The organism is Phenylobacterium sp. (assembly GCF_004799515.1).
Lineage (GTDB): Bacteria > Pseudomonadota > Alphaproteobacteria > Caulobacterales > Caulobacteraceae > Phenylobacterium.
Map to the genome: position 1 here is coordinate 1 of NZ_SSMX01000029.1, position 56,102 is coordinate 56,102.

Here is a 56,102-nt window from a genome sequence, read left to right on the forward strand (position 1 = left end):
GGACGTTCATCCGGGGTCTCCCGGTTAGAGGTTGGAGCTTCGCAACCCCACTCTCTCAACCCGATCCCGGGTGAACAACCTTCGTAGCTTCGACACCTAGGCCGCGCCTCAGCCACCGGCGCGGGCGTGGACCAGGCGGGTGAAGGCCTCGCGGATCGGCGGCACGTGGCGATGCTTGGCCACGGCCGTCGCCGGATCGTCCAGGTGCAGCAGGACGGTGGCGTTGGCCTCGAACAGCAGCAGCTCGCCGTTGGCGGTCATGGCGCAGTCCACACCGCCGTAGTCGAGGTCAAGGCGGCGGGCGGCTTCGTCCGCGGCGGCGGCCGCGACGGGTCCGAAGACGCCCCGCCAGTCGTCGAGGAACCGCTCTTCCTCGGCCAGCTTCCAGGGCGAGCGGGCCATCTCGGCGCGCCAGTAGTGCAGCAGCCAGTGCTCGCCGATCGCCAGGTGGAACGGGAAGACCTGCCGGTCGACGAAGATCAGCCGGTACTTGCGCCAGGCGCCGTCGGGCGAGCGGAAGTCGTGGAAGGGGACGGCCAGCAGGCGCTCCGCCGGGGCCTGCGCCAGATAGGCCTCGCGGTCCGCCTCGCTGTCCAGGCGCACGAGGCTCTCGCCGCCGTGGTCGCCGGCGGGGCGCACCAGGATCGGCGCCTTCAGCGGAAAAGCGGCCAGGTCGCCCGGCGTCAGCGGCGTCACCGGCGGGACGACCAGGCCCGGGACGCCGGCGAACAGGGCCTGCGCTCCATCGCGGCCGGTCTTCAGGATGCTGCGCGGCGGGTTGATCACGGGCTTGCCGAGGTCGGCGCAAAAGGCCTCGGCGGCGGCCAGCTGGCCCCAGTCGCGATGGATGTCGGCCAGCGTGCTGAACACCGCCCCGGCGCTGGCCAGCTCGGCGGGATCGACCGTCCCCAGCGGGCCGTCGGCCTCACCCGGCGTCAGCAGGCTGACCGACAGGGTGGAAAAGCTCTCAGGATCCACCAGGTAGCGGGTGGGCGTGTGGCCGGCGCCCACCGCGCCCAGCAGCACCAGGGTGTCGCGCGCCGCACGGGGCGGTCCGCGCCGTTGGACCCCCGCGCGCCGGGCCATGCCGTTGCGCAGGGCCAGGGCGTCCGGCGCGCGGCCCAGGCGGTCGAGCAGGCGGGCGAACTGCTCCAGGGTGGGGTTGTCCGCATGGCCGGCGGCGATGTTGGCGCGCACGCAGGCCTCCGCCTCCGCCAGCCGGCCGGCCCGGGCTGCGGCCCGCACCAGGGACGAGATCAGCGAGACGCGGACGTCCTCCGTGCTGGGATCGTTGGCCGCCAGGGCCCCGACGAGGGCGTCGACCGCCTCGCCGAACCGGCCCTCGTCCAGCAGCACCATGCCGCGGTTGCCCACCGGCGCGTGATAGGCCGGGTCGAGCGCGATGGCCCGGTCGAGCGCCGCCAGCGCCTCGGTCCGCCGCCCCAGCCTGTGCAGGGAGACGCCTAGGTCGTTGTGGATCGGAGCCAGGTCCGGGCGTTCCTCGGCGGCGCGGGCGAAGGCTTCGGCGGCGGCGGCCTCGTCGCCCTGGCGCGCGCGCAGCCGGCCCAGCGCCTGCAGGCTGGCCGCATTGCGCGGGCGCAGCGCCAGGTGGCGCAGCAGCACCGCTTCGCCCTCCGCCGCGTCCGGCCCGTCGGCCAGGATCAGGGCCAGGAGCCCCAGCGCGTCAGGCTGATCGGGATGTTGCGCCAGGATCCCGCGGTAGCCCGCCTCCGCCTCCGCCAGGCGGCCCTGGGTGTGGTCGGTGAGGGCCCGGCGCAGGCGCGCGGCCGTCTCCTCGGCGGAAAGGGGCGCTGTCATGGCCCCAGCCTACGCCGCGCCCGTCCGCGCCCGGAAGAACTGGATCACGCGCTGCTCGGCGGCCTTGGTGGGGCCGCTCTCCTTCAGGTGCAGGGTGAGCACCGAGTGCGGCGGGATGAACGACGGCTGGGCGTCTTCGTCCTCCAGCTCGATGGCCTCGAAGCGGTCGCCGAAGGTCTTCTTGAACATCTCGAAGCGGGCGTCGGGGACCAGCTCGTCGCTCTTGAAGCGCAGGCCGATCATCGAGAGGTCCTCCTCTTCGAAGCGGCGCTTGGCGCAGGCGATCTCCGCGGGCGACGCGTCGGTGGCCCCGGCACGCGTCTTCGAGCCGGTCGCCGCCGGCATGGAGGGCTGCGACAGCACCGGCGCCACTACCGAGGGCTCGGTCATCATGGCGAGCGCGAAGCCGCCGGTGAAGCACATGCCGACCGCGCCCACGCCCTTGCCGCCGCACTCGTCGTGCGCCTGCCGCGCCAGCGCGCGCAGCCAGTCGACGATCGGGCTCGACTTGTCGCCGGACCAGACGAAGAACTCGCGCCGGATGCAGATCGCCCCCAGCATGGAGCGCAGCGCATAGTTGCGGCTGGCCGGCCGCCCCGGCTCGCCGAACAGGCTGGGCAGGAAGACCGTCATGCCCGCCTCCGCCACCCGCTCGCCGAAGCGGATCACCAGTGGGTGCAGGCCCGGCATCTCATGGATGACGATCACCGCCGGCCCGTGGCCCTTGCGCCAGACCGGCCGCGTCCACGGTCCGGCGGTGAACTCGGACTTCGTCCAGCCGGCCAGCGCGTCTTCGTATGCCATCTCAGCCCCCGCCTCAGGTGACGGAGCTTAGGCCGATCAGAGCTTCAGGCGCAGCATGGAACTGTCGCCCTCGAAGCCGGTCAGCTTCCAGACCCCCTGCTCCTTGGTGAACATCAGGAGGCAGGGGCCGTCCTTCTTCTTGGTGGCGCAGACCCGGCCGTCGGGCAGGGTCTTCAGCGCCTGGGAGATGACGATGGGTCCAGGGATCTGGGTGTCGGCGCGATAGCCGTACTGCTCGGCCACCAGGCGGAAGGTCTTGGGCTGCACCAGGAGCTGGTCGGCGAGGTCCAGGGTGGACGGCCCGAGCAGGGCGGCCAGGCCCTTCATGGACTTCGACTTGCCGAGCTGGTCCTCGATGGTCGACTGCAGCTGGGCCTTCAGCGCCGCGTGGTCGACGTGGGCGTCGAAGGCCGCGCGGTCGTTGTCGCGGATCGAGATCAGGAGCGCGTGGACGTCCCCGGCCGCGCCGATCTTCTGGGCGGTGGCGCAGGCGCTGAGCGCCAGCACCGCGGCGGCGAGCGCCAGGAGGTTGCGCATGGGATGGCCTCGTGCAGCTTCGGCCCGCCGGTATAGGCGCAGAACGCGGCCACATCACGGCCTGGTTTCCGCGGGCCCGCCTAGTCGCGGCCCAGTAAGGCCCCGGCCCAGAGCGCGATGGGCAGGCCGATCAGGAACATGTGGCCACAGACCTCCTCGACCAGGGCCAGGCCCTTGGGGTTGTTGACCGCATGCACCGCCGAGAGCGGCAGGACGAGGTAGTGCATGAAAAGGTAGATGCCGATCCCGAACAGCGGCCCGGACACCCAGGCCAGCCGCCGCAGGATCGGCAGCCGCAGCGACGCCAGCACGAAGATCGCCGCAGCCACGATCAGGATGAGGTAGTGCGAGGCGATGCCGACAACCTCGACTGTCGGCGGCATGGTCTTGACCGCCGCGCCATACCAGCCGCGGGCGATGGCCTTGGCCACCCCGCTTGCCGTGCCGTGGTAGATCAGCAGAGCCGCGAAGAGGTCGAAGGTCGCGGCCATGAAGCCGCCGCCCAGGACGGCGGCGACGATGGCGGTGGGCGTGCGCTCGGCGACGGCGGTGGGCATGGTGGCCATGGGCGGTTCCCCGTTCTTGTGGGGTGAGCCCATCATGGCGGTGCAGACTTGGCCTCAAGGATGCGACGAGCGGCGGGGTGGAGGCCACGAAGCGGCGGGTCGCCGCGGCTGATGGAGTCCCGTCTCGCATCCGTCGGGATGCTGGATAGCCCTGAACTCCATGGTTGATTGCGAGCTTGGGCCTCTCGGCAAGTCAAGGACGCGCCTTAAGGCGCGCCGCGGAGCGGCTGGCTTCGCCAGTCCTTGAGTTGCCGAGAGGCCCAAGCAAATCTGGCCGCCATGGACTTAAGGCGCAGTCTGTTCAGGACCGGTGTTTCAGACCGAAGGCGGCCGCCCAAGAAAAAGCCCCGGAGGTTCGCTCCGGGGCTCGATCGTCTCGGCCGTGACGGCGCGCGCCGTTACAGCGTCCGCCGCACCTCTTCGAGGGTGAAGCACTCGATGGTGTCGCCAGGCTTGATGTCCTGGAAGCCCTGGAAGGCCATGCCGCACTCCTGGCCAGACTGCACCTCGTTGACCTCGTCCTTGAAGCGCTTGAGCGTCTGCAGGACGCCGAGCTCCAGGATGACCACGTCGTCGCGGACGATCCGCACGCGCGCGCCCTTGCGCACCACGCCCTCGGTGACCCGGCAGCCGGCGACACGGCCGACTTTGGAGATATCGAAAGCCTGCAGCACCTCGGCATTGCCGAGGAAGGTTTCGCGCTGGATCGGCGCCAGCATGCCGGAGAGCACGCCTTTGATGTCGTCGATCAGGTCGTAGATGATCGCGTAGTAGCGGATCTCGACGCCTTCGCGCTCGGCCAAGTCGCGGGCCTGTTTCGAGGCGCGGACGTTGAAGCCGAGGATCGGCGAACCCGCCCCCTTGGCCAGCATGACGTCGCTTTCGCTGATCGCGCCGGCGCCCGACAGGATGATCCGCGCACGGACCTCGTCGGTGGCGAGCTTGTCGAGGCTGCCCACGATGGCTTCGGCGGACCCCTGCACGTCGGCCTTGATGATAACCGGCAGCTCACTGACCTTCTTATCGGTGATCTTGGCCATCATGTCGGCGAGCGAGGCGCCCTGGACCGGAGCCCCGGCCTTCTCGCGCTTCAAACGGGTGCGGTAGTCGGTGAGCTCGCGGGCGCGGGCCTCGTTCTCCACCACGGCGAAGGGCTCGCCCGGATCGGGGGTGCCGTCGAGGCCGAGGATCTCCACCGGCGTCGAAGGCGTGGCCTCCTTCACCTGTTCCTCGCGCTCATTCAGCAGCGCGCGGACCCGGCCCCAGCTCGCGCCGGCCACCACGATGTCGCCGCGCTTCAGGGTGCCGCGCTTGACGAGGACGGTGGACACCGCGCCGCGTCCGCGGTCGAGCTTGGCCTCGATCACCACGCCGTCGGCGGTGCGGTCGGGGTTGGCCTTCAGGTCGAGGACCTCGGCCTGCAGCAGGATGTTCTCGATCAGGTCGTCGAGGCCCAGCTTCTGGGTCGCGGAGACCTCCACCACCTGGGTTTCGCCACCCAGGCTTTCCACCACAATCTCGTGCTGCAGGAGCTCGTTGATCACCCGCGTCGGGTCGGCGTCCGGCTTGTCGATCTTGTTGATCGCCACGATGATCGGCGCGCCGGCGGCCTTGGCGTGATTGATGGCCTCGATGGTCTGGGGCATCACCCCGTCGTCGGCGGCCACCACCAGCACCACGATGTCGGTGACGTTCGCGCCCCGCATCCGCATGGCCGAGAAGGCCGCGTGGCCCGGGGTGTCGAGGAAGGTGACGCGCTCGCCGTCCTTCAGCCTCACCTGATAGGCGCCGATGTGCTGGGTGATGCCGCCATGCTCGCCCGACACCACGTCGGTGGAGCGCAGCGCGTCCAGAAGGCTGGTCTTGCCGTGGTCGACGTGGCCCATGATGGTGACCACCGGGGGCCGCGGGACCAGATGGTCGTCCACGTCCTCGCCGCCGATGAAGCCCTCTTCGACGTCGGCCTCGGAGACGCGCTTCACCGTGTGGCCGAATTCGGTGGCCACCAGTTCGGCGGTGTCGTTGTCGATGACGTCGTTGATCTTCAGCATCACGCCCTGACGCATCAGGAACTTGATGACCTCGGCGCCGCGGGTGGCCATGCGGTTGGCGAGCTCGCCCACCGTGATCACGTCGGGGATGACCACTTCGCGCGCGGCGCGGGCCTGCTCCTGGCTGCCGCCCTTGCGCTTTTCGCGTTCGCGCTCGCGGGCCCGGCGGACCGAGGCCAGGGAGCGCATCCGGTCGACGGCGCCCTCATCGTCACCGGCCACGGCCTGGATGGTCAGGCGGCCTTCGCGGCGTTGCGGCGCGCCTTTGGCGCGGCTGATCGCCTTGGAGGGCGCGGCCTCGCCACGGCGGCGGTCGTCGTCGTCGGGACGGCGGTCGAGGTTGGCGCTGCCGGGGCGCGGAGCCTGGCGGGCGGCGCGCTGAATCTCCGGCGTGGCCGGCGGGGCGGCGGGGCCGAGGCGCGGGCCGCCGGGGCCACGGGCGCCAGCGGGACCGCCGGGACGCGGGCCCGCCGGACGCGGCGCGACCGCCGAATAGCGCACAGTGTCCCCGGCGGGGCGCGGGGCGCGGTCGTCGCGCTCCTGGCGCGGCGGGGCGCGGTCGTCGCGGACCGGCCGGCGGTCGTCGTCCGGGCGCGGCGCGCGCTGGTTGAAGTTAGTGTTCTCGAAGCGGGGCCGTTCCGGACGATAGGTCGTCGTCGACGGCCGGTCGTCGCGGCGGTCGGCCGACGGCTGATAGGTGCGGGTCTGGCCCGGACCGCTCGGCCCGGTGGAGGCCGGACGCGGCTGGTGCGGGGCGTCCTGGCGCTGGTGCTGTTGCGGCGGCGCCTGGGGCGGAGCGGCGGACGGGGCGGGCGCGGCCGGGGCGGCGGCGACAACCGGAGCCTGCGGCGGCGGGGCGGCGGGCGGCGGGGGCGCGGCGGGCGTCGGCGCGGGTGCGGCGGCGGCCGGCGTCTGGGCGACCGGAGCCGCAGCCGGGGCGGCTTGCGGCGCAGGCGCGAGCGCGGGGGCGCGGGCGGCGGCCTCAGCGGCGGCGGCGCGGGCGCGCTCCTCGGCGGCGCGGCGGTCGGCGGCCTGGCGTTCCTGGGCCGCGTCGATGGCGCGTTGACGCGCAGCGCGCTCCTCGGCGGAGAGGCCGTCGCCGGCCCCGCCGGCGGCCTGGCGCGGACCCGACGCGGGCGGCGGCGCGGGGCGCGGCTCGAACAGGCGCTTCTCCGCGGCGGAGGGGCCGGCCAAGTTGCCGCCCACCTGCTGATGCGGCCGTGCGCGCTTGGTCTCGACGACCACCGTCTTGGAACGGCCGTGGCTGAAGCTCTGCTTCACCGTGCCGGCGCTGACCGAACCGGCCCCGCGGGGCTTCAGGGTCAGGGGCTGGCGTCCGCCCGGAGGCGGGGGATTACGGCCGCTGTTGTTCTCGTCGCTCATGCGCTCGCTTTACTCGTCGGCCGGCGATCCGGCCAAAGGACAGATAACAATGCAAGGCGGCGGGACTTGGGAGGTCCCGGTCGCCTCTTAAGGCTCCTCGCGCCAACTCTCAGGAACGAGCGGACAGAAGCCCGACAACCGGCGGACGTCCTGCGTCCAACGATCGGCGGCTCGCCCCGCAAGGAAGGCGGTGTGTATCACATTCTCCGCGCCCAAGGCCAAACCCAATTCCTCGGCGCCGAACAGGCCGAAAACCGGCGTGGGCGGAGCGCGTTTGCCGGCCTTGCCGAGGAGCTTGCGGCGGCCGTCCGCGGCGCCGTCCGACGCCTCGATCAGCCATGCGGCTCGACCGCCCTCGATCGCGGCGGAAACCTTTTCGAATCCGGAAGTAAGGTCGCCGGCGCGCCGCGCAAGCCCCAGGCCCGACAAAAGCCGGCGTTTCAGCAAGGATTCCACAAGCTTGACCAAATCCGGGGGCGCCTGGACCTTGGCCTTGGCGGCGCGGGCGAACAGGCCCTTCTTCGCCGCCGCCTCCAAGGAGGCCGCGTCCGCGGCGACCCACAGGCCGCGCCCGGGCAGCTTGCGCGCCAGGTCCGGGACCACGGTCCCGTCCGGCCCGGCGACGAAGCGGATCAGCGCCGCCTCGTCCATCACCTCGCCGGAGACAATGTCCCGCCGCTCGCGCGAAGCCTCGGCGAGGGTGGCGGGCTTGGCCGTGTCGAAACGGGCCTGCATGGTCCGTCACCCTCGCGCGCTCAGCCCTCAGGCGTCGCGCGCTTCCCCTTCGAGTTCGGCTTCGGCGAAGGCCTCGGTCTCTTCAATGGGCTCGTCCTCGATTTCAGGTTCCAATTCCGGTTCCGGCGGAGCCTCGATCCAGCCCATGGCCACGCGGGCGCGCATGATCAGCGCCTCCGCATCGGCCGGCTCCAGGCCGAAGGCCTCGAGGATGCCGGTCTCGCGGACCCGTTCGCCGTTCTTGGTCTCGAACCAGCCGCGCAGGTCGTCGGGGACCAGGTCCGCCAGGTCCTCGACCGTCTTCACGCCGCCTTCGCCGAGCGCCACGGCGATCGGCAGGGTGACGCCTTCGATCTCCAAGAGGCCGTCCTCGACGCCCAGCTCGACGCGCTTGGCGTCGTATTCGGCGGCGATCTTGTCCAGGAAGTCGGTGGCCCGGGCCTGGATCTCGGCGCCGGTGTCCTCGTCGAAGCCCTCGATGGAGGCGATTTCCGAGACGTCGACATAGGCCACGTCCTCGACGGTGGCGAAGCCCTCGGTAACCAGCAGCTGGGCGATGACCTCGTCCACGTCCAGGGCTTCCTGGAAGAGAGCCGTGCGCTCGGCGAACTCGCGCTGGCGGCGCTCGCTCTCCTGGCTCTCGGTCATGATGTCGATCTGCCAGCCGGTCAGTTGGCTGGCGAGACGCACGTTCTGGCCGCGGCGGCCGATGGCCAGCGACAGCTGCTCGTCCGGCACCACCACCTCGACGCGTTCGTCCTCCTCGTCCATCACCACCTTGGAGACTTCCGCCGGGGCCAGCGCGTTGACGATGAAGGTCGCCTCGTCCGGGCTCCATTGGATGATGTCGATCTTCTCGCCCTGCAGCTCGGCCACCACCGCCTGCACGCGCGAGCCGCGCATGCCGACGCAGGCGCCGACCGGGTCGATGGATGAGTCGTTGGAGACCACCGCCATCTTGGCGCGGCTGCCCGGGTCCCGGGCGACGGCGCGGATCTCGATGACCCCGTCGTAGACCTCCGGCACCTCCTGGGCGAACAGCTTGGCCATGAAGCCGCCGTGCGCGCGGCTGAGCAGGATCTGCGGGCCCTTGGTCTCGCGGCGGACGTCGTAGATGTAGCAGCGGATGCGGTCGCCGATGTTGAAGTTCTCGCGCGGGATCGACTGGTCGCGCCGGGCGATGCCTTCGCCGCGGCCCAGGTCGACGACGATGTTGCCGTATTCGACGCGCTTGACCGTGCCGTTGACGATCTCGCCCACCCGGTCCTTGTACTCTTCGTACTGGCGCTCGCGCTCGGCTTCGCGGACCTTTCCGGTCACCACCTGGCGGGCCATCTGGGTCTGCACCCGGCCGAATTCGAAGGGCGGCAGGACCTCTTCGTAGGTCTTGCCGATGGCGGCGTCCTTGTCGTTCCGCTTGGCGTCGGAGAGGCGGATGATGCCCACCGGCTCGTCGGCCGGGACCTCATTGCCCTCTTCGTCGGTGACCATGCCGAAGCTGGCGTCGTCGGCGACCACGGTCTGGACGCGCTTGACGGTGACTTCGCCGGTCTTCTGGTCGATGTGGACGCGGATGTCGTGCTCGGCGCCATAGCGGGCGCGGGCGCCCTTCTGGATGGCTTCCTCGATCGCCTCGATGACGATCTCGCGGTCGATGGACTTCTCCCGCGCGACCGCGTCGGCGATCTGCAGGAGTTCAAGCCGGTTGGCGGAAATGCCGGTCAGGCTCATGGGGTCTTCCTCTTACTCGGATGTCTGTTGGTCGGAATTGGATGTGAGGCGCTGGGCCCGCGCCTGCGCGCCCCGCTCCAGAAGTTTGTCGGTCAGCACGAGCTTGGCCTCGGTGATCCAGGCGAAGGGCACGAGCGCGGTGGCTTCCTCGCCCTCCAGGTCGATGGCCACGGCCTCGTCCTCGACGCCGGCCAGAACGCCCTTGAAGCGCTTGCGGCCCTCGGCCAGGCGGTCGAGTTCGAGCCGCGCCTCGTGGCCCTCGTAGGTGGCGAAGTCCGCCAGCCGGGTCAGTGGCCGGTCGACGCCGGGCGAGGAGACCTCAAGGGTGTATTCGCCGGCGATCGGGTCGGCGGCGTCCATCACCTCGGAGATCGCGCGGCTGAGCCGCGCGCAATCCTCGACGTTCATGTCGCCGTCCTCGGGCCGCTCGGCCATGACCTGCAGCCGCCGCGCATGCTCGCCGCCCATCAGCCGCAGGCGCACGATGGCGTAGCCCGCCGCCTCGGCCACGGGGTCGAGCAGCTCCAGCAGTCCCTGGTCTTCGGCGGTCTTCCCACGCATGGGCTTCGGCCTGGCTCCGGCAAAGAAAAAAGCGGCCGGGCCGGAGCCCGCCGCTCGTAGGCGCCATACAGCGCAAACGGACGATGTTGAGGGGAATATAGGCGCTTGGGAGGGGTTTGTCAGCCCTGTTGAGTCGGGGCGCTCGCTTCCCCGGTCTCTGTGCGCCACCCGCACCTCGGTTAAGACGGACGGCGCGGCGTCCCGGACGGCTGGAGGTCTTCATCCAAGATCGGCATCGTCAGATGTCACCCGCCCTTAAATCTCATGGTTGAAACGAGCCTCGGGGCCTCGGCTTGTCAAGGACCGGCCCCTGGCCGGCCGCGGAGCGGCGCGCGTTCCGCGCGTCCTTGAGAAGCCGAGGCCCCAAGGCAAACTGGCCGCCATGAGATCTAAGCCGCAGCCCGGCCGCTCAAATAAACCGTCATCCTCCGGTCGCGCGGAGACGCGATCCGGGGGACCCAAGCGGCGTGGCCTGGCCCGCAACTCAGCTTGGGTCCCCCGGATCAGCCTGCGGCTGACCGGAGGATGACGACGCCTAAGGGCCCCCCAAACGAAAACGGCCGCCCTGTCGCCAGGGCGGCCGTATCCGGATCGGTCGAAGCTCAGGGCTAGCAGGCTGCGACCAGATCGCCGGCCGTGCGGCGGCGGCGCAGGACCGCGCCGACCCCGCCGAAGCCCAGGATCATCAGGGCCCAGGCCGCCGGTTCCGGCACGACGGTGGTGAAGTCGTGGAAGCCGGCGCCGGCGCCGGGCGCCTGGTACTGGCCCTCGCTGCCGCCGTCGCAGCAGCCTTCAAAGCCGTAGATGTCGATGGTGTGGGTCCCGGCCGAGAGGTCGGCCGAGCCGGCCAGGAACTGGGTCGGATTGCTGTAGGAACCGCCCCACCACATGTCGTTGTTCAGGGTCTCCAGCGCGGTCCCATCGACGATCAGGGTCCCGCCGAAGCCGAAGTCGACGCCGAAGCGGAAGTCCCAGAGGCCCGTCTGGCCGGGCGCGACGGTGAAGGTCACCTGGTCGTGGTAGCCGAGGTCGGTGTTGGCCCCGCCGCCCGAGATATAGTTGGAGACCGAACCGTTCCAGTCGGTCACCGTCTGGTTGGCGTAGCCGGCGGCCGGCGTCGGCTGGCTGGCCAGGAGCGCGTTCCAGGCCGCGACATAGCTCGCCGAGGTCGACAGCGACAGCGTCGAGGGATCGACCTGGCGGGCCGAGAGGGTGACGAGGCTGGACGCGGCGGCCGGCAGGGCGGTGGCGGCCACGGCGGCGGCGCCCATCAGGACGGCGGCTTTACGCAACAGGCGGGACATCGGGGACTTCCTTCAAGCGACAGGATCGATTTGAGCTGCGCCTTAGCACCCCAAGCACAATAATTTTCCCTAAAATCTACATAATGAGCGGTAATGTCGCGATTATTATGCGTTTCTTATAGGTACTGTTGCGCGAATTTCTCTTTTTGGGACATTTTCTCCGCGACCACCCAGAAGCCGGCGTTCTCCCGGCCGCCGAGGGGGTTCCCTTGCGGCCGGCGATGGTCCAGAGAGCGCCACCTCCCTTTTGTGTGTCTGAAGGCAACCTCCCATGGACCTCTCCAAGATCCCCGTCGGCGTGAACCCGCCCTATGACGTGAACGCCATCATCGAGATCCCGCAGGGCGGCGAGCCGGTGAAGTACGAGATGGACAAGGAAAGCGGCGCGATCTTCGTCGACCGTTTCCTGCACACCGCGATGTTCTATCCCGGCAACTACGGCTTCATCCCGCACACCCTGGCCGACGACGGCGATCCCATGGACATCATGGTGGTGGGGCCGACGCCGGTGGTGCCGGGCGCGGTGATCCGCTGCCGGCCGATCGGCACCCTGATGATGACCGACGAGGCCGGCGGCGACGAGAAGGTGCTGGCGGTGCCGGTGGACGCACTGCACCCCTTCTACAAGGGCGTCGAAAGCTGGCGCGGCCTGCCGGTGATCCTGACCGAGCAGATCGCCCACTTCTTCCAGCACTATAAGGACCTGGAGAAGGGCAAGTCGGTGGACATCCGCGGCTGGGCCGACCCCGAGGAGACCGCCGACCTGATCCGCGCCTCCATCGAGCGCGCGAGGACGGCGGGCTAGGTCCGCACGAAATCCAGGAACACCGGGGCGCAGTCGCCGAGGCGCTTTTCCTCGTAGCGGGTGGTGAGGTGGTCGGCGGGCGGGACGCGCCAGTCGTCCGCCCGCGCCGCCGTCCAGCGGAAGGCCGGGTCGGCCGCCAGCCGCAGCAGGCTCCAGTCCACATAGTCGGCCCAGTCGCTGGCGAAGCGTAGGCGGCCGCCCGGCTTCAGCAGGCGGGCCCATTCGGCCGCCGTCTCGGCCTGGACGATGCGGCGCTTGTTGTGCCGCGCCTTGGGCCAGGGGTCGGGAAACAGGATGAAGACCCGGTCCAGGCTGGCGTCCGGCAGCCGGCCCATCAGCTCACGCGCGTCGCCGTCGTGGACGAGGACATTGCTCAAGCCCGCCTCGTCGATGTGGCGCAGGGCGCTGGCGACGCCGTTCTGGAAAGGCTCGGCCCCGAGGATCAGCACGTCCGGCCGGCGGGCGGCCTGGCCGGCCATGTGCTCGCCGCCGCCGAAGCCCACCTCCAGCCAGACCTCGGCGGCGTCAGGCTTCACGGCGCGCGGATCGAAGGCCCCAGGCGGCGGGCGGAGCGCCGGCAGCAAGGTCTCCATCAGCGCGGCCTGGCGCGGCTTGATGGTGCGGGTCTTCAGCCGGCCATAGGAGCGCAGCGGCGGGTGGGCGGGGCCTTCCATCGACGCCCTCTAGCCGAAGCCGGGGCGAGCGCGAAATGCCGTTTTGCGCCGCGCCGACGCGGGCTAACCTCAACCCTGAGTGGTTCGGGTGTGCGCCGATGGAGCAGGTCTTGAACGCGGTGCGGGCGTTTTTCGCGTCCAGCACCCTTAGTCCGCATGGCATCTGCCTGCTGTGGCGGCCGGAGCTGATCTGGACCCACGCGACCTCCGACATCGTTATCGGCCTGGCCTATTTCTCGATTCCCCTGGCGATCAGCGCCTTCCTCTACCAGCGGCCGGACGTGAAGTTCGGCTGGGTGCTGTGGATGTTCGTGGCCTTCATCATGCTGTGCGGCCTGACCCACTTCATGGCCGTCTGGACGCTGTGGAAACCGGACTACGCCTTCGAGGCCCTGCTGAAGGTGGCCACCGCCATCGCCTCGCTGCTGACCGCCGCGGCGCTGTGGCCGCTGTTGCCGAAGGTGAGCGCGCTGCCGGCCGCCGCCACCCTGCAGGCGCGGATCGACGAGCGCGACAAGGCGCTGATGGAGCTGCGTGCGGCCATGGCCACCATGGTGGAGATGCGCGAGCACGAGACGCGCCAGAAGCTGTTGTTGGACGAGCTGAACCACCGGGTGAAGAACACGCTGGCCTCCGTGCAGTCGATCGCCGCCCAGACCCTGCGTGGCGCCAACGACATCGGCGAGTTCAAGATCTCGTTCGTCGACCGGCTGATGGCGCTTTCCTCGACCCACGACCTGCTGGTCAAGCGCGAATGGGCCAACGCCTCCCTGCGCGAGCTGACCGAGGCGACGCTGCGCCACTACGGCCTGCCGTTCGCCTACGCCGGGCCGGACCTGCGGCTGCAGTCCAACCTGGCGGTGACCCTCGGCATGGCCCTGCACGAACTGGCGACCAACGCGGTCAAGTACGGCGCCTGGGCCGGCGGCGGGCGGATCGACATCGAGGTCGCCCCCACCCAGTCGGGCCGCGCCGTGCGGATCGTCTGGCGCGAGAGCGGCGGCCGGCCGGTCACCGCGCCCACCGGCCACGGCTTCGGCTCGCGCCTGCTGGAGCAGGGCGTCGCGGGCGAACTGGGCGGCAAGGTGACCCTGGACTGGCGCCCGGAAGGCCTGGTCTGCGTGATTGAGGCGCCGGTCTCCGAGAAGATCGCCCTGGAGACCGCCACCGCGGCGTGACGGCGGCCGCGAGGCCGCCGCGCCGGCCTTAGGCCAGCTTGCGCAGCTCTTCCGCTAGGTCCGGCCGCTCCCAGGAGAAGCCGCCCTCGTTGTCCGGCTGGCGGCCGAAGTGGCCGTAGGCCGAGGTGCGGGCGTAGATCGGGCGGTTGAGCTGCAGGTGCTCGCGGATCGCCCGGGGCGTCGCTCCGCCGACCATCTGCGGCAGGGCCAGCTCCAGCTTCGCCGGGTCGATCTCGCCGGTGTTGTGCAGGTCGACGTAGAAGCTCAGCGGCTGGGCCACGCCGATCGCATAGCTGATCTGGATGGTGCACTTCTTGGCCAGGCCCGACGCCACCACGTTCTTGGCCAGGTAGCGGCAGAGGTAGGCCGCCGAGCGGTCCACCTTGGTCGGGTCCTTACCGGAGAAGGCGCCGCCGCCGTGCGGAGCCGCGCCGCCGTAGGTGTCGACGATGATCTTGCGCCCGGTCAGGCCCGCGTCGCCGTCCGGCCCGCCGATCTCGAAGCGGCCGGTCGGGTTGACGTGCCACTTGGTCTTCTTGGTGATCAGGCCCGCCGGGAAGACGCCCTCGACGTAAGGCCGGATGGCCTGCTCGATCCGCTTCGGCGTCGCCGAGTGCAGGCCGATGCGCTTCTTGTGCTGGGTCGAGACGACGATCTGCAGCACCTCGACCGGCTGGCCGTCCTCATAGCGCAGGGTGACCTGGCTCTTGGCGTCGGGCTCCAACACCGGGCATTCGCCGGAGTGGCGGACCTCGGCCAGCTTCTTCAGGATGTCGTGGCTGTACTGCAGGGTGGCCGGCATCAGCGCCGGCGTCTCGTCGCAGGCGTAGCCGAACATGATGCCCTGGTCGCCCGCGCCCTCGTCCTTCTTGTCGGAAGCGTCGACGCCCTGGGCGATGTGCGCCGACTGCGGGTGCAGGTGGCAGGCATACTTGGCCTTGGCCCAGTGGAAGCCCTTCTGTTCGTAGCCGATGTCCTTGACCGCCTGGCGGACCTTCGACTCCAGGCCCTTCACGATGTCCTTGGTCAGCGCCTTGTTCTCGGCCGGGGAGCCGCCGGGCCGGCCGGCGCGGACTTCGCCCGCCAGCACGATGCGGTTGGTGGTCACCAGGGTCTCGCAAGCCACGCGGGCCTCCGGCTCGACGCTCAGGAAGGCGTCGACGACGGTGTCGGAGATCCGGTCGGCGACCTTGTCCGGATGGCCCTCGGACACGCTTTCAGAGGTGAAGATGTAGTTGGAACGGCTCAAGGCGCTCAAGCTCCCGGGAAACGGCGCCGCCTGCGGCAAGGCGCCAAGAGGGTCGGCAAGCCTATAAAGATATCTTTATGTGCCGCCAAGGGCGCGTTTGGCCGCCGTGGTTAAGCGGGCTAGTCGATCGGGTCGGGCTCGCCGGCCATGGCGCGGACCAGGTCGAGGATCTTGCGGCGCACCCGGCCCTTGGTGATCTTCGGGAAGATCTGCGCCAGCTCCATGCCCTCCGGCGTCAGCAGGAAGTCCTGCATGGCCTCGCGCGGCAGGTTCGAGCCCGCCATCTCGATGGGATCGCCCAGGCCTTCGTAGAAATAGGCGATGCTGGTGGAGAGCGCCCGGGACATCTCCCACAGCTTGGACGCGCTCACCCGGTTGGCGGCGCGTTCGTACTTCTGCACCTGCTGGAAGGTCAGGCCGATGGACTCAGCCAGGCGCTCCTGGCTGATCCCCAGCTCTTTGCGACGCATTCTTATTCGCAGACCGACGTGTCGGTCGACGGGGTTTGGCCCGACCATGGGCTCTTCCAACCTGTCCATGAAACTCCCATCGAATTGCCGTCGGACAAGCGAAGCGCCAGACGCACTCAAGGATCGACCCCGCCAAGAACCCGCGGCGGGCGAACACGATAGGCCAGCGCGACCAAGCCCGACAATAGGACCATGGCGAAGCAGTAGAGGTCGCCGGCCTTAGAAAACAGTGTCATTTCAAGCGCGGCCGGCAGGGGTGCGTCAATAACCCCCAGGGCTCCAAGGCCCAGTTTGGCGCCCGCGCGGATCCGTCCGTAGGCGTCTATCACCGCCGAGACGCCGGTTGGCGTCGCCCGCACGATCGGCAGGCCCTCCTCGATGGCGCGGTAGCTGGCGATGTTCAGGTGCTGCAGCGGGCCCGATCCTTGGCCGAACCAGGCGTCGTTGGAAACATTCAGGATCCAGGCCGGCCGGATCGCCGAGCGCGCGACGCCGGCGCGGACCTCGCCGGGAAACAGGGCCTCGTAGCAGATCAGCACCTGCGCCGGCGGCACGCCGGCTGGGCTGATCGGGCGCGACGGCGGGCCGGCGGAGAAGTCGTCCGGCATGTGGACCAGGCTGCGGAAACCGATCTTCGTCGCGAAGTCCGCCGCCGGCATGTACTCGCCGAAGGGCACCAGGTGGTGCTTGTCGTAGACGCCGGTGACTTCAAGGCCCTGCAGGTCGCGGCGGAAGGCGATCAGGCTGTTGTAGTAGCGGGCGACGCCGTCGGGGCCCGGCTGGGCGCGGTTGGCCCCCATCAGCAGGGTCTGGCCGGGCGCGAGCGCGTCGCGCAGCCGGGGCGCATAGGGTGAGCCCGGCGCCATCAGATCGTCGATCACCGCCGGCAGCGCGCCCTCGGGCCAAATGACGATGGCGGGCCGGGTGGGCGCGGGGCGGGTGGTCAGGCCGACATAGGTGTCGAACACCATGCCGAGGTTTTCCGGCCGCCACTTGTCCTTCTGGTCGATGTTGGCCTGCACCACCCGCACAACCGGCGCGCCAGGCTTGGGCGGCGCCGCGCCGTCCAGGCGCCAGAGGCCGAAGCCGTAGAGGCCAGCGAGGGCCAGGGCGGCTAAGCCCAGGGTCGCGGCCTTCGCCCGAGGCCCGGCCCGCCAGGCCAGCACGGCCGGGGCGGCGCAGATCGCCACCGTGATCCAGGTCAGGCCATAGGCGCCCACGACGGCCGCCATCTGCGAAGGCGGCGAGCCCGCCTGCCAGGTCTCGCCCGGCAGGTCCCAGGGAAAGCCCGTGGCGATGTGGCCGCGCAGCCATTCCAGCAGGGTGACGCAGCCGGCGAACACCAGCACCCTCGCCGCGCCGCGCGGCCGGGCCAGGCTATAAAGCCAGCTCGCCAACGCCCAGAACAGCGCCAGGCCGCCGGCCATCAGCACCAGGGCGAAGGGCGCCATCCAGCCCTGCTCCTTGGCGTCGACCATGAACGGCTCGGTGATCCAGCAGACGCCCACGGCGAAATAGCCGACCCCGGCCAGCCAGCCGCGGAACAGGGCCGAGCGGAACGGCCGCGGATCCTCCGTGTCGAGCAGCGCCAGCCACAGGCCGTAGCCGAGCAGGCCGGGGACGAAGCCGAACGGCGGATGCGCCAGGCCCGCGGCGACGCTGGCCAGCAAGGCGAGCCCACGACCCGTCCATCCGCGTTTCCAGCTCACGCGGCGCTCAGGCCGGGGTCGTGGCGTGCGAGGCCTCAAGGCGGCGCACGCGCACGCGCTTCACCCGGCGCGGATCGGCGGACATCACCTCCAGGACGAAGCCGCCCGGATGGTCGACCGCCTCGCGCCGCTGCGGCACACGGCCGGCAAGGGCGTTCACCAGGCCGGCCACGGTGTCGATCTCCTCGTCGAGGTCCGGCGGCGCCAGGTCGACGCCGTCGCCGATGGCCGCCTCCAGGTCCTCGAGCGGGGTTCGGCCATCGACCACCCAGCTGTCGCCATCGTGCAGGATCGGGGCGTGGCCATCCTCGGCGACGTCGTCGTGCTCGTCGGATATCTCCCCCACCAGGGTCTCCAGCAGGTCCTCCAGCGTCACCAGCCCGTCGGTGCCGCCGAACTCGTCGATCACCAGGGCCAGGTGGATCTGCCGCGCGCGCATCTGGCCCAAGAGCTCCACGGCCCGCATGGAGGCTGGGACATAGAGCACCTCGCGCACCAGGTTGTGGCGGCCGGAGAGCACCTGGTCGGTGGGCTTGGGCTTGCGGACCTTGCGGGCCAGGAGCTTGAAGACGTCCTTGACGTGGACCACGCCCACCGGATCGTCGAGGGTCTCGCGGTAGACCGGCATGCGGCTGTGCTCGGCCTCGACGAAGCGGCCCACCAGCTCGGAGAAGCTGCAGCTCCGGTCCACCGCCACGATGTCGGCGCGCGGCTGCATGACGTCGCCCACGCCCAGGTCCTGGAAGGCGCGGGCCTGGCTGACCAGTTCGCCGGTCGCCGCCGCCACATGCGGCTCCGGCGGCGCGGGCTCGTCGGCGTCCGGCCGGCTGCGGAAACGGTCGAACAGGGACAGGACCCCGCGCGGTTTCGGATGCGCCGGGCGCGGCGGCAGGGGATCGGACGAGGAGTCGGCGTCGGCCATGGTCGTCCTAGCTCGACCCGGCGCGGTAGGGATCGGGAATGCCCAGCCCCGCCAGGACCGCGCGCTCCAGGCCCTCCATCTCCTCGGCCTGGGCGTCGCTCTCGTGATCGTATCCTAGAAGGTGGAAGACCCCATGCGCCACCAGATGCTGCAGGTGGTGGGCGAGCGGTTTGCCCTGTTCGGCCGCTTCGCGGGCGCAGACGCCATAGGCCAGCGCCACATCGCCCAGGAAACGCTCAGGGTTCTGCGGCGCGGGGAAGGACAGCACGTTGGTCGGCTTGTCCTGGCCGCGGAAACGGCGGTTCAGGTCGCGCACGCTGGCGTCGTCGGTGAGCAGCAGGCTGATCCCCTCGCGCACCGCGCCCTCGGAATCCAGCGTCGCCTGGGCGGCGGCCAGCACCAAGGGCCCCACGTCCTCCAGGGCGTCGGTCCAGGCGGAGTCCTCGACTTCGATATCGATCAAATCGCCGGTCCTGACCTGGATTGGCCCGCTTTCGCCGCGTCGGCGTCGTAGGCGCGCACGATACGCTCGACCAGCGGATGGCGGACCACGTCTTCGGCGGAAAAGCGCACCACGCCGATCCCCTTGACGCCTTCCAGCAGGCCCACGGCATGGGCCAGGCCGCTGTCGCGGATGTTGACCAGGTCGATCTGGGTCGGGTCGCCGGTCACCACCATGCGCGCGCCCTCGCCCAGCCGGGTCAGCACCATCTTCATCTGCAGGCGCGTGGCGTTCTGCGCCTCGTCGACGATGACGAAGGCGTGCGCAAGCGTGCGGCCGCGCAGGAAGGCGATGGGCGCGACCTCGATCTCGCCCTTCTCCCGCCGGCGGCGGAGCTGCTCGGCGCCCAGGATGTCGGTCAGCGCCTCCCAGACCGGCGCCATGTAGGGATCGACCTTCTCGGTCAGGTCTCCCGGCAGGAACCCGAGCCGCTCGCCGGCCTCCACCGCCGGGCGCGAGACGATCAGCCGGTCGACCTCGCCGCGCAGCAGCAGGCCCGCACCGTGCGCCACGGCCAGGAAGGTCTTGCCGGTGCCGGCGGGCCCGAGCCCGAACACCAGCTCGCAGCTCGCCAGCGCCTGCAGGTACTGGGCCTGGGTCGCGGTCTTGGGCGCCACCTGGCCGCGGCGGCCGACGGGCAGGGCGCCGCTCGGGGCCGTCCCGCCGGAGCGGGCGTTGCCGATGGCTACGCGCACGTCGGCCTCGGAGATGTCGAGCCCCTGGTCGGCGCGCGCGGCGATGGCCTGGACGGCTTTCTTGGCCTGGCCGCGTCCCTTGGCGGCGCCGGTCAGCGAGACCCCGCCGCCGGGCGTCTCCACCAGGACGTCGAAGGCGTCCTCGATCAGGGCGGCGTGGCGGGAATTGGCGCCGGCCACCGCGCGGGCGGCGGCGTCGGAGAGGGTGATGAATTCCGGCGCGCGGCTCAACGGGCCTCCAGCTCCTCGACCACGAGGACCCCGCCCAGGCTCATCCGCGCGGCGCTCCCGATCCTGACCGGAACGATCTGGCCGATCAGGCGATCCGGCGCCGTGGCGTGGACGGCCTGCAGATAGGGGCTGCGGCCGATCAGCTGGCCGGGATGGCGGCCCGGCCGCTCGAACAGCACCGGCAGCGTCTTGCCCACCTGGCTCGCGTTGAAGGCGCGGGCCTGTTCGTCCAGCAAGGCGTTCAGCCGCGCCAGCCGCTCGTCCTTCACCGCCTCGTCCACCTGGCCGGGCATGGCCGAGGCCGGCGTGCCGGGCCGGCGCGAGTACTTGAAGGTGAAGGCGGTGGCGTAGCCCACCTCGCGCACCAGGCTGAGCGTCGCCTCGAAGTCGGCCTCGCGTTCGCCCGGGAAGCCCACGATGAAGTCGCCGGAGATGGCGATGTCCGGCCGGCTGCTGCGGATCCGCTCCACAAGCCGCACATAGCTCTCGGCGGTGTGCGCCCGGTTCATGGCCTTCAGGATGCGGTCCGAGCCCGACTGCACCGGCAGGTGCAGGTAAGGCATCAGCTCGGGCAGCTCCCCATGCGCGGCGATCAGGGCCTCATCCATGTCGCGCGGGTGGCTCGTCGTATAGCGGATGCGCTCGATCCCCGGGATCGCCGCCAGCCGCCGCGCCAGGGCCGCCAGGCCGCCTTCGCCCGCGTAGGCGTTGACGTTCTGGCCCAGCAAGGTGACCTCGCGCACGCCCTGGGCGGCCAGGTCGCGGGCCTCGGCCTCGATGGCGGCAGGCGCGCGCGACCATTCGGGGCCGCGGGTATAGGGCACCACACAAAAGGTGCAGAACTTGTCGCAGCCCTCCTGCACGGTCAGGAAGGCGGTGACGCCCTCGGCGCGGCGGCCGGCGGGCGCCAGCGCGTCGAACTTCTCATCGGCGGCGAATTCGGCCGACAGCCGCTCGCCCCGGGCGCGGTGGCTGCGGGCGATCAGTTCCGGCAATTGGTGATAGGCCTGCGGGCCGACCACGAGATCCACTGCCGGCTGGCGGCGCAGGATCTCCTCGCCCTCGGCCTGGGCGACGCAGCCGGCGACAGCGATGGTCATGCGCGATCCGCCCTCGGCCAGGCGCTCCTCGCGCATCTCCTTCAGCTTGCCGAGCTCGGAATAGACCTTCTCGGTGGCCTTCTCGCGGATGTGGCAGGTGTTCAGCACCACCAGGTCCGCGCCCTCCGGGGTCTCGGTCATGGCGTAGCCCAGCGGGGCCAGGACATCGGCCATCCGCTCGCTGTCGTAGACGTTCATCTGACAGCCGTAGGTCTTGATGAACAGGCGCTTGGCGGGCATGGCCAGGTTATGGGGTTCGCGAACCCCTGGCGCAAGTTCAGCGCTCTGGATCCCGGCCTTCGCCGGGATGAGTCGCTGCGCGCTCACTTCTCCTCGATCGGCATGCCGTAGAGTTCGAGGCGGTGGTCCACCAGCCGGTAGCCGAGCCGTTTGGCGATCGCCTCCTGCAGAGCCTCGATCTCGTCGTCCATGAATTCGACGACCTTGCCGGTCTTCATGTCGATCAGGTGGTCGTGGTGCTGGTCGGGGTGCTCCTCGTAGCGGGAGCGGCCGTCGCGGAAGTCGTGGCGGGTGATGATGCCCGCTTCGTCGAACAGACGCACGGTCCGGTAGACGGTGGCGATGGAGATATGCGGGTCCACCGCGTGGGCGCGGCGGTGCAGCTCCTCCACGTCGGGGTGGTCATGGGCGTCGGACAGCACGCGGGCGATCACCCGCCGCTGTTCGGTCATGCGCATGCCCTTCTCGATGCAGAGCTTCTCGATGCGGTCCGACACGGGCCTCTCCTTCCCCCAACGAAGAGAAGATAGGTCTAAGCGGCGGCGGCGTTAAGGTCGAGACGCATCACCAGGGCGTCCACAAAACCCTGCGGCCGGCGGTCGTAGTAGGACTTGCGCAGGCCGGTGCTCCGGAAGCCCAGGCCCTTGTAGAGGGCGATGGCCGGGTCGTTGTCGACGGCCACCTCCAGGAAGACCTCCGCGGCGTCCAGGGCGCGGGCGGCGGGCAGGCTGGCGGCGATCAGGGCGCGGGCGACGCCGCGGCGGCGCGCGGCGGTCGCCACCCCCAGGGTCAGCACCTCCATCTCGCCAGCGGCGACGCGGCAGAGGATGAGGCCGAGCGGCGCGCCCGCCTCGTCGGTGGCGAGGAAGCCATAAATGCCCGCGCCCTCCAACAGGTCCTCGAACTCGTCGTCGCGCCAGGAGGCCGGGAAGGCCTGCGCATGCACGGCGGCCATTGCCTCGCACTCGGCGGCCGTGCAGCGGATCAGGTTCATGCGGGCAAGGCGGAGGCCGGCAGCTTGGCGTCCGGCGCGCGCAGGTAGAGCGGCTTCAGCGGCCCGCTCGCGCGGCCGGCGGCGAGGCGGGCGACCTGGCGGGCGTCGGCGCCTTCCGCCTCGATCACCCGCGCGCCCGGCGCGAAGTCGGCCAGGAGGGCCGCGCCGGAGCCCACCAGGGCGAAGGGCCGGCCCTGCGACAGCTCCGCGATCCGGGCGGCGGCCACCTCGGCGGTGAGCGCGTCCGGCGCCATCAGCGCCCGTCCGTCCTCGAAGGCCTGCAGGTAGAGCTGGCCGCGCCGCGCGTCGACGGCCGGGAAGACCAGGCCTTCGCCCTCAGCGGCCAGCGCCTCCAGGGTCCCGATTCCGACTGTGGATGTATCCAGCGCCAGCGCCAGGCCCTTGGCGAAGGCGACGCCGACCCTCAGGCCCGTGAAGGAGCCCGGCCCGACGGTGACGGCGATACGTTCCAGGCGCTCGAAGGCGATCCCGGCCTCGGCCATCACATCACGCGCCATGGGCGCCAGCCGCTCCTGATGGCCGCGCGCCATCACCTCGCGCGCCGAGGCCAGCACGCGATCTCCGTCAAGGACGGCGACCGAACAGCTGGAAAGACAGGTATCGAGGCCGAGGATCAACATTGAAGCCGGTGATAGTCCATGGGTCCCGGCTCGGCCTACGGGCTTCGCCCTCCGTTGGCCGGGACGACGGCTTAAAGAGTCTGTTCGACCGCCGTCACTTCCGGGACGTAGTGCTTGAGCATGTTCTCCACGCCCGCCTTAAGGGTCGCCGAGGACGACGGACAGCCGGAGCAGGCGCCGCGCATGTTCAGATAGACCACGCCGGTCTTGTCGTCGAAGCGGCTGAACAGGATGTCCCCGCCATCCTGGGCCACGGCCGGGCGGATGCGGGTGTCGAGCAGGTCCTTGATCTCGGCCACAATCTGGGCGGTCTCGCCCTCGTAGACGCCCTCGTCATGCCCGCCGGCCTGGTCGTCGCCTTCGCTGGCGAACAGCGGCTGGCCGGAGGTGAAGTGGTCCATGATCGCCGCCAGGATGGGCGCCTTCACATGGCTCCAGTCCCGCTCGGCGTCCTTGCCGACCGTTAGGAAGTCGGGGCCGAAGAACACCCGCTCCACGCCCTCGATGGCGAAGAGTTCGACGGCGAGCGGTGAAGCGGCGGCGGCCTCGGCGTCGCGGAAGTCGCGCGTGCCCTCGCCCATGACCTCACGGCCGGGCAGGAACTTCAGCACCTCGGGGTTCGGCGTGGGTTCGGTCTGGATGAACATGGGCCAGATGTGGCGCGTGTGGGGGCGGAGCGCAACTCCCACTCCTTACGCCAGGTCCGCGATCTCCGCGTCGGTGAGGTCGCCGGGCACGACCGTCACCGGCACCTTGCGGCCGCCCCAGCTGACGCCTTCCTTGGCCAGCGAGGCCACCAGCGGGCCTGGGCCGCGCCCGCCCACCGCGGCGGCCAGCACCAGAATCTTGATGTCCGGATCGGCGGCGATGGCCTCGCGCAAACCCGCGCGCAGGGTCTCGGCGCGGCGGATCAAGAGCTCCGGCGGCTGGCCGGTCTCGGCCAGCACCAGCTCGGCGGGCTGGCTGAGCGCGGCCTCGGCCTCCTCGCGCGCCTGGCGCTCCAGCTCGTCGCGTACGCCCGACCAGTGCTCGAAATACTCCGGCTCGATGACCCGCAGCAGGGCCACGTGGCCGCCGGTGGAGCGCGCCCGGCGGCAGGCGAAGCGCAGCGCCGCCTGGAACTCCGGCGTGTCGTCGGCGACGACCAGGAACTTGCGGGGGCTGGCAGCGCTCATCGCCGCGGACGGTGCGGCGCCGCTTGCGTGGTGGCAAGGCTCAGCCGGCCCAGTAACCCACGATGCGCTTGACCTCCGCGAGCGTCGGTTCGGCGACGGCCCGCGCCCGCTCCGCCCCGGCGGCCAGGATGCGGTCGATCTCGGCGGGATCGGCCAGCAGGCGGCGCATCTCCCCGCCGATCGGGCCCATCACCGAGACGGCGAGGTCGGCGAGCTTCGGCTTGAACGCCCCGAAGCCCTGGCCGGCGAATTCGCCGAGCACGTCCTGCGCCGTGCGGCCCGACAGCGCCGCATAGACGCCCACCAGGTTCTCCGCCTCCGGCCGCGCCTTCAGCTCGTCCAGCGTCTCCGGCAGCGGCTCCGGATCGGTGCGGGCCTTGCGGACCTTCTGCGAGATGGCGTCGGCGTCGTCGGTCAGGTTGATGCGCGAATAGTCAGACGGATCGGACTTGCTCATCTTCACCTTGCCGTCGCGCAGGGACATGATCCGCGCGCCCGGCCCCTGGGTCAGGGCGTCCGGCAGCGGGAAGAAGCCCGGCGCCTCGAAGTCATGGTTGAACTTGGCCGCGATGTCGCGGGTCAGCTCCAGGTGCTGGCGCTGGTCCTCGCCCACCGGCACGTGGGTGGCCTTGTAGACCAGGATGTCGGCGGCCTGCAGCACCGGGTAGGTGTAGAGGCCGACGCTGGAGCGCTCCTTGTGCTTGCCGGCCTTGTCCTTGAACTGGGTCATCCGGTCGAGCCAGCCCAGGCGCGCCACGCAGTTGAAGATCCAGGCGAGCTCGGCGTGGGCCGGCACGGCGGACTGGGCGAAGATGTTGGCCACCTTGGGATCGAGGCCGGTGGCCAGATAGGCCGCGGCGATCTCGCGGACGTTGGACTTCAGCTTGGACGGGTCGACCCATTCGGTGAGCGCGTGAAGGTCGGCCACGAAGATGAAGGTCTCGATCTCGTGCTGCAGGCGCGCGAACTTCACCAGAGCGCCCAGGTAGTTGCCCAGGTGCAGGTCGCCGGTCGGCTGGACGCCGGAGAGCACGCGTTGCGGGCCCGCGTAGGGGGCCGGAGCTTGGTCGGTCATGAGTTGAGGCTTCTCGGAAGTTTGGCGCGCGGGCGCAAGGCCCGGGGTGAAACGGGTCAGCGGATCAACGCCATCGCCAGGTCAGGTGCGCGCGGGAAGCCATGACGGCTGAATAGTCGCCGAGGCCGGTCGCGGCAAGCCTCAGCCCAGGTCCCGTCAGCCCAGGTCCTGGGCGCCGGGGACGGTTTTGTTGCTCTCGCCGGGCCTGCGCCGCAGCGCGCCCTTCACCTCGGCGATCGTGAGGCCGCCCGAAGCGAACAGCAGGAACGGGAAGGCCACGGCGGCCAGGGCGCTCAGGGAGACGATCACGATCTCCTTTGGCCCCAAGGGACCCAGGCGATGGCCATGCAGTAGGCCCTCGATCGCCGGCCGGAAATGGGAGGCCGTCGCCAGCAACCCACCCAGGACCGCGCTGGCCACCACGACGCGGATCAGGCGCGAGATGGTCTTGGCGCTGGGCTCGTAGAGACCTCGCCTGTGCAGGGCCCCCAGCATCAGCAGGACGTTGACCCAGGCCGCGAGACTGGTGGCCGCCGCGATCCCGGCCACGCCGACGAAATGGAACAGGGTCACGCCGGCGACGACGTTCACCGCAGCCGAGATCAGGGTGTAGCGCATCGGGGCGCGGGTATCCTGGCTGGCGAAGAACACGCGGTTGAACAACTGGGCTAGGACGAAGGCCGGGACACCCCAGCCGTACTGCAGCAGGGCGCTGGCCGTCGCCTGGGCGTCGAAATGGGTGAACTCGCCGCGGGTGTAGAGCCCGTCGATGAGGAAGTAGGGCATGGCGACCAGGGCGGCGGCGGCCGGCAGGCTGAGCGCCAGGGAGAACACCACCGCCTCGTCGATGGCCTTGTGCCCGCCGAGCTTGTCGCCCGCGTGCACGTGGCGCGACAGACGGGGCAGCAGCGCCACGCCGATGGCCACGCCCACCAGGCTTTGCGGCAGCATGTAGAGCCGGTCACAGACCGTCAGCCAGCTTCGCGCGCCGTTCACCTGGCTGACCAGCATGCTGGAGATGAAGATGTTCACCTGCGCGCCGCTGGCGGCGATGGCGCCGGGGACGGCCAGGCCGATAAGCGCCCGGATCGCGGGCGTCAGGCGCGGACGGCGGATGTCGACATTGGCGCCCGACCTGCGCACGCCCCACCACAGGAGCGCCGCCTGGGAGACTCCCGCGACGATCACCCCCCAGGAGGCATAATAGGCGGCCTGCAAGGTGTTGTGCGCCGGCCAGACGGCGATGAGGGTCCAAAGGTTCAACAGGATCGGGGCGGCGGCGGAGAAGATGAAGCGGTTGCGCCCGTTCAGCACGCCGGACAGGTGCGCGTAGATCGCCATGCACGGCAGATAGGGCATCATGATCTGGGTCAGCCGAACCGCCAGATCGTGCTTCGGACCGAGGAAACCGGGCGCGATCAGGTACATCAGCCACGGCATGGACAGCTCGGCCAGGATGGTGACCGCGATCGCGCCCGCCGCCAGGACCGCCATGGCGTCGGCGGCCAGGAGATCCGCCGCCTCTTCGCCCTCGGTGGCGAGCGCCTTGGAGTAGGCCGGCACGAAGGCCGAGGCGAAAGCGCCCTCGGCGAAGATTCGCCGGAAGAGGTTCGGGAACGAAAAGCCCATGTTGTAGGCGTCGGCGGCGAAGGTGGCGCTGGCGCCCAGGTAGTAGGTGATCGCCAGGTCGCGCGCGAAGCCCAACACCCGGCTGATCAGGGTGAAGAACGAATAGACCATGGACGACCGGATCAGCCCGCCCGTCTTGGCGGCCGCCGGCTTCGCGGTGGGAGTGGCGGTCACGGACATCTCGGACGGCGACGAGTCACAGCCCGCAAACTAGCGCGAGGGCAGCCGCCGCGCGCGGTGCAATTTGGCGCGCGGCGCTGGATTCCGGATCGCGGTCCAGGCGGCGTCCGGGACGACGCTTTGCGTCACTTCAGGACCTTGATCTTGATGTTCTGGAACCAGACGGGATCGCCGTGCATCTGCAGCGCGATGGCGCCGCTCTTGCCGGTGGCGAACTGCGGCCAGCGCTTGAACTTCGTGGCCGCGACGCGGGCTTTGAAGTCGTCGGAATTGAGGTCGTACTCGACGACCTTCATGCCGTTCAGCCAGTGCTGCACCTTGCCGTGGTCGACGACGATGCGCGAGTGGTTCCACTCGCCGACCGGCTTGGTCATGTCCATCGACGGCGCATAGAGGTAGTAGGCTGCCGAGGCGCGCTCGACCGGCTGTTCGCCGTGGGCGTTGTCCAGGAGCTGGTATTCCGGCCCGCTCTGGTAGGTCTCATCGCCCACCGGGATCACGTGATACATCACGCCGGAATTGCCCATGGGACTGATCTTCCAGTCGAAGGTCAGGTCGAAATTCTCGAAGTTCGCCTTGGTGACGATGTCCTTGGAGACACCCTTCGTCGGGCCGAGCACCCCGTCCTTGACCGTCCAGCCGGCGTCCGGCGCGTCGGTCTTGAAGCCCTTCCAGCCGGCGGTGGTCTTGCCGTCGAACAGGAGCTTCCAACCGCCGGCCTTCTCAGCGGCGGTCAGGGTGTTGGGCGCGCCTTGCGCGAACGCGCCGGTGGCGAGCACGGCCAGGCAAAGGCCGAGGGCGACAGCTTTCATGTTCAAGGGGCTCTCCTAGAGGCCGAGTTTCTGGAAGGCTTGCTCGAGGTGCGCCTTGACCTCGTCGGACGGGCCGGGATCGGAGGTCCGCTGAACATTGCCGATATAGCCCACGTCCTTGAAGCCCGCCTCGGTGGTGTAATAGGCGCCGATGGTCAGGCGGCGGAAGCGCTTCCAGAAGGCGTGGGTGGCCTCATCCTGCGACGCCGGCAAGGCGGCCAGCGCCGTGGCGCGGTCGGCGGCGCCCGTCTTCAGCACCTTCACGCTGAGCGCATTCAGCCCGTTCATGATCACCGGCCGGTCCTTCACCTGGTCCGGATAGGGCGCGCTCACCCACTCGTCGATGAAGTCCGGCACGCCGAGCGAACTGGCGGAGGGCGCCGTCGCATTGGCCGGCAGGATGTAGTCGGCGAGGATCGCTGCGGTCTGAAGCTGGCCGTGCGTCATGATCCGCGACCAGGGCGCCTTCTCCGGCTTGGTCAGCTTCGGGTCGGTGCCGTAGCCGCGGGTGACGGTGTCGCCGCCCATTTTCGGCCCATAGACCACCACGCCGGCCCCGCCGGCGATGGCCGCGCCGACCACGCCGACCCAGGCGAGCGCCGTGCGCCGGTCGATCTTGGAGACGTAGGGTTCGGGAGTTTCGGGACTGCCGCTCATCAGATCGCCCCCTGCTTGGCGAGCGTCGCCAGGTTGTCGGCCGAGCGCCAGGCCAGCGCGATGATCGAAAGGGTCGGGTTCTTGTCGGGGCTGGAGACCATCACCGCCCCGTCCATGACGAAGAGGTTCGAGACCGCCCAGCTCTGGCCGTACTGGTTGACCACCGAGTCCGTCTCGTCATGGCCCATCCGCGCGGTGCCGATCTCGTGGATCATCTCGCCGCCCTTGGAGATGGCCTTGCGGCCGTCGGTCTCCACCTTGCCCATGGGCTTGCCGCCCAGCCGGTCGATGACCTCCAGGAAGGTCTTGACCATGTGGGAGGCCTGCCCGGTCTCGCTGTCGCCCCACTTCCAGTGGAAGCGCAACACCGGGATGCCCCACTTGTCCTTGGTGGTGGGGTCGAGCTCGCAATAGCAGTCGTCGTTGGGGATCATCTCGCCGCGGCCGTTGAAGCTGATGGTCGAGCCGTAGCGCTGGCGCAGGCGGCCGCGCAGCTCGTCGCCGACGCTGGCGTCGTCGTCGTGCAGCAGGCCGCCCATGCCCATGGACGGCATCTGCCGGCCGCCGCCGATCTCGATGTGGTAGCCGCGCGGGAAGCCCAGCGCCTTATGCTTGTCGTAGCCCCACCAGGGCACATAGGTGTGCTCGACGCCGTTGCCGTCGTCGTTGGTGGGCGGCAGCCCCTCCATGTGCGGGAACTGGCCGGTGACGTTCAGGCCGACTGAGTCCATCAGGTAGCGGCCGACCATGCCGTGGGTGTTGCACAGGCCGTTGGGGAACTTCGAGGACTTGGAGTTCAGGAGGATACGCGCCGTCTCGCCGGAACCGGCGGCCAGCACCACCGCGCGGGCCGTCACCGAATGGTGCTCGCCGGTCTTGCGGTCGACATAGCTGACGCCCTTGGCCTTGCCGGCCGCGTCGAGGTCCACCTGGTAGACCAGGGCGTTGGTGGTGATGGTCAGGTTCTTGGTCGCCATGGCCGGCGGCAAGAGCACCGTGGTCGACTGGAAATTGGCCCCGATCGCGCAGCCGCGGCCGCAGGGCGTGGCGAAGAGGCAGGTGTTGCGGCCCTCCATCGCGCTCGTCACCACGGCTCCGTGCATGGGGATCACCGGGATGTTCATGGCCTTGAACGCGCGGGCATAGAACATCTCGAAGGCGCGCGGGGGCGCGGGCTGCAGCAGGCATCCCGGCGGCGAATCCGGCGTGTTGGTCAGGTTCTGCGGCGGATAGGCGCCGGTGACGCCCACCAGCTTTTCGGTCTTGTCGTACCAGGGGGCCAGGTCGTCGTAGGTGATCGGCCAGTCGTGGCCCAGGCCGTCGCGTTCGCGCGGCTTGAAGTCCAGGGGCCCGAAGCGCAGCGCGATGCGGCCCCAGTGGTTGGTGCGCCCGCCCAGCATGCGCGGCCGCCACCAGATGAAGGGTTCGGAGCCCTCGGCCACGGTGTAGGGCTCGTTGGGCACTTCCCAGCCGCCGTCGACGGTGGCGTCGTAGAAGCCGAAGGGCTTGTCTGGCGTCGAGACGCCGCGCAGGGGCGCCTCGGCGTTGGTGTTGAACATCGGGGTCTCGATGCGCGGGTCGTAGTCGCGCCCGGCCTCCAGCATCAGCACCTTCATCCCCGACTTCGTGAGGTGGTAGGCGCTCATCCCGCCGCCGGCTCCGGAGCCGACGATGATCACGTCATAGGGTTCGGCCGCCATGCGTCAGGCTCCAGTCCGCGCCGGACCAGGCCTTGCTGGCACGGGCACGTAGGTTTCCAGGGTCTCGTCCGGCAGATGCACCACCTGCCCCGTCTCCGCCGACTTGTAGAGGGCCATGACCATCTTGGTCACCTCGACCCCGTCTTCGAAGGTCTCGATCGGCGTCCTGCCATGCCGGAAGCAGTCGACCATGTGCCGGTTCTCGCCGATGTAGCCATAGGTGCCGGCCTCGTCCTCGACGATCGGCATCTGGCCCTGTTCGGCGTTCTGCTTCTCCACCAAATCCTCGCCGCCCTCGCCCGTGATGGCGCGCGACAGGAAGACCTTCAGGCTGGGGTTCAGGGAGGAGAACTCCATGGCGTATTCCGGACCCAGCAGGGCCAGATCGATGCGCAGGCCCGGGCCGACATAGGACCAGGAGGTCGAAGCCTCGACGATCAGCTCCTGGCCGGTCTCGTCCGCCAGGGTGATGGTGGCGCGGGCGAAGTCCTCCACCGGATGGGCCTGCATCTCGACCCCCTTGAAGTCGTGCGCCAGGGTCTTGGCGTACTTGGCCTGGGTCCACTTCAGATAGCCGACCGAGCCCTGGACCGACTTCACCGTCAGGCTGTCGCGCGGCGCGTCCGGCTTGGTCAGCAGGAAGCGGCCCACCTCGACCGAGTGGCACATCATGTCGCTCATGACCCCGCCGCCCTGCCTGGGGCCCTGCCAGAACCAGGGCTCGTGCGGGCCGGAGTGTTCCTCGGCCGCGCGGGCCAGGTAGGGACGGCCCGAGGCCGGCACGGCGCGGCGCCAGATGACTTCCTTGCCGCGCTCGACCGCCGAGGCGAACACCTGGTTCTCCAGGTAGCCGTGGGCGAGCCCGGCGTCCTCGGCGAGCGCCAGCACCTCGCGGGCCTCGGCCAGGGTGCGGCCGAGCGGCTTTTCGCAGGCGATGGCGCGGACCTTGGAGCGGCCGGATTTCACCGCGGCGTTGATCGCCCGCATGACCTCCAGGCGCCGGTCGTTGGGCGCGAGCAGCCAGATGGCGTCGACATCGTCGGCGGCCAGCAGGCTCTCCAGGTCGGCGTGCGCGCGGCACGGGCCGAGTTCGGCGTCGTTGACCTGTTTGGCCAGCGCATCGCGGTGCTCGGCGGTCGGGCTGTAGACGCCGGTGATCTGCGCGTGGCGGACCGAGGTGAAGCTCTTGGCGTGGAACTTGGCGATGAAGCCCGACCCGATGAAGCCGATACGCAAGGGCGGCGGCGCCTCGGTTGCCTGCGCCATGCTCTCAAATCCCCCGCGAACCACTGACTTTGCGCGAACTTGGCGCCGGCGGCGGGAGAGGTCAAACCGCGCCAGGGGCGAGGTGTTTCCCGATCGGATCGCGACAGGTGCGCTTGAGCGGCAACTGTGTAATCGATAGGCCAAGCGGGGCAAGAGACTCACGCCGGGGGAAACGAAGATGACGGTCCGCATGCGGCTTTTCGTGATGATGGCGCTGCAGCTGGCGGTCTGGGGCGCCTGGGCGCCCAAGCTGTTCCCCTACATGGGCATGCTGGGCTTTTCGCCCTGGCAGCAGTCGCTGGTCGGCAGCGCCTGGGGCATCGCCTCGGTGGCCGGGATATTCTTCTCCAACCAGTTCGCCGACCGCAACTTCTCCGCCGAGCGGTTCATGGCCGGCAGCCATGCGCTGAGCGGCCTGGCGCTGGCGGCCTGCGCCTTCCTGACCAGCTTCTGGCCGTTCTTCGCGGCCTATCTGCTCTTCAGCCTGCTCTATGTGCCGACCCTGTCGGTCTCCAATTCCATCGCCTTCGCCAACCTGAAGGACCCGGCCAAGGACTTCGGCGCGGTGCGCATGGGCGGCACGGTCGGCTGGGTGCTGGTGAGCTGGCCGTTCGTCTTCCTGCTGGGCGCCAAGGCCGACGCCGCGCAGGTGCGCTGGATCTTCCTGGTCGCGGCGATCGTCTCGTTCGCACTCGCCGCCTACAGCCTGACCCTGCCGCACACGCCGCCCAAGCGCGACGCGCAAGCCCCCAACTCCATATCTGGCGACCCGCTGGCCTGGCGCGAGGCGATCAAGCTCCTGGGCGTGCCGTTCGTGGGCGTGCTGTTCCTGGTCACCTTCATCGATAGCGTGATCCACAACGGCTACTTCGTGATGGCCGACAACTTCCTGACCAACCGCGTCGGCATCGCCGGCAACCTGTCGATGATCGTGCTGAGCCTCGGCCAGCTGGCCGAGATCGTGACCATGTTCGTCCTGGGCGGCGTGCTGGCCCGGCTGGGCTGGAAGACCACCATGATCGTGGGCATCCTTGGCCACGCGGCGCGTTTCTCGGTCTTCGCCTTCTTCGCCGACAGCGTGCCGGTGATCGTCGCCGTGCAGCTGCTGCATGGGATCTGCTACGCCTTCTTCTTCGCCACCGTGTACATCTTCGTGGATGCGGCCTTCCCCAAGGATGTGCGCTCCAGCGCCCAGGGGCTGTTCAACCTCCTGATCCTGGGTATCGGCAATGTCGCGGCGAGCTTCCTCTTCCCGAGCCTGATCGCGCACTGGACCGACGCCGCCGGCAAGGTCGACTACCGCAGCCTGTTCCTGGTCCCCACCGGCATGGCCCTGGTCGCCGTCCTGCTGCTCGCCGTCTTCTTCCGGCCGCCGCAGCACGGCCCCGCGGCCGTGGCCGTGGCCGCATAGGGACCGCGCCCGCGCAAAGCCGCGCCTGACCGGCGCGCCTACATCCCGTGCGGCGTCTCGGGTTCCGGCTCGGGCGCGGGGTCGCGGCTGATCTTGGGCGGCGCGCCGAAGCTCCAGGCGAAGCCCAGGTAAGCCGCCTGGATGCGCCCGCTGCCGATCGCGCGGTCGTGCAGGAGGGCGGTGTCGATGATCTGCTCGGAGCGGAAGGTGTTGAACACGTCCTGCACCGTCAGCACGGCCGAGAACTTGTCGTTGAACTTGTGCCGGAAGCCCAGGAACGACAGGAAGCTCGGGTCGACATAGCCCTGCGGCGTCAGGCGGCGGGCGTTCATCTGGCTGCTGAACTGGGCCGAATCGTTTGGCGTGAGCTGCCAGTTGAGGCTGAACCGCCCGCCGCCTTCGATGGCGGAGCGCACGCCCAGGTCCCCGATCACCCCCGGTATGGCCACCCCGCCGGAATCGATCTCCGCGTAATAGACGTTGGTCGAGGCGTTGTAGGTCAGGTCCTCGGTCAGGTGGCCGTTGGCGACCAGCTCGACACCGGCGTGCTTGCTGGCGCTGAGGTTCTCCTTGGTGTCCAGGAGCGCGCCGTCGCCCAGTTCGGTGATCACGTCGGTGAAGTCGTGGTCGCTCACCCGGTAATAGGCCGTGGCGAGATAGTAGGTGTTCCCGGCGTGGTACTGCCAGCCGGCCTCGAAGCTGTTGGTCTCTTCCGGCTTCAGGTTGGGATTGCCCTCCCGGAAGTTGAAGGTGTCCTGCTCGACGCGGAACGGGTTCAGGTCGGACGGGTTCGGCCGCTGGATGCGCTGGCTGTAGCTCAGGGTCAGCTGCTGGTCGTCGGAGACCCGGTAGCCCAGGTGCAGGGTCGGGTAGGCCTTGAAATAGTTGGTGTCGTGGACGATCGCGCCGGTGACCTGGTCGAGGTCCTGCTCCACGTCCTCGATCCGCAGCCCGCCCAGGACGCTCAGGTTCCCGAACGGCCGCTCATAGGTGGCGTAGGCGGCGTTGATGGTCTGCTTGTAGAGGAAGAGATTGGTCTGGGTCGGGTCGGCTGTCGCGTCGCCCTGGCTGATCCCGCGCAGGCCGACGTTGTCGTAGGAATTGTTGTCGATCCGCAGGTCGTAGCCGGTCTTCAGCCGCGCCTCGTCCGGCATCGGGCGGTTGTAGTCGGCGCGGATGTCGGTGAGCGTCAGGGAATTGTGCGAGAGAATGTCCTGGAACAGGTCCGGCGAGGGCGGCTCGCTGGTGACGGCGGTGAACTCGGTCTCGTTGCGCTCGAAGGTCCGCTCGCGGCTGGCGTTGACCGAGACCTCGTCCTGATAGGCGAAGGTGCGCCGCCAGCCCACCTGGACGCCGGAGTTGTCGCGCACGCTCTTGTTGAAGCCTGACTGGTCGAACACCTCGTTGAGGTCGCCGTTCGGATCGAAGCCCTTCAGATGCTCCAGGGTGTTGAGGCCGAGGTCGGTCTGGTTGGCGCGCAGCTCAGCCGACAGCCGGTCCTTGGCGGTGATGTCGTAGTCGACGCTGCCGCGGGCGTTCCACTGGTCGAGCGGACCGCGGTAGTCGCTGGTCTGCTGCGTGGTTTCCACCGGATCGCCGGGCGCGGTGGCCTGGCTGCGGTCATCGACGTTGATCGAGTGCTGCGGGTCGTGGCGGAAGCCCGCGTCGCCGCTCAGGGTCAGCTGGTTGGAGTTGTAGGCCCCGCTGACCCCGCCGTTGCGCCGCCCGGCCGTGCCCATGTTGTAGCGCACAGAGCCGGACTCGCCGGCCCGGCGGGTCTTGCGCATCACCAGGTTGATGATCCCGGCCGAGCCGTCCGGCGAGAACTCCGCCGAGGGATTGGTGATCACCTCGACCCGCTCCACCGCGTCGGCCGGCAGGGACTGCAGCGCCTGGGCGGCGCTCTGGCCGCGGAACAGGCCCGACGGCTTGCCGTCCACCAGGATGGTGACGTTGGTGTCGCCGCGCAGGGAGACGTTGCCCTGCACGTCCACCTCGACGGAGGGGATGTTCTTCAGCGCATCGCTGATCGAGCCGGTGGTCGACGATAGGTCCTTGGCCACGCCGTAGCTGCGCCGATCGATGGAGGTGCGGTCGGCGTCCGGCGCCGCGGCGGTGACGGTGACCTCCTCGACGGTCTGGCCGGCGTCCGCCTTCTTGGCGGCGGCCTTGGCGGGAGCCGGCTTGGCGGGCGTGGTCTTGGAGGGCGCCGCCTTGGCGGGAGGGGTCGCGCCATCCGCCGACGCCGACGTCTGGGCCTCGGCTTGCGCGGCGGCCGCGCTCAGGGCGGCGGCCAGGACGATGCTCACTCGAAACTGCAATTCTTCCCCCCGCAGGTCAGAACCACGTTCTAAGCGACCCCTGTCAAAAAAGTATAGCCGACCTGAAATCCGCCGGACGCGCCGGCTAGGGCTGCGGGACGCCGCCGAAGTCGAACGTCGGCTCGCGCGGCTTTTTGCCGCCGCCCCCGAAGGTGCGGGTCACGCCGAAGAAGATCCCGCGGATGTGGATGTGCTGGTCGCTGTGGTCCTCAAGGATCGGCGTCGAGGTGACCTGGCGAAAGCGCAGGCCTTCGAACGGATCCTGGATGGTGACCACGCCGAACAGGTCGTCGCGGAACTTGTGGCGGTAGCCCAGGTAGGTCAGCGCGAAGGGCTCGATGTAGCCCTGAGGCGTCAGCCGCTTGGCGTTGAGGGTGGTGGTGGCCTGGAAGGTGTCCCGGGCGGTGGGCTGCCAGGTCAGGCTGCCCCGCCCGCCGACCTCGAAGGCCGAGCGGCGCCCGGCGAAGTCCAGCAGCTGCTCCAGGCCGTCGCTGACGGCGTCGATCTCGTTCCAGTAGAGGTTCATTGAAGCGCCGTAGCTCAGTGTCTTGGTGAGATGGCCGTTGGCCACCAGCTCCAGCTCCGCGGCCTTGCTGTCGCTGAGGTTCTCCTTGGTGGTCAGAAGGACCCCATCGGCCTGGGCGGTAATCACGTCCGTCACCCCGTGCGCGTTCTGGCGATAGTAGAGCGTCGCCAGGTAGTAGGCGCCGCCCGCCCGGTACTGGTAGCCGGCCTCGAAGCTGTCGGTGGTCTGCGGCTGCAGGTTCGGGTTGCCGGCCTGGAAGCTCAAGGGGCCGAGCTGGATCGGGAAGGGATTGAGGTCCTCCGGATTGGGCCGCTGCACCCGCTTCGAATAGCTGAGGGTCAGCTGCTGGGCGTCGGAGATCTTGTAGGCCAGGTGCAGGGACGGATAGGCGCGGACATAGCTGGTGTCGTGGGTCTGGACGGTGGTGACCTGGTTGAGGTCGAGGTCCACGTCCTCCAGCCGCAGGCCGGCCAGCGCCGTCCAGTCGCCGAACGGCTGCTCATAGGTGGCGTAGGCGGCCTCGACGGTCTGTTTGTAGAGGAAGAGGTTGCTCTGCGTCGGGTCCGGCAGGGCGTCCGCGGGCGAGCCGCCGACCCGCCCGATGTTGTCATAGCGGTTGTCGTCGACCCGCAGGTCATAGCCGGCCTTCAGCTTGCCGTCGGCGGGCATGGGCCGCACGTAGTCGGCCTTCAGCTCGCTGCCGTCGGCGGCGTTCTGGGTCCTGAGGTCGGTGAACACCGCCGGGCTGGGCGGCAAGGCGGTCGTGAGATCGAAGGCCTGGTCGCGGACGTCGTCGATGCGTTCGCGCGAGATATTGACCGTCAGGGTGTGGTCATCGCCGCCGAAGCTGCGCCTGACGGTCGCCTGCGCCTCGCGGTCGCCGAGCCCCCATTTGAGCCGGCCCTGGTCGTCGAACGCCTGGATCGGGTCGCCCGCCGGGTCCTCGCCCTGGAACAACGCCCGCGGCGACTGGTCGACGTCAGTGTGGCTGAACCGCAGGTCGCCGCTGATCCGGGTCTTGGGATTGAGGTCGTAGTCGGCGCTGACATGGGCGCCCCAGCGGTCGAGGTGGCCGCCGCCGCGGTTCTCAGTCTGGCTCGTGCTGAGCTCATGGCCCTGGCCGTCAAGGACCGTCCGTGCATCCAGCCCGTGGGCGCTCTGTGGATCGTAGCGGCCGTTGATGTCGGCCGAGACCGTCAGCTTCGCGGAATTGTAGGACCCGGTCAGGCCGCCGCTCTTACGGCCGAGGTCACCGAGGTTCACGCGGATCGAACCCGAGGCGCCGGGCTTGCGGGTCTTCTTGCTGATCAGGTTGATGATCCCCGCCGCACCGTCGGGCGAGAACTCCGCCGACGGGTTGGTGATCACCTCGACACGTTCGATGGAGTCGGCCGGCAGCGCCTGCAGGGCCTGGGCGGCGCTGGCGCCCTTGAACTGCCCGGAGGGCTTGCCGTCCAGCAGGATGGTGACGTTGCTGTCGCCGCGCAGGGAGACATTGCCCTGCGGGTCCACTTCGACGGAGGGGATGTTGCGCAGCGCGTCGCCGATCGAGCCGGTGGTGGTCGCGAGGTCCGAGGCGATGCCATAGCTCTTGCGGTCGATGTCGCTGTGCAAGCCCTGGGCCGGCGCGGCGGTGACCGTGACGCCTTCGAGGGTCCGCTCAGCCTGGGGCTTGGCCGGTGACGCGGGCGTCCCAGCCGCAGGCGCTGCGGGCGGCGTTTGCTCCTGCGCCTGGGCCGCGGCGGCGGCGCTCGCCAGCATCGCCGCCAGGATGACGCCCGCCCGCTGTCCCATGGAATCCCCCCGCCTCGCTTCGAGGGGATCAGACTACATTTGTAATTCAATGGAAACTACAAATGTAAACTCCCAGTCAGCGCGCCACGCTGGCCCGCGCCCGCTGCAGGTTGGCGCGGCGGCCGTCTTCCTGGTCGGGATCGTTCAGGGCGGCGATCAGGGCGGCCTTGAGCGCATTGCCCTTGCGCGCGTCCTCCAGCTTCTCGCCCTGGGGGCCAGTCACGTAGAAGGCGTCCACGGCGCGCTCGCCATAGCCGTCGATGTGCGCCGAGAGGATCGAGAGGCCGGCATCGGCGATGGTGCGGGCGAGCGCCGCCAGGAGGCCCGGCCGGTCGCGGCCGGAGGCTTCCACCACCGTCGAGGTCTCCGAGGCGTCGTTGTCCAGCATCACCGCCGGCGTGATCGAGAAGGCCGCAGCACGGCCGAGGTCGGCGGCGCGGCGCGGCTCCTGCTGGAGGTCCTCGCCGCGGGCGGCGGCCTCCAGGCTCTCCACCAGCCGGGCGAGCGCACGGGGATTGTCGGCGCCATAGGGCTCGCCGGCGGCGTCCTGCAGGTAGAAGACGTCGAGCGCCTGGCCGGTGCGCGAGGTGAACACCCGCGCGCCCAGCACGTTGGCGCCGGCCCCGGTGATCGCCGCGGCCAGGTCGACGAACAGCCGCTGGCGGTCGACGGCGGCCACCGCAACCTCCGCGGCGTTGCGGTCCAGCCGCACCCGGCCCTCGGCGGCCGCCGCCTTCCCGGCCCGCCGCGAAAGGGCCGCATGCGCCAGCACCTCGGCCTCGGAGAAGGCGGAGAAGTAGGCGTCCTCCATGCCGTCGGCCCAAGCCTCCGACGCCGGATCGGCCTTGGCCACCCGCACCCGGGCGTCGTAGGCGGCGTTCTCGTGATAGCGCTTCAGCGCCGCGGCGCTGTCGGAGCCGCGGCCGCCGCGGAACACCGCCTCGGTGGCGGCATAGAGCTCGCGCAGGAGCTGGCCCTTCCAGCCGTTCCAGACGCCCGGCCCCACGGCGCGGATGTCGGCCACGGTGAGCACCAGCAGCAAACGCAGCCGCTCCGGCGTCTCGACGATGGCGGCGAAGTCGGTGACCGTGCGCGGGTCGGAGATGTCGCGCTTCTGGGCGGTGTCGCTCATCACCAGGTGGTGCTCGACCAGCCAGGCGACCAGCTCGATCTTCGAACGCTCCAAGCCGATCCGCTCGCAGGCCGAGCGCGCGGCCCGCGCCCCGGCCTTCTCCTGGCCGCCCACGCCGCCCTTGCCGGTGTCGTGCAGCAGCATGGCCAGGAACAGGGCTTCCCGGTCGACGATCAGCGGCATGATCGCGGTGGACAGCGGGTGGTCGTCGGCGAAGCGGCCGGCGAAGACGTCGGAGATCACGCCCACGGCCCGCAGGGTGTGCTCGTCCACCGTGTAGGAGTGGTACATGTTGAACTGCATCTGGGCGACGATGCGCCCGAACTCCGGCAGGTAGCGGCCGAGCACCCCGGCGTCGGTCATCAGGGTCAGTGTCCGCTGCGGATCGCGCCCGTGCGCCAGGATCGACAGGAAGATCTGAGCCGCATGGCGGTCGCGGCGCACCGCTGAGGTGATCAGGGTGGCGAGCCGGGTCGCGGCGGTGAAGGCGTCGGGATGCAGGTCGAGGTTGCGCTCGTCAGCGATCTTGAACAGGCGCAGGAGGTTGATCGGGTCGCGCTCGAAAACCTCCGGCCCGTCGACGTTCAGCCGCCCGCCGATCTCGTGGAAGCCCGGCTCGTCCAGCGGCGTGCGCTTGGGCCGGCGCGCCGGCAACAGGCGCGACAGGCCCTTGGGCGCCACCTTCACCCGCTCGGCCTCCAGCTTGGCGGCGAACACCCGGGTCAGCGCGCCCACCTCCTTGGCGATCAGGAAGTAGCGGCGCATGAACCGCTCCACCGCCGGGGCGTCGCCGCGGTCGCCATAGCCCATTCGCCGCGCGATCTCCGGCTGGAGGTCGAAGGTCAGCCGCTCCTCGGGCCGGCCGGTGGCGAAGTGCAGGTGCGCGCGCACCGCCCACAGGAAATCGAAGGCCTGAATGAAGGCGCGCACCTCGCGGTGCTCGAACATCTCCAGCTGCATCACCTTCTCGATGGACTGGCCGGGATGCAGGTACTGGGCGATCCAGAACAGGGTGTTGAGGTCCCTGAGCCCGCCCTTGCCCTCCTTGATGTTGGGCTCGACCATGTAGCGGCTGGCGCCGGCGCGGGCATGGCGGTCGTCGCGCTCCTTCAGCTTGGCGGCGACGAACTCGGCGCCAGTGCCCTTCACCACCTCGTTCTGGAAGCGGCGGATCAGCTCCTCGGCCAGCTTCTCGTCGCCGATCAGCCGGCGCGCCTCCAGGATCGAGGTGCGGATGGTGAAGTCTTCGCGGGAGAGCTTCACGCACTCTTCCACCGTCCGCGAAGCGTGCCCGACCTTAAAGCCCAGGTCCCACAGGGCGTAGAGCATGTACTCGATCACGCTCTCGGCGTGGGCGGTCTGCTTGTACGGGCGCACGAACAAGAGATCGATGTCGGAATAGGGCGCGAGCGTGCCGCGCCCGTAGCCGCCGACGGCCATGAGCGCGAGTCTTTCGCCTTCTGTCGGGTTGCGGGCGCGGAACACGTGGACGGTGGTGAAGTCCCAGAGCGCGGTGATCACCTCGTCGGTCACGCCGGAGATCAACCGCGAGGTCTCGATGCCGCCGGCGCCGTTCTCCAGACGCTCCTTGGCGATCATCCGTCCCCGGAACAGCGCGGCCTTGAGGATCTCCAGCGCCGCCTTGCGCTGCGCGGGCCCGTCGCCCGCCTCCAGCGCCGCCGCCGACAGCTGCGCGCGCAGCCGTACGCCATCGACGACATGTTCCAGGCGGGTGGGCTTGAGGCGCGGGGGCATGACGGCAGGGATATAGGAATTCGGCGGCGGATTCGCGGCTGGAGTGGGGACCTCTGGGACCGCACCCGCCGTCGTGGCCCGAACAGCCTAGGCTCGCATCAGAGAAACCAGCCTTGAGGAAGCTTTCCGTCCATTGATCTCATGGTTGATGCGAGGCCCTTCGAAAATCCTCCCCTTCGGGGGGGGAGGTGGCGCGAAGCGCCGGAGGGGGTCGGCTCCAAAGCCGCTGAGGACCCCCTCAGTCGGCTTCGCCGACAGCTCCCCCGATGGGGAGCAATTCAGCTCAGCATTCCCTTCAACCGGTAGAGCGCCTCCATCGCCTCGCGGGGGCTCATGCCGTCGGGGTCCATCACGCGAAGCGCCTCTTCCGCCGGGCTGGGCCCATAGGACGGCGCGGCCTCGGCGACGGCGGCGAACAGCGGCAGGTCGTCGAGGTTGGCGGGGCCTTGCGCCTCGCGCTCCAGCCGCTCCAGCACGTCGCGGGCGCGGGCCACGACCGGGGCGGGCACGCCGGCCAGCTTGGCCACCTGGACGCCGTAGCTGCGGTCGGCGGGCCCCGGCCCGGCCTCGTGCAGGAAGATCAGGTCGCCGTTCCACTCCTTGGCCCTCAGCGACAGGTTGGCGACATAGGCCAGCCGCTGCTCCAGCACCGCCAGCTCATGGTAGTGGGTGGCGAAGAGGGCGCGGCAGCGGTTGGTCTCGTGCAGGGCCTCGGCGCAGGCCCAGGCGATGGCCAGGCCGTCGTAGGTCGCAGTGCCGCGGCCGATCTCGTCCAGGATCACGAAGGACCGCGGCGTCGCCTGGGTCAGGATCGCGGCGGTCTCGACCATCTCGGCCATGAAAGTCGAGCGGCCGCGCGCCAGGTCGTCGCCGGCGCCGACGCGGCTGAACAGCCGGTCGACCACGCCCAGCCGCAGGCGCCTGGCCGGCACGAAGCAGCCGGCCTGGGCCAGCACCGCCAGCAGCGCGTTCTGGCGCAGGAAGGTCGACTTGCCGGCCATGTTCGGGCCGGTGACCAGGGCGAGCCTCGGCCCGCCGGCCCCCGCGCCGTCCAGGCGGCAGCCGTTCGGGGTGAAGGCCTCGCCGGCCCGGCGCACGGCGGCCTCGACCACCGGATGGCGGGCCGCCTCGGCCTCGAAGGCGGTGGAGCGGTCGACGACCGGGCGGCTCGCGCCCACGTCCTCAGCCCACTCGGCGACGGCGGCGGCGACATCAAGGCGCGCGGCGGCGGTGGCGGCGGCCTGCAGGTCGCCGGCGACCGAGACGGCGGCGTCACGCCAGGCCTCGAAGGTGTCGAGCTCGATGGCCAGGGCCCGCTCGGCGGCCTGGGCGATCCTGGCGTCCAGCTCGGCCAGCTCGACGGTGGTGAAGCGGACCTGGTTGGCCAGCGTCTGGCGGTGGATGAAGGTGGCGTTGAGCGGGGCGGCGAACAGCGGCTCGGCGGCCTTGCCGGTGGTCTCCACGAAATAGCCCAGCACGGCGTTGTGGCGCACCTTCAGGGCGACGCCGCTCTCCGCGGCCAGCCGCGCCTCGAGCTGCAGGATCACCCGCCGGCTGTCGTCGCGCAGGGCGCGGGCCTGGTCGAGCTCCGGCCGCACGCCCGCGCCCACAAAGCCGCCGTCGCGGGCCAGCGCCGGCAGGTCCGCGCCGAGGCCCTCGGTGAGCAGCGCCCGGAACTGGGCGAGGTCGGGATGCAGGCCGGGCGTCAGCGCCAGCAGCGCCTGGGCGATCTCCTCCGGCGGGGCGACCAGCGGGTTCTGCGCCGGGTCGAAGAGCGCGGCCACCGCCTCGCCGATCGCCAGGCCGTCGCGCAGGCAACCCAGATCGCGCGGACCGCCGCGGCCTAGCGCCAGGCGGCTGAGCGCGCGGGCCATGTCGCCCAGGCCCTTCAGCGCCTCGCGCAGCCTCTGGCGTTGCGGGCGGCGCTCGCAGAACCAGGCCACCGCGTCCAACCGCGCGTCGATGGCGGCTGGATCGAGCAGCGGCCGCGCCAGCCGGGCGGCGAGCAGGCGCGCGCCGGGGGCGGTCACCGTGCGGTCGATCGCCGCCAGCAGCGAGCCCTCCCGCGATCCCGAAGTGGCCTTCTCGATCTCCAGGCTGGTCCGCGTGGCCGGGTCGATGGCCATGACGTCGGCCTCGCCCGCCCGGCGCGGGGCCGAGAGCGCCGGCGACTTGCCGGCCTGGGTGGTCTCCAGGTGGGCGGCGATCAGGCCGAGGGCCGATATCTCCGCGCCCGACAGCGTTCCGAAGCCGTCCAGGGTCTCGACCCCGTAGAGCCGCTTCAGCCGCGCCTCCGACGCCGCCGGCTCGGCCAGCGCCTGCGGCAGGGGCTGGACGAAGCCGCCGGCCTGTTTCAGCGCCTGCGACACCGCCTCGTCGGCGAACAGCCGGTCGGGAACCAGGATTTCCGACGGCCCCAGCGCCGCCAGCGCCGAGGCCAGGCCCGCCACGCCGGTCGCCAGGCATTCCACCTCGCCGGTCGAGAGCTCGACGCTGGCCACCGCCGCCTGGCCGCCGCGCACGGCCACGGCCGCCAGCCGGTTGGCCCCGCGCGCGTCCAGCAGGCCCTCCTCGGTCAAGGTGCCCGGCGTCACCACCCGGACCACGTCGCGGTGCACCACCGACTTGGAGCCGCGCTTCTTCGCCTCGGCGGGGTTCTCCATCTGCTCGCAGACCGCGACCTTGAAGCCGGCGCGGATCAGCTTGGCGAGATAGGCCTCGGCGGCATGGACCGGCACGCCGCACATGGGGATCGGCGCGCCGGCGTGCTGACCGCGCGCGGTCAGCGTGATGCCCAGCGCCACGCTGGCCTTTTGGGCGTCCTCGAAGAACAGCTCGTAGAAGTCGCCCATGCGGAAGAACACCAGGGCGTCTGGCTGGCGGGTCTTGGCGTCGAAATACTGCGCCATCACCGGCGAGGCGCCGGCCGAAGGGTCGGGCAGAGCGGTGGCGGCGGGGTCGGGCGTGGCGTGGGCGTTCATGGGCCGCGTGACGCTAACCGCTACGGTGAGTCCCGTCAGCCCTTGCGCAAGCGGCGAACAGTCCCAAGCTGTTGACGGATGCCGCGCCCTGTAAGGTTTCTTGGGGAGGTTCGCGCCCGTTGAGCTTCGTGGTCTTCCCCGCCGGACCGGGCGACGCCGAGGACCTGGCGCGCGTGCATGTCACGTCCTGGCGCGAGACCTACCGCGGCCTCCTGCCCGACGCCTTCCTGGCGCGGATGAGCGAGCCGGGCTTCGCGCGGCGCTTCCGCCGGACGCTGATGGCGCCGGAGGGCGGCGTGACCCTGGCCGCGGCCGACCGCTACGGCCTGGTGGGCTACGCCCAAGGCGGCCCCTCGCGGCGCAACCTCGCGGGCGAGGCGGAGATCGCCACCCTCTACGTCCTGCGCGCCGCCCAGGGCCACGGGCTCGGCAAGCAGCTGATGACCGAGACCGCCCGCGCGCTGGCGGCGCGGGGCGCGACCTCCCTGATGATCTCGGTGCTGCGCGACAACATCCGCGCCCGCGGCTTCTACGAGCACCTGGGCGGCCAGCCCGAGGCCGCGCGGCAGGAACCCGGACCGGGCGGGCGGCTGCTCTATGAGGTCGCCTACCGCTGGACCGACATCGGCAGCGTGGCCGGATGAGGCCGAGGTCGCCTCAGGCGTCGGCCTTCTGCTCCGCGGCATAGGTCAGTGAGACGAAGACATCCTCCAGGTCCGGATCCTCGGTGGAGATGTCCTTGATGTGCACGCCGGCGGCATTGATCGCGGCCAGCACGTGTTCGACGCTGGACTGGCCGGTGCGGTAGCTGACCGAGAAGCCGCCGGCGGGGGTCAGCGCGGTCTCGAAGCCCGCCAGGGCCGGCGCGGCGGTCACCGGCGACTCGGGCGTCACCAGCACCTTGCGGGTGTCCATGCGGCTGAGCAGGGTCGTGGTCGGTTCGCAGGCCACCACCTGGCCGCGGTTGATGATGGCGATCTGATCGCAGAGCTCCTGGGCCTCTTCCAGGTAGTGGGTCGTCAAGACGATGGTCACGCCCTTGCGGTTCAGCTCCAGCACATAGGCCCAGAGCTGGCGGCGCAGCTCGACGTCGACCCCGGCGGTGGGCTCGTCGAGGATCAGCACCGGCGGATTGTGCACCATGGCCTTGGCGACCATCAGCCGGCGCTTCATGCCGCCGGAGAGCTGGCGGACGTAGGCGTTGGCCTTGTCGGCGAGGCCCAGCGCCTTCAGCAGCTCCGCCGTGCGCCGCTCGGCTTTCGGCACCGCGTACATGCCGGCCGCCACCTCCAGCGACTCGGCCGGCGTGAAGAAGGGGTCGGCGGCGATCTCCTGCGGCACCACGCCGATGGCGGCGCGGGCGTCCCTGGGGCGCTCGTCGATGTCGCGGCCCCAGATCGTCACCGTGCCCGCGCTCTTGCGGCACAGGCCCGCCAGGATGTTGATGAAGGTCGACTTGCCCGCCCCGTTCGGCCCCAGGAGACCGAAGATCGAGCCGCGCGGGATCGCCAGGTCCAGACCTTTAAGGGCCCGCATCTCGGGCGTCGTCTTGGTGGCCGCATAGGTCTTGACCAGTCCCTTGGCCTCGATCGCGTAGTCCGGCAGATCCATGGTCATCCCGTTGTCGCCCTCTCCACGTTGACTGGGAAAGCCGCGCTCGCATACCTAGGGCCGCGACCGCTCCTCCACAATCGGCGCGCCCACAAGGATCCGCCAATGGCCCGCAAAGCCGCTTCAAAGTCCGATCTGGTGAAACCCGCCTCGGGCAAGCGCAAGCCCGAGCCCGCGCCCGCCAAGGGCGCCCTGGTCCCCAACCTCTCGCCGCCGGAAGTGGTCGTGGTCCGCTCCAAGCGCGTCGCCTGCGAAGGCGTCGGCGGCACGCTGGGCCATCCCAGGGTCTGGCTGGAGATGGGCGAGGCCGATTTCGTGGAATGCTCCTACTGCGACCGCCGCTTCGTGCTGGCGAGCGGGACCGAGGGCCCGGAGGACGAACTGGTGGCGCCGGGGGTCTACGAAGGGTCGCACGGGCACTGAGGGCGGCCCTCCTCTTTAGGGGAGGGACAGGCCGCGCCAGCGGCCATGGTGGGGAAGTCGCGTTCAAGCGCGGGCTTCGGAGTCCTGGCCCACAAACCCCCACCCGACCTCGGCTTCGCCTCGGCCACCCCCCTGAAGAGGAGGGATAAAGCCCCCCTACACCCGAAGCGGCATCAGAATGTACTGGACCCCCGCGTCCTGCGGATCGAGCACCAGGGCCGGGTCGTTCGGGCCGCCGAAGCGCAGTTCGGCCAGTTCGCCCGAGATCTGGTCGGTGATGTCGAGCAGGTAGCGGGCGTTGAAGCTGAGTTCGAAGGCGTCGCCGTCGTAGTCGAGTTCCAGCTCCTCCACCGCCTGGCCGGCCTCCATGTTGCGCACGGTGAGCACGCACTTGCCGCCCTCCACCGCCATGCGCACCGAGCGGGACTTCTCCGCCGAGATGGTGGCCACGCGGTCGACGGCCTGGGCGAACAGCTTGGAGTCCACGCGGACGATGCGGTTGTTGTCCTTGGGGATCACCCGCGGATAGTCGGGGAAGGTGCCGTCGATCACCTTCGACGTCAGGGCCGCGCCGCCGAAGTCGAGGCGCACCTTCTGCGGGCTGATCTGCAGCTCCACCTGTTCGCCGGCGTCCTCCAGGAGGCGGCGGGCCTCGGCGATGGTCTTGCGCGGCACGATTACCCCCGGCGAGCCCGCCGCGCCTTCCGGCGCCGGCATCTCCGCCAGCGCCAGGCGCGAGCCGTCGGTGGCGACGCAGCGCAGCTTGGCCTGGCCGTCCTCGACCACCGTGTGGACGTAGAGGCCGTTCAGGTAATAGCGGGTCTCCTCCGCCGAGATGGCGAAGCGGGTCTTGTCGATCAGCCGGATCAGGTCGTTCACGTCCACCGCGATGCCGCCCGACATGCCGTCGGAGGTCATCACCGGGAAGTCGCCGGCCGGCAGCACCGGCAGGTTGAAGCGGCTGCGCCCCGCCGAGACGGTCAGGCGCGGGTCCTCGCCGGTGAACGACAGCACCACGTCGGCGCCTTCCGGCAGCTTGCGGACGATCTCATAGAGGGTGTGCGCCGGCGCGGTGATCTGGCCGGGCTGGTCGACCTGGGCCAGGGCCTGGTCGATAATCTCCAGGTCCAGGTCGGTGGCCGAGAAGGTCAGCCGGTCGCGCTCGGCTGACAGCAGCACGTTCGACAGGATCGGGATGGTGTTGCGCCGCTCCACCGCGCTCTGCACGTGACCCAGCGCCTTCAGCAACGCCGCCCGTTCGATCGTCAGCTTCATGTCTTTGTCCGCACCGCACCGCGCAGGCGCGAGTCGCGGCCTGCGCCCCCCGACTTGGAAGGACTTGCGACATTAGCCATTTTGCAGGCCGGTGGAAGGGGCGGACGGGCCTCAGGCGCGCCGATCGACCGAGCCGCCCGGATCGGCGTCATCGCCGCCGCCATAAGGGTTCGCGCCGGCCCCGTTTGGCTTGGGCGCCTCGGCCACGTCAGAGGCGCCGGCGGCCTTGGCGGCGACCATCACCATGGCCGGGCGGACCAGGCGTCCGAGCAGCTCGTAGCCGGGCTGCATGACCTCCACGACCCCGCCGCCCACGACGTCGGTCCCCGGAACCTCGGCCATGGCCTGGTGCTGGTGCGGGTCGAACTTCTCGCCGCGGGCGGGGGCGATGCGCTTCAGCCCGTTGCGTTCGAAGGCGGCCAGCAGCTCCTTCTCGGTCAGCTCGACGCCGAGGACAAAGTTCTTCACCGCTGGGTCGCCGCCGTCGGCGGGCTCGTGCGCCAGGGCGCGGGCCAGGTTGTCGGCCACGCCCAAGAGGTCGCGGGCGAACTTCTGGATAGCGTAGGCGCGTGCGTCGTTCGATTCGCGCTCGGCGCGGCGCTTGGTGTTCTCGGCCTCGGCGGCGTAGCGCAGGATCTGTTCCTTCAGCGCCGCCACCTCGGCCTGCAGGGCGGCCGTCTCGGCTTCGTTCGCTTCGGCGAGGAAGGCGTCGGCGGCGTCTGGCGTGTTGTCTTCGGACATCTAGCTCTTGTCTCTCAATCTCTCAGGCGCCGTCTAGGCGTTCATCACCTGGCCCAGCACCCGGGCGGTATAGTCCACCAACGGGATGATCCGGGCATAGTTCAGCCGGGCCGGACCGATCACGCCGATCGCGCCCAGCACCCGGTGCGAGCCCGTCATATAGGGCGCGGCGATCACGGCGGAACCCGAAAGCGAGAACAGCTTGGTCTCCGCCCCGATGAAGATACGCACGCCCTGGCCCTCTCGCACCCCGTCCAGCAGCTGGATCAGCTGTTCCTTCTGCTCCAGATCCTCGAAGAGCGAACGAACCCGCTCCAGGTCGTCGGCGGCGCCCGGTTCGTCCAGCAGGTTGGCGCGGCCGCGCACGATGAGCGCGCGGTCCTCCGCCTCGCCGCCGCCCCAGGCGGCCAGGCCGTCCTCCACCAGCCGCGCGGCGGTGACGTCGAGCTCAGCGCGGGCCTGGTCCAGGTCGGAGCGCAGGTCGGTCATCGCCTCGGCCAGGGTGCGGCCGGTCAGCCGGGCGTTCAGGAAGTTCGACGCCTCGGTGAGCGCCGAGGGCGTCACCCCGGCCGGCAGACGGATCAGCCGGTTCTCCACCGTGCCATCGGCGAAGACCATGATCGCCAGCGTCCGGTCCGCGCCCAGGGACACGAACTCCACGTGCTTGACGCCCGCGTCGCGGATCGGGGTCACCACCACGCCCGCCCCACCGGCCAGGCCGGAGAGGATGGCCGAGGCCTCGTTCAGCGCATCCTCGTAGTTGCGGCCGTGGGCGCGCAGGCGGGCTTCGATGGACTGGCGCTCGGTCAGGCCCACGTCGCCCACCTCCAGCAGGCCGTCGACGAAAAGGCGCAGGCCCGCGTGCGTCGGCAGCCGCCCGGCGCTGACATGCGGCGCGCCGAGCAACCCCAGCTGCGTCAGGTCCTGCATGGTGTTGCGGATCGAGGCCGGCGACAGCGGCAGGCCGCCCTTGGAGAGCGTGCGCGACCCCACCGGCTCGCCGGTCTCAAGATAGCTCTCCACGATACGCCGGAAGATGTCGCGGGCGCGTTCGTCGAGTTCGGCCAGGGACGGGCCGGAGGCGAAGAGGGGGCTGTTCACGTCAGGCGTCGCGTCTTCCTGCGAGGCGTCCATGGACGGGACGTTACCGATCTAGGATAAGCCCCGCCTGCGCCCGCGCAAGCCGCGCCGGCGCGCAAGGAGTCTCCCCATGCGGCCTTCCGAACGCCTCGCCGACGTCCTGCGGCCTGTGACCCTGGAGACCGGCGTCAACCGCTACGCGGAAGGCTCCTGCCTGGTCTCCTTCGGCCATACGAAGGTGCTGGTGACCGCCAGCCTGGAAGAAGGCGTCCCGGGCTTCCTGCGCGGCAAGGGCCAGGGCTGGGTCACCGCCGAGTACGGAATGCTGCCCCGCGCCACCCACACCCGCGGCCGGCGCGAGGCCGCCCAGGGCAAGCAGTCGGGCCGCACCCAGGAGATCCAGCGGCTGATCGGCCGCTCAATGCGCGCCATCGTCGACCTGAAGGCGCTGGGCGAGCGGCAGATCTCCATCGACTGCGACGTGATCCAGGCCGACGGCGGCACGCGCACCGCCTCCGTCACCGGCGCCTGGGTCGCCCTGCGCCTGGCCACCCGTTATCTGATGGAGGAGGGCGTGATCTCCGCCGACCCGATCCTCGACCAGGTGGCGGCGATCAGCTGCGGCGTGTTCGCCGGGACCCCGGTGCTGGACCTCGACTACGAGGAGGACTCCAACGCCGAGGCCGACGCCAACTTCGTGCTGACCGGCCATGGCGACATCGTCGAGGTGCAGGCGACCGGCGAGAAGCGCGGCTTCTCGGAGGCCGAGTTCGAGGCCCTGTTCTCCCTAGCCCGCAAGGGGATCGGCGAACTGGTCGCCCTGCAGCGCGCCGCCACCGGCGGCTAAGGAACCCCCAAACGCAAACGGGCGGCTGGTCGCCCAGCCGCCCGTTTCGGGACGTCCTTCCAGGTGGAAAGGCGCGGTTTGCCTTAGAGCCCGGCGGTCAGGTGGCGCAGGGCCGACGGCGGCATCCGGTCCAGCTCGCGCGCCAGCGGCGTGAAGAGGGCGTTCAGGGCGCGTTCGATGAAAGCGAACATGGCGACACTCCTTTGTGCAGCGCAATATTGTTGCGGCGCATATAGGGACGGCATGTTGAGATTGCAAGGTTTCTCACGGCGGAGCTGATTTGTCGCACCGCACTGCGGGAGCGCGCCTTACCCGTCGTCGTCCGGCAGGTCGTCGGAGGGGCCGGGCTCGTAGAAGAGGATGTCGCCCGGCTGGCAGTCGAGCTCGCGGCACAGGGCCGCGAGTGTCGAGAAGCGCACGGCGCGCGCCTTGCCGGTCTTCAGGATCGACAGGTTGGCGATGGTCACGCCGACGCGGTCGGCGAGTTCGGTCAGCGACATGCGCCGTTCGAGGAGGACGCGGTCGAGCTGGACGCGGATGGGCATCGGGCGGGCGGCCTCAGATGGTCAGTTCGGCTTCGCGGCGCAGGCGTGCGCCTTCGCGGAACACCTCGGCCAGGACGAAGACCACCAGGACCGAGAACCAGGCGGTGAGGTTGAGGTTCGGCTCCACGCGCTTCACCCATGGCAGGAAGGGGCTCATCCCCCACACCGCATAGCGGCCCAGCTCGAGCGCCGCCAGCATCAGGCCGATCAGGCGCAGGCGATTGACGTTGCGCGGATGGAAGGGGTCGCCGGCGGTCAGCGTGGTGAAGATCTGCCGCAGCGAGTGGACGATGACCAGCACGCCGCCGATCGACAGCGCGAACACCAGCAGCATGCCGGCATAGAGCGGGCCGCGTGTCGCCACCAGGGCGGCGTTGCTGGTCAGGACATCGGGGAAGAGGTCGGGATTGAAGCTGAAAAGCAGGGCGGCCAGCAGGGCGAGCGCCATGGCGCCCAGCGCGATCCAGAGGGCGGCGAACACGACGTCGAGGATGATCTTGAGGAAACTGGAGACCGATCCCGGTCCTAGCGCGCGCATCCAGCGACCTCCCGTATCGACGCCAAAACCCGCCCCGGCGGCGACCTGACCGTCAGGTGCGGCGGGAGCGGGTCGGGCGAACCCCAAGGCGAGAAACCTAGTGGATCGAAGCGTTGACGGCGACAGCTAGCATCGGCAGGGCGCCGAGCAGGATGAAGAAGCTCAGCGAAGCCCGGTCGAAAGCCCGGATAGCGGCGGAGAACATAGTCGTATTCCTTCTGTCTCGTTTGCTGCGGCGCAGCGTGATGTGGGATGGTCAATGCCATCCCGATGCCGACATTCAATACGCCGGCATCGATTAGCGATCAAATTAACATCGAGTAACGATATTAAACTTTTGCAATGCAACATTGCGGGGCGGGTCTATGGTCCGGCGCCGGTGAAGGAGTGATGAATCCATGGCGCTGAAACTGGAGCCCGGGACGCGGCTGGTGGTCGCGACCCATAACCCCGGCAAGGCGCGCGAGCTGGCCGAGATCCTCGAGAACCGCTTCGTCCTGGTCACCGCCGGCGAGCTCGGCCTGGCCGAGCCGGACGAGACCGAGACCACCTTTGTCGGCAACGCCCTCCTGAAGGCTCGCGCGGCGGCGGAGGCCAGCGGGCTGCCGGCGCTGGCGGACGATTCCGGCCTGTCGGTGGCGGCCCTCGACGGCGCGCCGGGCATCTATTCCGCGCGCTGGGCCGGCCCCGGCAGGGACTTCACCAACGCCATGAAGAAGGTCGAGGAACGGCTGGAGGAGGCCGGCGCGGCCGGCGACCTCGCCGCCTGGTTCACCTGCGCCTTGGCGCTCGCCTGGCCGGGCGGGCCGGCGGTGGTGGTGGAGGGCCGAGTGGATGGCACGCTGGCCTTCCCGCCGCGCGGCGGCCGCGGCTTCGGCTACGACCCGATCTTCGTCCCGGAAGGCGGCGCGGCGACCTTCGGCGAGATGGCCCCGGCGGAGAAGGACGCCATGAGCCACCGGGCGCGAGCCTTCGCCAAGCTGAAGGCCGCGCTCTTGTGAGCAAGGGGCCGCTCCACGAAGCTCCACCACTGGGCGTCTACATCCACTGGCCCTACTGCGCGCGGATCTGCCCCTACTGCGACTTCAACGTGGTGCGCGACCGCGGCGGCGAGGAGCCGGCGGCGCTGGCCCGCGCCATCGCGGCCGACCTGGAGGCCCAGGCGGCGCTGACCGGCCCGCGCCAGCTCGCATCGATCTTCTTCGGCGGCGGCACGCCCTCGCTGATGGACCCGGCCTGGGCGGCCGACCTGATCGCGCTGGCCAAACGGCTCTGGACGCCCGCCGCCGACCTGGAGGTGAGCCTGGAGGCCAACCCGACGGACGCCGAGGCCGCCCGCTTCGCGGCCTTCGCCGACGCCGGCGTGGAGCGCCTGTCCCTGGGCCTGCAGTCCCTGGACGATACGGCCCTGAAACTGCTGGGCCGCAACCATGACGCCGCGGCCGCGGTCCGCGCCGCCCGGGCCGCGGCCCGCGCTTTCCCGCGCCTGTCGCTTGACTTGATCTACGCCCGGCCCGGCCAGACGCCGGCGGCCTGGGCCGAGGAGCTGTCCCGCGCCCTCGACCTCGGGCCGGAGCACCTCTCCCCCTACCAGCTGACCATCGAGGCGGGAACCGCCTTCGACCGCGCCGTGCGCCGCGGCCAGCTCGTCCCGCCGGACGAAGAGACCGGCGCGGCCTTGTTCGACGCGACCCAGGCGGTGCTGGAGGCGGCCGGGTTCGACGCCTACGAGGTCTCCAACCACGCCCGGGGCGAGGCCGCCCGCTCACGGCACAACTTGGTCTACTGGCGCGGCCACGACTACGCCGGCGCGGGGCCCGGCGCGCACGGCCGGCTGACCCTGGGCGGCGCACGGCAGGCGACCTACGCCACGCCGAAGCCGCGCGACTACATCGCCCGCGTCGCCGAGACCGGCCTGGGCGTCCAGAGCCGCGAAACGCTCACTCCGCGCGAGGCGGCGCAGGAGCGGTTGCTGAGCGGCCTGCGCATCGCCGAGGGCGTCCCTCGCGCTGAGCTGGCCGCTCTGGACATCCCGCCCGACCGGATTGACGACCTGATGCGCCTGGGCCTGCTGGCGGACGATCCGCGGCGCCTGCGCGCCACGCCGGCGGGGCGGCTGGTGCTGGACCGTCTGACGGCGGAGCTTGCCGTCTAACCGCTTGCCAAGGCTCGGCGGAGCGGCGAACCCTCCGCCCATGGCCCGACGCCTTCCCACGCCCGCCCTGGACGACACGCCGCTCGCGCCGGGCCTCTATGTGGTGGCGACGCCGATCGGCAACCTGCGCGACATCACGCTTCGCGCCCTGGACGTATTGGCCGCCTGCGACCTGGTGCTGGCCGAGGACACCCGGGTGGCGGGCAAGCTGCTGTCCGCCTTCGGCCTGTCCGCCAAGCTGGAGCGCTATGACGAGCACGGCGCGGAGCGGTCGCGGCCAAAGGCCCTGGCCGCGCTGGCTGAAGGCCGGCGCGTGGCCCTGGTCTCCGACGCCGGCACGCCGCTGGTCTCCGATCCCGGCTACCGGCTGGTGCGCGAGGCCGCCGAGGCCGGTTTTCCGGTCATCCCGATTCCTGGGGCCTCGGCCCTGCTGGCGGGCCTCTCGGCCGCCGGCCTGCCCAGCGACCGCTTCCTGTTCGCGGGCTTCCCGCCGCCGAAGAGCGCGGCGCGGCGGGTGTTCCTCGAGGAACTCGCGCCCTTGCGCGCCACCCTGGTGTTCTTTGAGGGCGGCTCACGGCTCGCCGCCAGCCTGGCCGACATGGCCGCCGTCCTGGGCCCCCGCGAGGCCGTGGTCTGCCGCGAACTGACCAAGCTCTACGAGACCCTCTACCGCGGACCGCTCCCAGACCTCGCGGCCGACCCGCGCCTGGACGCGCCCAAGGGCGAGATCGTCATCCTGGTGGGCCCCGGCCGCGAGGCCGAGGCCAGCGCCGCCGACGTGGATACCGCGCTCGCCGACGCGCTGGCCCGCCTGCGCCCGGCGGAGGCCGCCGCCGAGGTGGCGAAGGCGCTGGGGCTGCCGCGGCGCGAGGTCTATCAGCGGGCCATGGCGGTGAGGGCGTCCAAGTGAGCAGCGGCGTCCGCTCCGCCCGCGGGACCGCCGCGCGCCTGGCCGGCCGCCGCGCCGAGGCGTTCGCGGCTGCTCTCCTGATGCTCAAGGGCTACCGCATCCTGGGCTTCCGCCTGAAGACCCGCCAGGCGGAGATCGACGTCCTGGCCCTGCGCGGCAAGGTGCTGGCGGTGGTGGAGGTCAAGCGCCGCACCAGCCTCCTGGCCGCCCTGGAGACTGTCACCTGGGACCAGCGCGAGCGGCTGCGCCGCGCCGGCGCGGCCATCGCCGCCGGCCGGCCGCAGCTCGCGGACGCCTCCGTACGCCTCGATCTCATAGCCCTCGCGCCCGGCAAGCTTCCCCGGCATATTCCCGACGCTTGGAAGGGGGATCGGCTGGGAGCGTCATGAGCCGGGAGGAGGCTGAATCCGCATTGCTCGCGGCTGGCGCGGCTGCCGACGGCGACTTTCCCCTGCTGGAGGCCGCGATCGCCTGCGCCATCCATGAGGACCCCAGCCGCGACCCGCAGGCCGCCCACGACCTGGGCGCCGTCGGCGTGGAACGGCTGACCCAGCGGCTGAAGCAGGAGAGCCCGGAGGAGGCCCTGGCCGAGACCATGGCCGGGGACCTGCGCCTGGGCGGCGACCTCTTCACCTATGAGGACCCGGACAACGCCGACGTGATCGCCGTGGCCGAGCGGCGCAAGGGCCTGGCCGTGGCGCTGGGCGTCTTCTACCTGCACACCGCCCGGCGCTGCGCGCTGACCGTCGCCGGCGTCGACTTCCCGGGCCACTTCCTGCTGCGCATCGAGACCGAGGAGGGCCCGCTGGCGCTGGACCCGTTCTCCGAGGGCCGGGTGGTGCTGCCCTCAGAGCTCACCCGCCGCGCCCTGCACGCGGGCCTGACCCCCAACGTCGCCGACCGGCTGGACCGGCTGATGGCGCCGGTCAGCGACCGGGCGGTGCTGCTGCGCCTGCAGAACACCATCTACGCCCGCGCCAGCCAGGCCCGCGACTATCCCCGCGCCGAGCGCGCCGCCCTGCGCCGCGCCCTGCTCGACCCCAACGACCACCGCCCCTGGCTCGACGTCGCCGCCGCCCGCGAGGGCCAAGGCGCGCTGGCCGGATCGCTGGAAGCCCTGGCCCGGGCCACGGAGCTGGACGGCGGCGCGGCGCTCGCCGCCCGGGCGCAGCGGGAGCGGGTGCGGCTGCAGTTGAACTGATGGGCGGCGGCCGGCCGCCGCATCCCCGACGCCGTCATCCTCCGGTCGCCCTGAGAGGCGGTCCGGGGGACCCAAACAGCCTCTCCCTGTTCTGCAACTCAGCTTGGGTCCCCCGGATCGGCCCGCGGCTGCCCGGAGGATGACGACCATCGGGCGTCAATGCGAAGGTGGCGCTCGCCGCTCACCCGGCCTATCTCCCAACGCCTAGGTCGCCGGAGCTCCCCCATGTCCCTCAAGGTCGCGGTGCAGATGGATCCCATCGAGGGGATCAACATCAAGGGCGACACGACCTTCCTGATGATGGAGATGGCCCAGGAACGCGGCCACAGCCTGTTCGTATACACGCCGGACACGCTGGCTATGGAGGACGGCCGGGTGTTCGCCCGCGGGCGCGACGTCTCGGTGCGCCGGGTGGCGGGCGACCACGTCACGGCGGGCGAGATGCGCGGGACGGAGCTGACCGAGTTCGACGTCATCCTGCTGCGCCAGGACCCGCCCTTCGACATGCACTACATCGACACCACCTTCTTCCTGCAGGTGGTCCATCCCAGGGTGCTGGTGGTCAACGATCCGGTGGAGGTGCGCAACGCGCCGGAAAAGCTGTTCGTCACCCGCTTCCCGGGCCTGCAGCCGCCGACCCTGATCACCTCGGACCCGGTGGCCATCGCTGACTTCCGCGCGCGGCACGGCGACATCGTGCTGAAGCCTCTGAACGGCAAGGGCGGCTCCGGCGTCACCCGGCACCTGGCGGACGACCCCAACCTCGGGACCCTCCTGGAGCTGCACGCCGAGATCGCGCGCGAGCCGGTCATCGTGCAGAAGTTCCTGCCGGCGGTGACCAAGGGCGACAAGCGCATCCTGCTGGTGGACGGCGAGCCGGTGGGCGCCATCAACCGGGTGCCGCAGAGGGGCCAGATCCGCTCCAACATGGCGGTGGGCGGCACGCCGGAGCCGGTGGAGCTGACGGCCCGCGACCGCGAGATCTGCGCCGAGATCGGCCCGGAGCTGAAGTCGCGCGGCCTGCTGTTCGTCGGCATCGACGTGATCGGCGATTACCTGACTGAGATCAACGTCACCTCGCCTACCGGGGCGGTGGCGCTGAAGACCTTCAGCGGAATCGACGCCGCCGACATCCTCTGGCAGCGGATTGAAACCCTTCGCGCCACGGCCTAGGCTGTTTTGCAAGGAGGCGACGTCAAGTGACGGAATCGTCTCACTTTCCCCAAAAGTTCCATATTTGTTCTTGATCTGAGCGCGGCGCTATGGTCCGCTCTTGTGGATAACTGGCGCTTGACCACTAGCTGTGGGGTGCGCGCCAGGGGTCTCGGTTCGGCTTGGATTAGGGCGGGGACAGATGGCCGCGCGGGTGGTGACGGTGGCGTTCGAGGGCGTCGACGCGCGCCGCGTGGACGTGGAGGCCCAGCTCACCGGCGGCGAGTTCGCCTTCATCGTGGTCGGCCTG

General features: G+C 70.3%; 50 protein-coding genes and 1 pseudogene (1 of these 51 running past the window's edge). 13 read left to right on the forward strand and 38 right to left on the reverse strand.

Annotated elements, in window-relative coordinates; translation table 11 throughout:
- Positions 1-108: 108 nt before the first annotated feature.
- From E8A49_RS12870 to E8A49_RS12910, 9 genes are all read right to left on the reverse strand, one after another.
- On the reverse strand, positions 109-1,818 hold the full coding sequence (locus E8A49_RS12870) for a tetratricopeptide repeat protein (protein WP_293381639.1): 1,710 nt from the start codon (positions 1,816-1,818) through the stop codon (positions 109-111).
- Between the two features lie 9 nt (positions 1,819-1,827).
- Positions 1,828-2,622: a dienelactone hydrolase family protein gene (locus E8A49_RS12875; protein ID WP_293381642.1), complete on the reverse strand. Its 795-nt coding sequence runs from the start codon at positions 2,620-2,622 to the stop codon at positions 1,828-1,830.
- A gap of 36 nt (positions 2,623-2,658) precedes the next feature.
- A complete protein-coding gene (locus E8A49_RS12880; protein WP_293381645.1) occupies positions 2,659-3,159 on the reverse strand; it encodes a DUF2939 domain-containing protein in 501 nt (166 codons plus the stop codon).
- Between the two features lie 80 nt (positions 3,160-3,239).
- Positions 3,240-3,725 (reverse strand): hypothetical protein, encoded by a 486-nt coding sequence (locus E8A49_RS12885; RefSeq protein WP_293381648.1) that lies wholly within the window; start codon positions 3,723-3,725, stop codon positions 3,240-3,242.
- Between the two features lie 398 nt (positions 3,726-4,123).
- Positions 4,124-7,159: a translation initiation factor IF-2 gene (infB, locus tag E8A49_RS12890; protein WP_293381651.1), complete on the reverse strand. Its 3,036-nt coding sequence runs from the start codon at positions 7,157-7,159 to the stop codon at positions 4,124-4,126.
- A gap of 87 nt (positions 7,160-7,246) precedes the next feature.
- Positions 7,247-7,894 (reverse strand): RNA-binding protein, encoded by a 648-nt coding sequence (locus E8A49_RS12895; protein ID WP_293381654.1) that lies wholly within the window; start codon positions 7,892-7,894, stop codon positions 7,247-7,249.
- A 27-nt stretch (positions 7,895-7,921) separates the two neighbouring features.
- Positions 7,922-9,625: a transcription termination factor NusA gene (nusA, locus tag E8A49_RS12900; protein ID WP_293381657.1), complete on the reverse strand. Its 1,704-nt coding sequence runs from the start codon at positions 9,623-9,625 to the stop codon at positions 7,922-7,924.
- A 12-nt stretch (positions 9,626-9,637) separates the two neighbouring features.
- Positions 9,638-10,186 (reverse strand): ribosome maturation factor RimP, encoded by a 549-nt coding sequence (gene rimP, locus E8A49_RS12905; protein WP_293381660.1) that lies wholly within the window; start codon positions 10,184-10,186, stop codon positions 9,638-9,640.
- A 608-nt stretch (positions 10,187-10,794) separates the two neighbouring features.
- On the reverse strand, positions 10,795-11,490 hold the full coding sequence (locus E8A49_RS12910; protein ID WP_293381663.1) for a CCXG family PEP-CTERM protein: 696 nt from the start codon (positions 11,488-11,490) through the stop codon (positions 10,795-10,797).
- A gap of 271 nt (positions 11,491-11,761) precedes the next feature.
- On the opposite strand from E8A49_RS12910, the gene ppa reads away from it, so the two are divergent.
- Complete coding sequence (gene ppa, locus E8A49_RS12915) at positions 11,762-12,295, forward strand: inorganic diphosphatase (RefSeq protein ID WP_293381666.1); 534 nt, start codon at positions 11,762-11,764, stop codon at positions 12,293-12,295.
- On the opposite strand, the gene trmB is transcribed toward ppa, so the two are convergent.
- Positions 12,292-12,969 carry a tRNA (guanosine(46)-N7)-methyltransferase TrmB gene (trmB, locus tag E8A49_RS12920; RefSeq protein WP_293381669.1) on the reverse strand — a complete coding sequence of 226 codons (678 nt, stop codon included), beginning with the start codon at positions 12,967-12,969 and terminating at the stop codon, positions 12,292-12,294. The genes ppa and trmB overlap by 4 nt on opposite strands.
- A gap of 98 nt (positions 12,970-13,067) precedes the next feature.
- Between trmB and E8A49_RS12925 the strand changes: the two genes are divergently transcribed.
- On the forward strand, positions 13,068-14,147 hold the full coding sequence (locus E8A49_RS12925; RefSeq protein WP_293381672.1) for a sensor histidine kinase: 1,080 nt from the start codon (positions 13,068-13,070) through the stop codon (positions 14,145-14,147).
- Positions 14,148-14,175: 28 nt separating this feature from the next.
- Here E8A49_RS12925 and metK read toward each other — a convergent pair whose 3' ends face one another.
- The 18 genes from metK to E8A49_RS13015 form a co-directional block, all read right to left on the reverse strand.
- Positions 14,176-15,396: a methionine adenosyltransferase gene (metK, locus tag E8A49_RS12930; RefSeq protein WP_293381675.1), complete on the reverse strand. Its 1,221-nt coding sequence runs from the start codon at positions 15,394-15,396 to the stop codon at positions 14,176-14,178.
- A 119-nt stretch (positions 15,397-15,515) separates the two neighbouring features.
- Positions 15,516-15,935 carry a helix-turn-helix transcriptional regulator gene (locus E8A49_RS12935; protein WP_293381678.1) on the reverse strand — a complete coding sequence of 140 codons (420 nt, stop codon included), beginning with the start codon at positions 15,933-15,935 and terminating at the stop codon, positions 15,516-15,518.
- A gap of 47 nt (positions 15,936-15,982) precedes the next feature.
- Positions 15,983-17,575, reverse strand: a complete 1,593-nt coding sequence (gene lnt, locus E8A49_RS12940; RefSeq protein ID WP_293381681.1) for an apolipoprotein N-acyltransferase — start codon at positions 17,573-17,575, stop codon at positions 15,983-15,985.
- Positions 17,576-17,582: 7 nt separating this feature from the next.
- Entirely contained in the window at positions 17,583-18,497 is a 915-nt protein-coding gene (locus tag E8A49_RS12945; protein WP_293381684.1) for a hemolysin family protein, read from the reverse strand.
- 7 nt (positions 18,498-18,504) lie between these two features.
- Positions 18,505-18,960, reverse strand: coding sequence for an rRNA maturation RNase YbeY (gene ybeY / locus E8A49_RS12950; RefSeq protein ID WP_293381687.1), 456 nt, complete (start codon positions 18,958-18,960; stop codon positions 18,505-18,507).
- A complete protein-coding gene (locus tag E8A49_RS12955; protein ID WP_293381690.1) occupies positions 18,957-19,925 on the reverse strand; it encodes a PhoH family protein in 969 nt (322 codons plus the stop codon). Before E8A49_RS12955 ends, ybeY begins: the two co-directional genes overlap by 4 nt.
- Positions 19,922-21,265 (reverse strand): tRNA (N6-isopentenyl adenosine(37)-C2)-methylthiotransferase MiaB, encoded by a 1,344-nt coding sequence (gene miaB, locus E8A49_RS12960; RefSeq protein ID WP_293381693.1) that lies wholly within the window; start codon positions 21,263-21,265, stop codon positions 19,922-19,924. The genes E8A49_RS12955 and miaB overlap by 4 nt, the downstream gene beginning before the upstream one ends.
- Before the next feature lie 83 nt (positions 21,266-21,348).
- Positions 21,349-21,723, reverse strand: coding sequence for a Fur family transcriptional regulator (locus E8A49_RS12965; protein ID WP_293381822.1), 375 nt, complete (start codon positions 21,721-21,723; stop codon positions 21,349-21,351).
- 74 nt (positions 21,724-21,797) lie between these two features.
- Positions 21,798-22,259 (reverse strand): GNAT family N-acetyltransferase, encoded by a 462-nt coding sequence (locus E8A49_RS12970; protein WP_293381696.1) that lies wholly within the window; start codon positions 22,257-22,259, stop codon positions 21,798-21,800.
- The gene (gene tsaB, locus E8A49_RS12975) at positions 22,256-22,897 is read right to left on the reverse strand and encodes a tRNA (adenosine(37)-N6)-threonylcarbamoyltransferase complex dimerization subunit type 1 TsaB (protein WP_293381825.1); all 642 of its coding nucleotides are present in this window, start codon (positions 22,895-22,897) and stop codon (positions 22,256-22,258) included. Before tsaB ends, E8A49_RS12970 begins: the two co-directional genes overlap by 4 nt.
- 74 nt (positions 22,898-22,971) lie before the next feature.
- Positions 22,972-23,547: a NifU family protein gene (locus E8A49_RS12980; RefSeq protein WP_293381699.1), complete on the reverse strand. Its 576-nt coding sequence runs from the start codon at positions 23,545-23,547 to the stop codon at positions 22,972-22,974.
- Between the two features lie 45 nt (positions 23,548-23,592).
- The gene (locus tag E8A49_RS12985; RefSeq protein ID WP_293381702.1) at positions 23,593-24,075 is read right to left on the reverse strand and encodes a universal stress protein; all 483 of its coding nucleotides are present in this window, start codon (positions 24,073-24,075) and stop codon (positions 23,593-23,595) included.
- A 40-nt stretch (positions 24,076-24,115) separates the two neighbouring features.
- Positions 24,116-25,150: a tryptophan--tRNA ligase gene (gene trpS, locus E8A49_RS12990; RefSeq protein WP_293381705.1), complete on the reverse strand. Its 1,035-nt coding sequence runs from the start codon at positions 25,148-25,150 to the stop codon at positions 24,116-24,118.
- 156 nt (positions 25,151-25,306) lie between these two features.
- A complete protein-coding gene (gene murJ / locus E8A49_RS12995) occupies positions 25,307-26,959 on the reverse strand; it encodes a murein biosynthesis integral membrane protein MurJ (RefSeq protein WP_293381708.1) in 1,653 nt (550 codons plus the stop codon).
- Positions 26,960-27,084: 125 nt separating this feature from the next.
- The gene (locus E8A49_RS13000; RefSeq protein ID WP_293381711.1) at positions 27,085-27,771 is read right to left on the reverse strand and encodes a DUF1080 domain-containing protein; all 687 of its coding nucleotides are present in this window, start codon (positions 27,769-27,771) and stop codon (positions 27,085-27,087) included.
- Between the two features lie 15 nt (positions 27,772-27,786).
- Positions 27,787-28,428, reverse strand: coding sequence for a gluconate 2-dehydrogenase subunit 3 family protein (locus tag E8A49_RS13005; RefSeq protein ID WP_293381714.1), 642 nt, complete (start codon positions 28,426-28,428; stop codon positions 27,787-27,789).
- Entirely contained in the window at positions 28,428-30,128 is a 1,701-nt protein-coding gene (locus tag E8A49_RS13010) for a GMC family oxidoreductase (protein ID WP_293381717.1), read from the reverse strand. Before E8A49_RS13010 ends, E8A49_RS13005 begins: the two co-directional genes overlap by 1 nt.
- A 3-nt stretch (positions 30,129-30,131) precedes the next feature.
- Positions 30,132-31,394 (reverse strand): Gfo/Idh/MocA family oxidoreductase, encoded by a 1,263-nt coding sequence (locus tag E8A49_RS13015; RefSeq protein WP_293381720.1) that lies wholly within the window; start codon positions 31,392-31,394, stop codon positions 30,132-30,134.
- Positions 31,395-31,572: 178 nt separating this feature from the next.
- Between E8A49_RS13015 and E8A49_RS13020 the strand changes: the two genes are divergently transcribed.
- On the forward strand, positions 31,573-32,805 hold the full coding sequence (locus E8A49_RS13020; RefSeq protein ID WP_293381723.1) for an MFS transporter: 1,233 nt from the start codon (positions 31,573-31,575) through the stop codon (positions 32,803-32,805).
- A 38-nt stretch (positions 32,806-32,843) separates the two neighbouring features.
- On the opposite strand, the gene E8A49_RS13025 is transcribed toward E8A49_RS13020, so the two are convergent.
- The 4 genes from E8A49_RS13025 to mutS all read right to left on the reverse strand — a co-directional run bounded on the left by E8A49_RS13025 (position 32,844) and on the right by mutS (position 43,314).
- Entirely contained in the window at positions 32,844-35,114 is a 2,271-nt protein-coding gene (locus tag E8A49_RS13025) for a TonB-dependent receptor (RefSeq protein WP_293381726.1), read from the reverse strand.
- A gap of 97 nt (positions 35,115-35,211) precedes the next feature.
- Positions 35,212-37,446 carry a TonB-dependent receptor gene (locus E8A49_RS13030; protein WP_293381729.1) on the reverse strand — a complete coding sequence of 745 codons (2,235 nt, stop codon included), beginning with the start codon at positions 37,444-37,446 and terminating at the stop codon, positions 35,212-35,214.
- Between the two features lie 76 nt (positions 37,447-37,522).
- A complete protein-coding gene (locus E8A49_RS13035) occupies positions 37,523-40,333 on the reverse strand; it encodes a [protein-PII] uridylyltransferase (RefSeq protein WP_293381732.1) in 2,811 nt (936 codons plus the stop codon).
- Positions 40,334-40,611: 278 nt separating this feature from the next.
- Positions 40,612-43,314, reverse strand: a complete 2,703-nt coding sequence (gene mutS / locus E8A49_RS13040) for a DNA mismatch repair protein MutS (RefSeq protein ID WP_293381735.1) — start codon at positions 43,312-43,314, stop codon at positions 40,612-40,614.
- 128 nt (positions 43,315-43,442) lie between these two features.
- Here mutS and E8A49_RS13045 point away from each other — a divergent pair, with 128 nt between their 5' ends.
- On the forward strand, positions 43,443-43,958 hold the full coding sequence (locus E8A49_RS13045) for a GNAT family N-acetyltransferase (protein ID WP_293381828.1): 516 nt from the start codon (positions 43,443-43,445) through the stop codon (positions 43,956-43,958).
- Between the two features lie 13 nt (positions 43,959-43,971).
- Here the strand turns inward: E8A49_RS13045 and E8A49_RS13050 are convergent, their stop codons facing one another.
- Positions 43,972-44,925, reverse strand: a complete 954-nt coding sequence (locus E8A49_RS13050; protein WP_293381831.1) for an ABC transporter ATP-binding protein — start codon at positions 44,923-44,925, stop codon at positions 43,972-43,974.
- Between the two features lie 105 nt (positions 44,926-45,030).
- Between E8A49_RS13050 and E8A49_RS13055 the strand changes: the two genes are divergently transcribed.
- Positions 45,031-45,348, forward strand: a complete 318-nt coding sequence (locus E8A49_RS13055; RefSeq protein WP_293381738.1) for a zinc-finger domain-containing protein — start codon at positions 45,031-45,033, stop codon at positions 45,346-45,348.
- Between the two features lie 156 nt (positions 45,349-45,504).
- Here the strand turns inward: E8A49_RS13055 and dnaN are convergent, their stop codons facing one another.
- From dnaN to hrcA, 3 genes are all read right to left on the reverse strand, one after another.
- Entirely contained in the window at positions 45,505-46,623 is a 1,119-nt protein-coding gene (dnaN, locus tag E8A49_RS13060; RefSeq protein ID WP_293381741.1) for a DNA polymerase III subunit beta, read from the reverse strand.
- Positions 46,624-46,734: 111 nt separating this feature from the next.
- Positions 46,735-47,364 (reverse strand): nucleotide exchange factor GrpE, encoded by a 630-nt coding sequence (gene grpE / locus E8A49_RS13065; protein ID WP_293381744.1) that lies wholly within the window; start codon positions 47,362-47,364, stop codon positions 46,735-46,737.
- A gap of 33 nt (positions 47,365-47,397) precedes the next feature.
- Complete coding sequence (gene hrcA, locus E8A49_RS13070) at positions 47,398-48,498, reverse strand: heat-inducible transcriptional repressor HrcA (RefSeq protein ID WP_293381747.1); 1,101 nt, start codon at positions 48,496-48,498, stop codon at positions 47,398-47,400.
- A gap of 76 nt (positions 48,499-48,574) precedes the next feature.
- On the opposite strand from hrcA, the gene rph reads away from it, so the two are divergent.
- A complete protein-coding gene (gene rph, locus E8A49_RS13075) occupies positions 48,575-49,291 on the forward strand; it encodes a ribonuclease PH (protein ID WP_293381750.1) in 717 nt (238 codons plus the stop codon).
- Between the two features lie 308 nt (positions 49,292-49,599).
- On the opposite strand, the gene E8A49_RS13080 is transcribed toward rph, so the two are convergent.
- Both E8A49_RS13080 and E8A49_RS13085 read right to left on the reverse strand, forming a co-directional pair.
- On the reverse strand, positions 49,600-49,836 hold the full coding sequence (locus tag E8A49_RS13080; protein ID WP_293381752.1) for a helix-turn-helix transcriptional regulator: 237 nt from the start codon (positions 49,834-49,836) through the stop codon (positions 49,600-49,602).
- Between the two features lie 13 nt (positions 49,837-49,849).
- Positions 49,850-50,374, reverse strand: a complete 525-nt coding sequence (locus E8A49_RS13085; RefSeq protein WP_293381755.1) for a DUF2975 domain-containing protein — start codon at positions 50,372-50,374, stop codon at positions 49,850-49,852.
- Between the two features lie 398 nt (positions 50,375-50,772).
- Between E8A49_RS13085 and rdgB the strand changes: the two genes are divergently transcribed.
- The 7 genes and pseudogenes from rdgB to E8A49_RS13120 all read left to right on the forward strand — a co-directional run.
- Positions 50,773-51,375, forward strand: coding sequence for an RdgB/HAM1 family non-canonical purine NTP pyrophosphatase (rdgB, locus tag E8A49_RS13090; RefSeq protein WP_293381758.1), 603 nt, complete (start codon positions 50,773-50,775; stop codon positions 51,373-51,375).
- Positions 51,372-52,529, forward strand: coding sequence for a radical SAM family heme chaperone HemW (gene hemW, locus E8A49_RS13095; protein ID WP_293381761.1), 1,158 nt, complete (start codon positions 51,372-51,374; stop codon positions 52,527-52,529). Before rdgB ends, hemW begins: the two co-directional genes overlap by 4 nt.
- Before the next feature lie 40 nt (positions 52,530-52,569).
- Positions 52,570-53,439 (forward strand): 16S rRNA (cytidine(1402)-2'-O)-methyltransferase, encoded by an 870-nt coding sequence (gene rsmI, locus E8A49_RS13100; protein WP_293381764.1) that lies wholly within the window; start codon positions 52,570-52,572, stop codon positions 53,437-53,439.
- The gene (locus E8A49_RS13105) at positions 53,436-53,828 is read left to right on the forward strand and encodes a YraN family protein (protein WP_293381767.1); all 393 of its coding nucleotides are present in this window, start codon (positions 53,436-53,438) and stop codon (positions 53,826-53,828) included. The genes rsmI and E8A49_RS13105 overlap by 4 nt, the downstream gene beginning before the upstream one ends.
- Positions 53,825-54,640 (forward strand): transglutaminase family protein, encoded by an 816-nt coding sequence (locus E8A49_RS13110; protein ID WP_293381770.1) that lies wholly within the window; start codon positions 53,825-53,827, stop codon positions 54,638-54,640. Before E8A49_RS13105 ends, E8A49_RS13110 begins: the two co-directional genes overlap by 4 nt.
- 225 nt (positions 54,641-54,865) lie before the next feature.
- Positions 54,866-55,813, forward strand: a complete 948-nt coding sequence (gene gshB, locus E8A49_RS13115) for a glutathione synthase (RefSeq protein WP_293381773.1) — start codon at positions 54,866-54,868, stop codon at positions 55,811-55,813.
- Positions 55,814-55,994: 181 nt separating this feature from the next.
- A pseudogene (locus tag E8A49_RS13120) lies at positions 55,995-56,102 on the forward strand (YifB family Mg chelatase-like AAA ATPase); its annotated part runs 927 nt beyond the window's last position; the annotation flags it as partial.

Bases quoted from the DNA above. Each gene is read 5' to 3' on its own strand.
- E8A49_RS12985 (WP_293381702.1), bottom strand. From the start codon at position 24,075: ATGAGCGCTGCCAGCCCCCGCAAGTTCCTGGTCGTCGCCGACGACACG.
- E8A49_RS13035 (WP_293381732.1), bottom strand. From the start codon at position 40,333: ATGCCCCCGCGCCTCAAGCCCACCCGCCTGGAACATGTCGTCGATGGC.
- E8A49_RS13005 (WP_293381714.1), bottom strand. From the start codon at position 28,428: ATGAGCGGCAGTCCCGAAACTCCCGAACCCTACGTCTCCAAGATCGAC.
- rimP (WP_293381660.1), bottom strand. From the start codon at position 10,186: ATGCGTGGGAAGACCGCCGAAGACCAGGGACTGCTGGAGCTGCTCGAC.
- E8A49_RS12980 (WP_293381699.1), bottom strand. From the start codon at position 23,547: ATGTTCATCCAGACCGAACCCACGCCGAACCCCGAGGTGCTGAAGTTC.
- rph (WP_293381750.1), top strand. From the start codon at position 48,575: ATGCGGCCTTCCGAACGCCTCGCCGACGTCCTGCGGCCTGTGACCCTG.
- mutS (WP_293381735.1), bottom strand. From the start codon at position 43,314: ATGAACGCCCACGCCACGCCCGACCCCGCCGCCACCGCTCTGCCCGAC.
- E8A49_RS13020 (WP_293381723.1), top strand. From the start codon at position 31,573: ATGACGGTCCGCATGCGGCTTTTCGTGATGATGGCGCTGCAGCTGGCG.
- miaB (WP_293381693.1), bottom strand. From the start codon at position 21,265: ATGCCCGCCAAGCGCCTGTTCATCAAGACCTACGGCTGTCAGATGAAC.
- E8A49_RS12870 (WP_293381639.1), bottom strand. From the start codon at position 1,818: ATGACAGCGCCCCTTTCCGCCGAGGAGACGGCCGCGCGCCTGCGCCGG.
- trpS (WP_293381705.1), bottom strand. From the start codon at position 25,150: ATGACCGACCAAGCTCCGGCCCCCTACGCGGGCCCGCAACGCGTGCTC.
- grpE (WP_293381744.1), bottom strand. From the start codon at position 47,364: ATGTCCGAAGACAACACGCCAGACGCCGCCGACGCCTTCCTCGCCGAA.
- E8A49_RS13080 (WP_293381752.1), bottom strand. From the start codon at position 49,836: ATGCCCATCCGCGTCCAGCTCGACCGCGTCCTCCTCGAACGGCGCATG.
- E8A49_RS13050 (WP_293381831.1), bottom strand. From the start codon at position 44,925: ATGGATCTGCCGGACTACGCGATCGAGGCCAAGGGACTGGTCAAGACC.
- E8A49_RS12885 (WP_293381648.1), bottom strand. From the start codon at position 3,725: ATGGCCACCATGCCCACCGCCGTCGCCGAGCGCACGCCCACCGCCATC.
- E8A49_RS12935 (WP_293381678.1), bottom strand. From the start codon at position 15,935: ATGGACAGGTTGGAAGAGCCCATGGTCGGGCCAAACCCCGTCGACCGA.
- trmB (WP_293381669.1), bottom strand. From the start codon at position 12,969: ATGGAAGGCCCCGCCCACCCGCCGCTGCGCTCCTATGGCCGGCTGAAG.
- E8A49_RS12945 (WP_293381684.1), bottom strand. From the start codon at position 18,497: ATGGCCGACGCCGACTCCTCGTCCGATCCCCTGCCGCCGCGCCCGGCG.
- rdgB (WP_293381758.1), top strand. From the start codon at position 50,773: ATGGCGCTGAAACTGGAGCCCGGGACGCGGCTGGTGGTCGCGACCCAT.
- E8A49_RS13110 (WP_293381770.1), top strand. From the start codon at position 53,825: ATGAGCCGGGAGGAGGCTGAATCCGCATTGCTCGCGGCTGGCGCGGCT.
- E8A49_RS12875 (WP_293381642.1), bottom strand. From the start codon at position 2,622: ATGGCATACGAAGACGCGCTGGCCGGCTGGACGAAGTCCGAGTTCACC.
- dnaN (WP_293381741.1), bottom strand. From the start codon at position 46,623: ATGAAGCTGACGATCGAACGGGCGGCGTTGCTGAAGGCGCTGGGTCAC.
- E8A49_RS13085 (WP_293381755.1), bottom strand. From the start codon at position 50,374: ATGCGCGCGCTAGGACCGGGATCGGTCTCCAGTTTCCTCAAGATCATC.
- nusA (WP_293381657.1), bottom strand. From the start codon at position 9,625: ATGAGCCTGACCGGCATTTCCGCCAACCGGCTTGAACTCCTGCAGATC.
- hrcA (WP_293381747.1), bottom strand. From the start codon at position 48,498: ATGGACGCCTCGCAGGAAGACGCGACGCCTGACGTGAACAGCCCCCTC.
- murJ (WP_293381708.1), bottom strand. From the start codon at position 26,959: ATGTCCGTGACCGCCACTCCCACCGCGAAGCCGGCGGCCGCCAAGACG.
- ppa (WP_293381666.1), top strand. From the start codon at position 11,762: ATGGACCTCTCCAAGATCCCCGTCGGCGTGAACCCGCCCTATGACGTG.
- E8A49_RS12925 (WP_293381672.1), top strand. From the start codon at position 13,068: ATGGAGCAGGTCTTGAACGCGGTGCGGGCGTTTTTCGCGTCCAGCACC.
- E8A49_RS12895 (WP_293381654.1), bottom strand. From the start codon at position 7,894: ATGCAGGCCCGTTTCGACACGGCCAAGCCCGCCACCCTCGCCGAGGCT.
- E8A49_RS13010 (WP_293381717.1), bottom strand. From the start codon at position 30,128: ATGGCGGCCGAACCCTATGACGTGATCATCGTCGGCTCCGGAGCCGGC.
- E8A49_RS12910 (WP_293381663.1), bottom strand. From the start codon at position 11,490: ATGTCCCGCCTGTTGCGTAAAGCCGCCGTCCTGATGGGCGCCGCCGCC.
- E8A49_RS13055 (WP_293381738.1), top strand. From the start codon at position 45,031: ATGGCCCGCAAAGCCGCTTCAAAGTCCGATCTGGTGAAACCCGCCTCG.
- E8A49_RS13015 (WP_293381720.1), bottom strand. From the start codon at position 31,394: ATGGCGCAGGCAACCGAGGCGCCGCCGCCCTTGCGTATCGGCTTCATC.
- rsmI (WP_293381764.1), top strand. From the start codon at position 52,570: ATGGCCCGACGCCTTCCCACGCCCGCCCTGGACGACACGCCGCTCGCG.
- gshB (WP_293381773.1), top strand. From the start codon at position 54,866: ATGTCCCTCAAGGTCGCGGTGCAGATGGATCCCATCGAGGGGATCAAC.
- E8A49_RS13000 (WP_293381711.1), bottom strand. From the start codon at position 27,771: ATGAAAGCTGTCGCCCTCGGCCTTTGCCTGGCCGTGCTCGCCACCGGC.
- E8A49_RS13030 (WP_293381729.1), bottom strand. From the start codon at position 37,446: ATGGGACAGCGGGCGGGCGTCATCCTGGCGGCGATGCTGGCGAGCGCC.
- infB (WP_293381651.1), bottom strand. From the start codon at position 7,159: ATGAGCGACGAGAACAACAGCGGCCGTAATCCCCCGCCTCCGGGCGGA.
- E8A49_RS12970 (WP_293381696.1), bottom strand. From the start codon at position 22,259: ATGAACCTGATCCGCTGCACGGCCGCCGAGTGCGAGGCAATGGCCGCC.
- E8A49_RS12880 (WP_293381645.1), bottom strand. From the start codon at position 3,159: ATGCGCAACCTCCTGGCGCTCGCCGCCGCGGTGCTGGCGCTCAGCGCC.
- E8A49_RS12965 (WP_293381822.1), bottom strand. From the start codon at position 21,723: ATGCGCATGACCGAACAGCGGCGGGTGATCGCCCGCGTGCTGTCCGAC.